The sequence below is a fragment of the Mucilaginibacter tolerans genome, assembly GCF_030519375.1.
In the GTDB taxonomy this organism is placed as follows: domain Bacteria; phylum Bacteroidota; class Bacteroidia; order Sphingobacteriales; family Sphingobacteriaceae; genus Mucilaginibacter.
Genome location: NZ_JAUMKB010000007.1, coordinates 115344 through 173014 on the forward strand (window position 1 = coordinate 115344; position 57671 = coordinate 173014).

Here is a 57671-nt window from a genome sequence, read left to right on the forward strand (position 1 = left end):
GTACGCATGGGTATCGAGGAGGGCGAAGTGATACAGCACTCGATGATCACCAAGTCTATCGAACGTGCACAGAAGAAAGTAGAAGAAAACAACTTCGGTATCCGTAAGCGCTTACTTGAGTACGACGATGTGATGAACTCGCAGCGTACAGTTATCTATTCTAAACGTAAGAGCGCCCTTTTTGGCGAACGTTTGGAAGTGGATATTAACAACACCATTTTTGACGTTGCGGCTGATGTTGTTACTCAATACAAGGAAGAAAACAATTACGAAGGGTTCCAGCTGGAGCTAATACGTGTATTCTCAGTAGACACTGAGATTAGTGAAGATGAATTTGCTTCAACACATATCAACCAGCTCACTGATAAGGTATTCCACGAGGTAACTGCCTTCTACAAACGCAAAGCCGAAGCTATTGCACAGCAGGCATTCCCCGTTTTGAAAGATGTGTTTACTACCCGGGGTGAGTATATCGAAAATATTGTGGTGCCGTTTACTGATGGCATCCACGGCATACAGGTGGCTGTTCCGCTTAAAAAAGCAGTTGAAAATAAAGGCGCTGAAGTGTTCAAATCGTTCGAGAAGAACGTGGTGCTTTACCTGATAGATGATGCATGGAAAGAACACCTGCGCGAAATGGACGAACTGAAGCAATCGGTACAGAATGCCGTTTACGAACAAAAAGACCCATTGCTGGTTTATAAGTTCGAAGCGTTTGAACTGTTCCGCCAGATGCTGGCTACTGTGAATAAGGAAATGGTAAGCTTCCTGTTCAGGGGTGGTATCCCGGTTCAGCAGGAACCGGACGAAATAAGGGAAGCGAAACCGCAGCCGAAAACAGATTTAAAAAAGCTGCGTACCTCGAAGCCTGAACTGGTAGCTGAGTCAAGCGGTGTACCGATGAATGAATTTGCAGACGTACCGCCACCAAAAGCCACTCCGGTAAGAGTGGAACAAAAAATTGGACGGAATGATCCTTGTCCTTGCGGCAGTGGCAAAAAGTACAAGAATTGCCATGGAGTAGGACAAGCGTAAGCGGATTTTAGATTTACGATTTACGATTTCGGATTTAAAATTTTAAACTTAGAGTTTAGAATTTAGAGATTAGAATTTATGAATAAAGCAGCCTCACGTTTTAAAGCTATTTTGCAGATAAGCGCGGGCTGTTTTTTTATTTTGTTTGCGTTTACAGCCGGTGCGCAAACGCGCGGCAAGGTGGAAGTTATAAAAGATCCGCGCATCGATACGTTTGCGGCTCACAGGCTCGAACTGAATAAAGGTGCCGACGCCATGACTATGAACGGCTTTCGGGTGCAGATATTTACCGGTGAGAATAGGAAGGATGCATATAATGCACAGTCCAAATTCCTGGAGCAATTCCCGGACATAAAGAGCTATATAATTTATAATGAACCTAATTTTAAAGTCCGCGTAGGCGATTTCAGGACCCGTTTGGATGCTGAAAAGCTGCAAAACGACTTAAAGAAACTATTCACCGGGATGTTTATCATCCAGGAAAAGATCACCCCGCCCAAACAGGATACCGATGACTAAAGAACACATACAGGAGCTTTCCCAGAATATTTTTAACGAGGTGGTTGCCAACCGCCGCCATTTGCACGCTAACCCAGAACTTTCTTTTCACGAGGTGGAAACTTCTGCTTATGTCGCCAGGAAACTGGAAGATATGGGCCTGGAATACCACAAAATGGCTAATACTGGCTTGGTGGCTTTGATAAAAGGGGATAAGCCATCAGATAAGGTGGTGGCCCTGCGTGCTGATATGGACGCCCTGCCGATTCTGGAAGCCAATGATGTTCCCTACAAATCGAAAAATAACGGCGTGATGCACGCCTGCGGACATGATGCACATACGTCGTCTCTGCTAGGTACTGCCAGAATACTGACTGAGCTTAAAAGCCAGTTTGCAGGAACAGTCAAATTGATCTTTCAACCTGCTGAGGAAAAACTACCCGGCGGTGCTAGCCTGATGATTAAGGAAGGCGTATTGGAAAACCCCAAACCGCAAGCAGTACTGGGTCAGCACGTGATGCCCTGGATAGATGCCGGAAAAGTGGGTTTCCGCGCAGGGAAATACATGGCATCTACAGATGAGATCTATGTAACTGTAAAGGGTAAAGGTGGTCACGGGGCTCAACCGCAAGCTAATATTGACCCGGTAATTATTACCGCACATATTCTTACTGCGCTGCAAACTATTATTAGTCGATATAACGATCCTAAAAGCCCTTCAGTGCTATCATTTGGGAAAGTGATTGCTAATGGAGCTACCAATGTGATCCCGAATGAAGTTTACCTGGAAGGAACCTTCCGCACGATGGACGAAGCATGGCGCTCCGATGCCCATAAAAAAATGAAAAAGATGGCTGAAGGCATTGCCGAAAGCATGGGCGGAAGCTGCGAATTCAACATCATTAAAGGTTACCCCTTCCTGATCAATGAAGAAAAGCTGACTAATGCCGTGCGTGGCTATGCTGAAGATTATTTGGGTAAAGAAAATGTACTCGATCTGGACATCTGGATGGCCGCGGAAGATTTTGCCTACTACACCCAGGTTGCCGATTCCTGCTTTTACCGCTTAGGCACCCGTAATGAAAGCCGCGGTATTACCTCGTCTGTACACACACCTACTTTTGATGTTGAAGAAGATGCTTTTAAAGTAAGCACTGGCTTGATGGCGTATTTGGCACTGAAGCAGTTAGGGAATTGATTTGAATCTTTTGCAGGATGTTTTGCGTTTGAATTTCATTATATTTGATCAAAACTTAAACCATTCTGCCTGAACTTCAATATCATGAAAGGAACAATACATGTTATCCCCATATTTTGCTTATCGGCAGTGCTGATAGCCGGACTGCTGGCCAGCTGCACAAAAACCAGCAACATTGTAAAACCGGTAACGGTTAAGGATACAACTAAAACACAGCCTTCAAACCCTACGACACCTGTGCCCCAGAATGTTGTAATCAATATGGATAGCGTTAAGACCACAACGCTGGCGACAGGCTTTAATTTTCCTACAGGTATGGCTGTTGATAAACAGGGAAACGTTTATGTTGCCGATGCACTGAGTAATTGTATCCGTAAAATTGATCCTAATGGCGTTGTGAGCCTGGTAGCCGGTCAGCCGACTAGTCCGAGCGGATACCTTGATGGCGATGTGTCAGTTGCCCTGTTTTACCGGCCATCTGGCGTGGTGATCGACGGCGACGGTAACCTGTACGTTGCCGATACCAATAACCAATGCATTCGAAAGATCACACCTGGCGGAGTAGTAAGCACTTTTGTGCAGATTGAGACGCCGATAGCTATCGCCCGCGATGCAAACGGCAACCTTTATACAAGCCATTATGGCTATAATCAGATAGATAAGATCACACCCGACGGGACTAAAACCGGGATGTTAAATAGTGTCATTGGTGACGGGATGCTGGGTGTAGGCATCAATTTCGCGCCGGCTGCCGTGGCAGTTGACGCCACAGGAAATGTATATGCCAGCGATTATCCTATGAATAACGTTCGCAAAATTGCTTCCGATGGAACGGTGACCAATATTACCATAAACGGGCAGGTAACCGGCCCCAACGGAAATTATATTGATGGCTCGTTGGCTGACGCTCATTTCCATGGTATCACTGGTTTAACGGTTGATGCATCCGGCAATATCTATGTTGCCGATTGGGGTAATAATGCCATCCGCGTAATTAATACCCAAACCAATACGGTGAAAACATTGGCCGGAAACGGATCAGGCGGTTCATTCAGCGGCCCCGAGGCGCTGGCTGTTGATGCATCAGGTAATATTTATGTAGCGGAACCCAATAGAATAAGCAAGGTGACGCACTATTAGTTGGCCTTAGCAGGATTGAGCTGCTTCCCTAATCACCCTATTCCTCTCCTCCAAAAGCTTCGTCATATAGTGGGTTAAGATCAGTTTATTGAATATGTTACCGAGAATACCCAACGGCGTTTCAAATTCAAAAATGTCTTTCATGATAGTTTGATTGCCTGAGGTTGTGAAGTGATGCTCGTGCCGAAAGCTTTTGAACGCTCCGCTCACCATTTCATCAACAAACAAATTAGGACGATCAAGTTCGGTGATCTTAGAGGTAAGCGTTTGCCAGATACCGAAATGCTTCGCCGGCCAGGTAACGGTTTGGCCCAATCCGATCAGTCCGCTTGTTTTACCTGCTATGGCTTTCTCCCCAGTTTGCCTGGTCGATTCCATATGCAGATCGATGCTTCTTGATAAGTCGAAGACTTTTTCGATGGGAGCGTGGATGAAGGTTGTCAGTTCGATTTTTGGCATAAAAAAGCCCTCTGAATAAGAGGGCAATATAATCAGTGAAATCTCAATTCAACGGGTGAAATCGTATATTAAAACTCCGCGTTTTTCGGGAACCTTGGAAAAGGTATCACATCCCTGATATTACCCATACCGGTAACAAACTGCACCATGCGCTCAAAGCCTAATCCGAAGCCTGCATGCGGACAAGATCCGAAACGGCGGGTATCCAAATACCACCATAATTCTTCAGTCGGGATGCCCATTTCGGTCATGCGTTGTTCTAGTTTTTCCAGGCGCTCTTCACGTTGTGAGCCACCTACGATCTCACCAATACCCGGGAACAGGATGTCCATCGCCCTTACGGTTTTGCCGTCATCGTTCTGGCGCATGTAGAAGGCTTTGATCTCCTTCGGATAATCAGTCAGGATCACAGGCTTTTTGAAATGTTTTTCAACTAAATAGCGCTCGTGTTCCGATTGCAGGTCGGTTCCCCAGCCTTCAACCAGGTAGGTGAACTTTTTCTTTTTGTTCGGGGTCGATTCTTTTAATATATCGATAGCCTCCGTATAAGTAAGACGTTGGAAATCATTATCCAAACAGAACTGCAGTTTTTCGATCAGCGTTGTTTCCGAACGCTCGTTTTGCGGCTTCTGCTTTTCTTCTTCGGCCAAACGCTGGCTCAGGAATTCGATATCTTCCGCATTGTTTTTCAGTACATAGCCGATAAGATATTTTAAAAACTCCTCCGCCAAATTCATGTTATCTTCCAGGTCATAAAAAGCCATTTCGGGCTCTATCATCCAGAACTCAGCCAGGTGGCGGGTAGTGTTGGAATTTTCCGCACGGAAAGTTGGCCCGAAAGTATAAATGTCGCTCAATGCCATCGCGCCAAGCTCGCCTTCCAGCTGACCGGATACAGTCAAATTGGTAGCACGACCGAAGAAATCCTGTTTAAAATCCACGTCTCCATTTTCAGTTCTTGGCGGATAAGCCAGGTCGAAGTTGGTGACATGGAATGTCTCACCTGCACCTTCAGCATCCGAAGCGGTGATGATAGGTGTATGCAGGTAAACAAATCCCCGCTCATGAAAAAAGGTATGCACCGCATAAGACAGGCTGTTACGCACACGGAAAACCGCGCCAAAAGTATTGGTACGAAAACGCAGGTGTGCAATCTCGCGCAAAAACTCCAGGCTATGTTTTTTAGGCTGAAGCGGGTACTTTTCAGGGTCACTGTCGCCTAATACTTCTATCTGTTTTGCTTTAACTTCTACTTTTTGACCTTTACCTAAAGATGCTACCAATTCGCCTACCACACTGAGGGCGGCTCCTGTGGTGATGCGCTTTAGTAAATTCGGGTCAGTATTTTCAAAATCAACCACGATCTGGATATTGCTATTGGTTGAGCCATCATTTAAAGCGATAAACTGATTATTACGAAAGGTACGTACCCATCCTTTAACTGTTACTTCAATGTTGGTTTGCTCGCTCTCAAGCAATGCTTTGATCTTTGTCCGTTGACTCATAATAGAATAATTTTGAGGCGCAAAAATACGATTATTTGCCTATAAGATAAGTGATTTGTTTAAGTTTGCTCATAATGAATCCTAAGGCCAGCCTCATCGTCGGCATTGTCTGCATTTCCTTCTCGCCGATATTTGTCAAGCTTTCCGTTGCGCCTGCCATCACCTCAGGATTTTACCGAATTTTCTTTGCTTGGATATTTTTGGTGCCTTATTGTATTGTTAAAGGTAATTTGAAAATAGAACGTAAAGATTTGCTGGTTGCCTTGTTAGGAGGCGTAGTATTTGGAGCGGACATTGCGGTATGGAATCTCTCACTAATGAAGATCAGCGCAACAATATCCACATTGATAGCCAACCTTGCCCCGCTTTGGGTGGGACTGCTGAGCTTTTTGATCCTGCGGAAAAAATCAGGAGCTTCATTCTGGATAGGCACCTGGATCGCCATTTTCGGCATGGTGATACTGGTGGGGTATCAGCAAATATTTCATCTGCAATTCAATATCGGGTTGATTCTTGCTTTGATCGCCAGTTTGTTTTATGCTATTTATATCATGATCACCAAAGGCATTTTGCAAAAGATAAGCACGGTTACTTTCATGTTCTACAATATGTTGGGCGCATCAGTATTTCTGTTTTTGATCTCCTTGCTTCAGCATAATGCGATGCTCGGCTTTCCCGCTTCAACCTGGCTTTATCTATTGGGAATGGGCCTGATTTGTCAGTTGGCTGGCTGGATTACCATCAATTATTCGCTCAATTATTTGGATGCCACAAAAGTTTCTGTAGCGCTACTTAGTCAAACGGTGATCGCTGGTGTGTGGGCGATGATCTTTCTGGCCGAGAAACTTGAGTTTAAGGAAATTGCAGGTAGTATTATAATATTGACGGGTATTGCTATCACTTTTTTAAAGCGAAGGCAACTAAATAATTCCTAAATTAAGGTCGTCATACCATACATTTGTAAACTGTTTTATGATCACCAAAACCACCATCGACCGCATTATGGAAGCCATCGACATTGTCGAGGTGATTGGTGAGTTTGTACAGTTAAAAAAGCGGGGCGCCAACTACGTTGGTCTCTCACCTTTCAGTAATGAGCGTACGCCCTCGTTTACCGTGTCTCCTGCAAAAGGCATTTTTAAAGACTTCTCATCAGGGAAAGGCGGCTCTGCAGTCACTTTTTTGATGGAACTGGAGAAGTTTACCTATCCCGAGGCTTTGAAATGGCTGGCCAATAAGTATAGCATCGAGGTTGAGGAAACGGTTGAATCGCACGAAAACAAAGAAGAGGAAAATCATCGCGAAAGCCTGATGATCGTCAGCGCCTATGCTGCGAAATTTTTTCATGAAAGTTTATTGGATAGCGAGGAGGGACAAAACATCGGCCTCAGCTATTTTAAGGAGCGTGGTTTTACTAACGAAACGATAAAAAAATTCGAATTAGGCTACTCACCTGATCAATGGGAAGCCTTTTCAGGACAGGCTTTAAAAGAAGGTTACCAGGAAGAGTTTTTGGTTGAAAGTGGTTTATCTGTTAAGCGCGACAATGGCACGCTGTACGACCGTTACCGTGGCCGGGTAATGTTCCCAATACATGGGTTTACAGGGCGCGTGATTGCCTTCGGTGGTCGAACGCTGAAGACTGACAAAAACGTTCCGAAATATGTCAACTCGCCTGAGTCGGAAATTTATCATAAGTCCAATGTTTTATATGGGCTATATTTTGCCAAGAAGGCAATAAGAGACGAGGACAATTGCTACCTGGTGGAAGGTTATGCCGACGTATTATCGGTTCACCAGGCAGGCATTGAAAATGTGGTAGCTTCATCCGGCACTTCGCTTACCGTTGAACAGATCAGGCTCATCGGCAGGTTTACCAAAAATATTACCATTCTGTATGATGGCGATGCGGCAGGTATCAAGGCATCACTGCGCGGATTGGATATGATATTGGAAGAAGGGCTCAATGTTAAGGTTGTGCTATTCCCAGATGGTCACGACCCGGATTCCTATGTTCGGAGTGTAGGCACCAATGCCTTCAAAAATTACATTGACCAGAACAGGAAAGACTTCATCATCTACAAAACCGACATTCTGTTAAAAGAAGCCGGAACCGATCCGATAAAACGCGCGGAAGTAATCCGGGAGGTGGTGGAAAGTATTGCAAAAATTCCGGACTCGATCAAGGCATCTGTTTTTATAAAAGATTGTAGCCATATCTTACAGATTGATGAGCGCGCATTGCTTTCGGAGCTCAATAAAATGCGCCTTGCCAAATCGAAGAAGGATGCACAACAGGGTGCAAAACAAGCAGAGGTAGCTGAGCAGTACCCGGTTGAGGAAATTCCGCTCGAAAAATCTGTTAAAGAAGATTATACACAAGAAAAAGAGATTATCCGCTTGCTGCTTCTTTATGGTAGCAAAATGATCGATTGGGATGGCATCGCCAATACTTATATAGGACCGTTTATGATAGCCGAATTGGGGGACGTAGAGTTTGAACATACTCCAAGTAAAAGGTTCGTCGAACTGTATAGCAACGAGGTGGAGAATGGAGTATTGCTGGATGAGCAGTTGTTTATTCACCACCCTGACAAGGAAATTGTGGACCTCACAGTCACACTATTGGCTACTAAATATACGTTAAGCGAAAACTGGTACGAAATGCATAAGATTTTAGTACCCGATGAGCAGGTGAATATGAAAGCGACCATTTTGGGGGCGATCTTTCACCTGAAGAAACATAAAGTGGGCAAGATACTGGATAACCTGCGCACCGAATTGCAAAATGCAGAGGGGGATGAGAACACAGAAATTTTGCTGACGCAGTATATGCAGATGAAAAAAGTGGAGAAAAGCATCTCGGATTATTTAGGCTCAGTGATCATTAAATAATGGCTGTACACCCTGACCTTGGCCGCAGGGGCGAAAACCTGGCAAAAACATTCCTGAAGGATTTGGGTTACGAGATATTGGACGAGAACTGGACGCATGGAAAAGCAGAGGTAGACATAATAGCTTATAAGGATCGGGTGATCATCTATACCGAAGTAAAAACCAGGACGGGAAACGGTTTCGGCGAGCCGGAAGATTTTGTAGATAGGCGTAAGCAAAGATTACTGGCTGATGCCGCGGATGAATATATTTACCTGATGGATCGCCAGGGCGAAGTGCAGTTTGACATCATCTCCGTTTTATTTGACCGGAACGAAAATTATACATTAAAACATATTGAAGATGCCTTCTGGCCATCTGCTGATTAAACTATGAGAAATAATACTATCCTGCTTTTAACAGCAGTCGCTATGCTGGCTTTTGGTTGCGCCGGCTGTAATAAAAAGGCTCAGGAGGCCAGTTTGTCCATCACCCCTGAAGCCGGCACCAGTTACAAACAAGGGCAACAGGTTTCAGTAAAATTGAGCTACGCCAACGATACCAAACCGGACTCCATTGTTTACCTGGTCGACTCCACACGTTTTGCCTCTAAAATGGATTCTTCGGCTGTTAGTCTTAAAACAGATTCCATCTCTCTAGGGCCGAGATCGATCACTGCCAAATTATATCAAGGAGGTAAGAGCCAGGAAATATCTACAAACATTGTCCTATTGGCTCCGAAAGCTCCTGAAGAATATACTTTTAAGATTGAAAAAGTATACCCGCATGATACAGGCTCTTTTACGGAAGGGTTGTTATACCATGACGGGTATTTATACGAAAGCACCGGTCAGCCAAAGCATTCAAAGTTAATGAAGATCAATCTTGAAACAGGTAAAGCTGTGATGCAAGCCAAACTTGATACCCAGTATTTTGGAGAAGGCAGCGCCATCATAGGCGATAAAATTATCATGCTCACTTATCAGGACCCCCGGTTCCTTTTTGTTTTCGACAAAAACACATTTAAGCTACTGAATACTATGCCTTATCATGTTGGTGTAGAAGGTTGGGGCTTATGTTTTGACGGGAAGAAGCTCTATACCGATGACAGCACTAATCGTATCTGGTTCTTGGATAAAGATACTTACCGCCAGACTGGATTTATTGATGTGTACGACGATCATGGGCGTATAGACTCGTTAAATGAATTGGAATATATTGATGGCAAATTATACGCGAACATCTGGGAAAAGGACATCATTGTGATCATCGACCCTAAGACCGGCGCAGTTACCGGAAGGATAGATCTGACTAGTCTTTCTGCTAAAAAGAACCTTAACGGGGATGTGTTAAATGGTATCGCCTATGACAAAGCGACCGGCCGTATATTCCTTACCGGTAAATATTGGGATAAATTATATCAGGTGAAGTTTGTGAAGAAGTAGGAAAAATATCATTGCGAGGAACGAAGCAATCGCACACTATGCAGGGCGGGGATGCATAGTTCGCGATTGCCACGCTATCGCTCAAAATGACAAGATTTGACTATCGCCATTCTTTATACTGATTGATTAATCCATTGGTTGATGAATCATGACTGCTGATCTCATCGTCAGTTCTTAACTCAGGAAGAATCTTTCCGGCTAATTGCTTGCCAAGTTCAACGCCCCACTGATCAAAGCTGTAGATATTCCAGATAATACCCTGAACAAATATCTTATGCTCATACATCGCAATCAACGAGCCTAATGTCCGGGGTGTGATCTTCTTCACTAAAATAGAGTTGGTTGGACGGTTACCGTCAAACTCTTTAAAAGGAGCCAGTTTTTCTATTTCAGCATCTGACTTGCCTGCGGCTTTTAATTCGGCTACTACTTCCTCGCGCGTCTTTCCGTTCATCAATGCTTCAGTTTGAGCGAAGAAGTTGGACAACAACATCTGGTGATGCTCCCCCAACGGGTTATGTGATTGAGCCGGAGCAATGAAATCGCAAGGGATCAGCTTAGTGCCCTGGTGTATCAGCTGATAAAAGGCATGCTGTCCGTTGGTGCCTGGCTCGCCCCAGATGATCGGGCCGGTAGAATAATCTACAGTACTGCCATTGCGATCAACATGCTTACCATTACTTTCCATGTCTCCCTGCTGAAAGTAAGCCGCAAAGCGGTGCATGTATTGGTCATACGGAAGGATGGCGTTGGTTTCAGATTCAAAGAAGTTGTTGTACCAGATACCTACTAAGGCTAATATTACAGGTAGGTTTTGTTCCAGTTCGGTATTTTTAAAATGCTGGTCCATTTGGTGCGCGCCTGTAAGCAGCTCGGTAAAGTTTTCAAAACCGATGCTCAGTGAAATGGATAAACCGATTGCACTCCAAAATGAATAGCGGCCGCCAACCCAATCCCAAAACTCGAACATATTTTTAGTGTCGATGCCAAATTTTTCAACGGCCTGGGCGTTGGTTGATAGAGCTGCGAAGTGCTTTGCCACGTCGCCATCTTTTCCTCCACCAGCAATAAACCAGTCGCGCGCACTGTGTGCATTGGCCATTGTTTCCTGAGTGGTAAATGTTTTTGACGCAATCAGGAACAAAGTAGTCTCCGGATTTAGCGGTTTTAGTGCTTCCACTATATGCGTTGCATCCACATTGGATACGAAATGCATCTTCAGGTGGTTTTTATATGGCTTTAGCGCCTCGGTCACCATCACCGGGCCAAGGTCTGAGCCGCCGATACCGATATTCACTACATCGGTAATGGCTTTGCCGGTGTACCCTTTCCAGGAACCGGAGATAATAGCCTCGCTGAAATTTTTCATCTGGTCAAGTACGCGATTCACGTCCTGCATCACGTCTTGTCCATCAACATATATCGGGCTATTGCTCCTGTTTCTCAGAGCGATATGCAACACTGGTCGGTTTTCAGTGGCGTTGATCCTTTCGCCTGAAAACATGGCTTCGGCTGCATCTTTTACCCTACATTCCTTTGCCAGTTGTATCAATAAGGCAACGGTCTCGTCGTCAATCCGGTTTTTGGAATAGTCGAGCAGGATATCGTTAAATTTTAATGAAAACTTTTCAAATCGTTGATTATCGGCTTTAAAAAGATCTTTTAAATTCTTTGAGGTAATATCAATGTAGTGGTCGGCTAAATATTTATAAGCCTGTGTCGTCGTAAAATCAATATTTGGCAGCATAATTGAATGGTTTTTAAGCAAAAATAGAATTAATAATTCAGGTGAATGACAAATAAATTTTAGTGTTTTTTCCGTGACATTGAAATCCGTTTTTGTGTCGAATTTACACCCGGGTTCAGTGTCCAAAACACACCGCTTTTGGGTGTTAAACTCACACACCCCACATAGTGTTTGTTATACACCTAAGAATTGCCAAAATCTTAAAATAATTTGACAATTCTTTTGAATTTTGAAATAATTAATTAATACCTTTGTCTTGCTGATAAATATTTAAGGTATTTGTCATCAAAATGTTAATCTACAAATTGAGGGCATTTTTTATGTTTGAGAGACTCTATTTAATTGTAAAAAATAACGCCGGGACGGCTGTTATTGACAATCCGGAAGTACAGGAAAAAGACCGCGAAGCCGTGATCAACGACGCTTCAAGTTCTATTATTGAGGTTTTTAAGGGACAGATGGAATCGGGTAAGTTGAAAGACCTTGTAAAATTTTTCCAATACCCAGAAATATACAAGAGTCCCCTAACAACCAGTGTAATTAATAAGTTCGCTAATAAGCTGAACAGATATTACAATATCAACCCTGCTTCTGCCTTAAATATTTCTAAATCGTTAATTCCGCCGGTGATGCTTGAACTGATCGAACAGACAAAAGGCGAAAAAAATAAGGAATTTACTATAAGTACATTCCTTTCAAAAATTAACGGCAACCGCGCCGACTTGAGTACCATAGTAAACCGGTTGATGCTCGTCGGTTAAAAATACACTACCTATAAAAGCACGTTCAGAGGGGCTGTAAGTAATTTACAACCCCTTTGACGTTTTTAGGGCCGAACCGCTGAGCTTGCCCGGCTTGGAATGTTATAAGGTTGAAAAGTTGTAAGGTTGGTTTTTCAATCTCAAATCATCTGCACATTCACGCATCTGCACATTCACGCATCTGCACATCAATCTCACATTTGCGCATTAGAAATTATATATTTGCCGCATGACTAAAGAACAGATCCAGGATTTAAGGGATAGAGTAACTTCCCTGAGGAGGCATCTTTGACATCGATAATAAACTCGATGCACTACAAAAAGAACAGGAAATAACCGTTGGTCCCAATTTCTGGGACAGCCCTAAGGAAGCCGAAAAGGTTCTGGCTTCTATCAAAACCAAAAAAATTTGGACAGATGCTTTTCAGCAGGTGTTATCGACCGTTGAAGATACAGGGGTATTGTTTGAATTTTACCAGGCTGGGGATGCTTCGGAAGCTGAAATGCAGGAACAGTTTGATGCAGCGACTAAAGCAGTAGAAGAACTGGAATTCAAAAACATGCTGTCGGCAGAGGAAGATCAGCTGAACGCAGTATTACAGATCACAGCGGGTGCAGGCGGTACCGAAAGCTGCGACTGGGCGGGAATGCTGATGCGTATGTACATTATGTGGGGCGAGAAGAACGGCTATAAAGTTACCGAGCAGGATTTCCAGGAAGGTGATGTGGCAGGGGTGAAGACTGTTACCCTGCAGTTTGAAGGCGATTTTGCTTATGGATATTTGAAAGGGGAGAACGGTGTGCACCGCCTGGTGCGTATATCGCCGTTTGATGCTAATGCCAAGCGCCATACCTCGTTTGCGTCAGTGTATGTTTATCCATTAGTGGATGATACGATCGAGATCGAAATAAACCCTGCTGATATAGAGTTTGAAACTTTCCGTTCAGGGGGTGCTGGTGGGCAAAATGTGAACAAGGTGGAAACCGCCGTGCGTTTGTATCACAAGCCATCAGGGATCATTATCAAAAACCAGGAGTCGCGCTCGCAATTGCAGAACAAGGATAATGCTATGCGATTACTTAAATCGCAATTGTATGAAATCGAGATGCGCAAACGCCAGGAGACCAGTAATGCGATAGAGGGCAACAAAAAGAAAATAGAATGGGGCTCACAGATCAGGAATTATGTACTGCATCCATACAAATTGGTGAAAGATCTACGCACAGATCACGAAACATCCAACGCGCAAGCGGTGTTAGATGGCGACCTGAACGATTTTCTGAAAGCCTACCTGATGGAATTTGGAGGTTCGAAGTAATCGGTTATATTTGGCAAAAAAGCTTATCAATTGTAACCGGATATGTTAAAAAATCTGCTACCACTTCTATCAATGGCCTTATTTTCATCTTCTGTATTTGCCCAGCAACAACCTATTCCGCTTTATCCGCATGGTGTGCCTAATTCAAAAAAAGCCCCTGCTGATTATGTTGAGAAGAAAGAAGGCGATATAGTAAGTCTGGTAACAGATCCTACCATCACCCCATACATTCCTGAAAAAGCCAACGGTACTGCAATTATTATATTCCCGGGGGGCAGTTATTTTAACCTGGCTACTGCACATGAAGGAAGAGCGATTGCCCAGGAATTTAACAAGATAGGCGTTACGGCTTTCGTAGTAAAATACCGATTGCCGCAGGATAAGATCATGGTTGATAAAACCATTGGCCCATTGCAGGACGCAGAGCGTTCCATCCAGATCGTAAGGCAAAGAGCATCAGAATGGGGTGTCAATCCAAATAAAGTTGGCATTATTGGCTTTTCAGCAGGGGGCCATCTGGCTTCTACGCTTGATACGCACTTTGATCAAGTCGTTATCGATAACAAGGACAATATTAACCTAAGGCCGGATTTTGCCATGCTGATTTACCCTGTGGTAAGTTTCGGACCAGTTGCACATGCTTTTTCGCGTGAGAACCTGATCGGAAAAAATCCGACACCTGAACTACTGGAGCTTTATTCGAATGAAAAGCAGGTGACCGATAATACGCCACCTACATTCCTTGTCCATGCCGCAGATGATGACGCGGTGCCCGTACAAAACTCTATTTTATTTTATAACGCGATGCTTCAGCACAAGGTAAAAGGAGAGCTCCATATTATGCAGGCAGGTGGCCATGGTTTTGGTTTGAATAATCCTAAAACTAAGGATAAATGGTTCGATTGGGCAGCAAACTGGCTGACAGAGAATGGATTTTAATTATACGTTTTTACTCAGAGTATACCGACTCAAATATGATTGGAATGGTTAACTGATTAACCGATCACTGATTAATTATCTCCAACAACTCATTTAACTCCGCAACTTTCTCAGCTGATCCTAAATTCTCATAAGCGCTGATGAGGTTACGCAATATGCGGCGTACGATATCTGCATTGGAGCACGGCTCATAGAATTGCTTTTCAGATTTCAGGTTCAGTTGTTTCAGGAACATATCCACATCACGGCGACCGAAAATGAACCCTTTGTTAAAAGCATTGATATAGAACAAAACACCGCCTTCAAATTCGGTTTCCATCGTTTCATCTACATAGGCGAGGATAAAGTGTTGTGGCAGATTGACACCATAAACTGGTATATCCAGCTTTTGTGCAATGATGGAATAAATAATAGCGAGTGATATCTGGTTGCCCTTTTTTGTCTCTATTACCTGGCTCAGGTAACTGTTCTGAGGGTCCTGGTGATTGGCGGTGTTGCCGCTGAAGCCATGTATGTTGTAAAAAACGTGATTAATAAGCTTCACCTGCTCCGCCGGACTGCTGTCATAGATCATCTGCAGCCAGATATCGCGCTTAATAGCTTCAATCTGGTTGATCACTTTTTGCTCATCCAGGTCAGGGTATTGATATTTGTTGATGATCAGAGCACCTTGCAGTAAGTCAAAAGCTCCGCCATGATACCATAATTTCAGTTCGTCTTTTACTATCCTGAATTGGATCTCGTGCACCAAGTTGGCAATGCGCTCCTGCTGTATGGCGTCGAATGCCTGTTCCCACGCCGACTCAAGGTATTCAATCACCTCACCTCCGTAGGAAAGAATTTTCTCATGGATATGCTCATATATTTCCCGGTCGGGATCGTCAAGCAGTTTTATTAGGGAATTAATCTCTTTTGGGTCTACCATATTTCTATGTAAGCTAAAATACTAAACCTTTCTCTATTTTTACGGCCATGTTAAATTTTAGGTTCGCGAAGGATTACCTGCTGCATCGTTTGAGGGGTAAGAACAGGCACGGAACGCATTCGCCTTTTGTTTACAGGCTTGTAGATGAGGTTATTTACGACTATAAACGCAAAGATATTTATAATGATATTGAAAGCATCCGGGCGCAACTGCTTTCTGACAATAGGGTGATAACTGTCACCGACCTGGGGGCAGGATCGTTGCTAAACAATAACAAGCAAAAAAAAATCAGTGAGATAGCTAAAAATGCTTTAAAACCACCAAAGCTTGCACAATTGCTTTACCGCCTGGTAAAAGACCAACAGCCTCACAATATAATAGAACTGGGGACTTGCCTTGGCACTACTTCTTTATATCTGAAAAGCGCTGCGCCTGCAGCCGAACTTTATACGCTGGAGGGCTGCCCTCAAACAGCGAGTGTTGCCAAGGAGGTTTTTGAAAAATCGAATATTCAAGGCATCCAACAGGTGGTTGGCAATTTTGATGACACGCTAAAAGGTGTGATCGATAGCCTTGATCAACTGGATTTTGTTTTTGTAGACGGCAATCACCAAAAAGATGCTACGCTAAAATACTTCGGATGGTGCCTGCCCAAGGTGCATGAAAATACGCTATTGATATTTGATGACATTTATTGGAGCGAAGGCATGAAAGAAGCCTGGGCACAAATAAAGGCGCACCCGCAGGTGACGGTAACTACCGATCTTTTCTGGATTGGGTTGGTATATTTTAAAAAAGGGCAGGTGAAGGAAGATTTTCTAATTAAGTTTTAAATGTGCAGATGTGCAGATGTGCAAATGTTAAAATAAAGGTTAATCGAAATGCAGTCAATCAAAGTTCTCTGCACATTTATTCATCTGCACATTTGCACATCAGAACGCTTGCCCCAATCCAATATAAAACCCACTCTGCCGTGCTTCGCCTTGTACTTTTTCGCCTATGCCATAATCAGCTCGTATGCTGAGGCCTTTTTCGGTGTCGAAGAAATAACGGAGACCCCCTCCGTAATTTGGTTTTAACGTATTAATAGAGAAATCGCCATGCGCAACCTCGCCGGCTCCTAAAAATCCTACAATGCCGATGCGCTCGGTGATGCGGTAGCGTAATTCGGTTTGCCCTGCAATAAAATTGCGGTCCCGGTACCTGCCGTTGTAGTAGCCACGCATCATTTCGTCGCTGCCTAATGTTGGAAGAAGATAAAATGGTGATCGTCCGCCGGTAAGGCTTTGTTCCTGAATATCCACTCCCAAGATCAGTTTTTTGCTCAACTTAAAGAATTGAGAATATTCGATATTTAAAAATCCACTTATGTAATTGTTGTTGCTCAGAATGCCGTGCATCAGGTTATAGTAAGCGGTAATGATGGCACCTTTACTAGTATAGGTATTATTGTCGCGTGTATCGAAGATCAAACTTGGACCGAAAAAAACGTTTGCACCACCTGACCGGTCCTGGACCTGCGGATCTGTTTCAAACAATGAGCTTGTTGGATCGGCATTGGTATATTTATAATTAAAGCCTCCGGCAACTGCGCCTACATATAAATTTTTCGTCACTAGCTTTTCGGCGTCTATATTAAATCTAAAACGCTTTTCATCCACCAACTCGCCATCCGCTTTTCGCGTGCTGTTACCAATACCATAAAAGTTGAATGGAAAATGGATATAGCTGACAGCTGAATACACGTGCCATTGGTTTTGAGGGGAAAAGTAAGTAGTGCTTAAACTAAAGCGGCTTTGACCCTTGGTCGTTACCGATGCATAACCGTAAACGTTGGAGACTTTGGTAATGCTTTTCTTTAGCGTGTCTGAATAAAAAGAATACAAACCCGCCCCGCCTATTTCCAATCCGGTTTCTGGAGCGGAGCTTAGCACAGGCAACACAACAAAGCTGCTATGCCGGGTACTGTCCTTATCAAAATACATTTTATTGATAAACCTGGGCAGCCATTTGATTTGAGCATTTGCTTGGAGAACGCCAAGGGAAAGAATAAATACAGTAAATAGTTTTTTCATAGGCTGCAACGGCGCGAAGATAAAACTCAAATTCGGCATAGTTGTTTACGCTGGAAGGTAATTTTGAAATTTAACAGTCAGATTAAACAAAATATCTAATTTTGCGCCCACACATTAGCAAAGCTGAACAATGAGTAACATACGAGGACCAATCTCTCAGTTTATTGAAAAAAATTATCTGCACTTTAACGCTGCAGCCTTAATGGATGCGGCCAAAGGATACGAAACCCACTTAGCTGAAGGCGGCAAAATGATGGTAACACTGGCCGGGGCAATGAGTACTGCCGAGTTAGGCATTTCTCTTGCCGAAATGATACGCCAGGATAAAATTGCGATCATTTCGTGCACCGGTGCTAACCTGGAAGAAGATATCATGAACCTGGTGGCTCATTCACACTACAAACGCGTACCAAATTATCGGGATCTGAGCCCACAAGACGAATGGGACCTGCTGGAAAACCACTACAACCGTGTAACCGATACTTGTATTCCCGAGGAAGAAGCTTTCAGGCGTTTGCAAAAACACATCCATAAAATATGGAAAGATGCTGATGATAAAGGTGAACGTTATTTTCCGCACGAATTTATGTACAAGATTTTATTGAGCGGTGAATTGGAGCAGTACTATGAGATCGACCCGAAAAACTCATGGATGCTGGCTGCTGCCGAAAAGAATCTGCCGATTGTTGTACCTGGATGGGAAGACTCAACCATGGGCAACATCTTTGCTTCCTATGTGATCAAAGGCCAGATAAAACCGACTACCATGAAGAGCGGTATCGAATATATGGCGTGGCTTGCCGACTGGTATGTAAAGAACTCAGAAGGTAAAGGAATAGGCTTTTTCCAGATAGGAGGTGGTATTGCAGGCGATTTCCCGATATGTGTTGTGCCAATGCTTTACCAGGATTTGGAAATGCAAAATATCCCGTTTTGGAGCTATTTCTGCCAGATATCTGACTCTACCACCTCCTACGGTTCATACTCGGGCGCAGTGCCTAATGAGAAGATCACCTGGGGTAAGCTGGATATCAGCACACCTAAGTTTATAGTCGAGTCAGATGCGACGATTGTTGCGCCGCTTATTTTTGCCTGGATATTAAAACAATAGTTTTATTATAAAAAAAAAGTAATATTGTATTAACAAACCCAATTGATTTCACATAAACAAAAACAGCCAAAATTCAACCTGTAAGCTATTTTTTCTGTTTATTTAGAACGATTATAAATTAGATATTACTGTCATTAATTTGTCAGCCATACTGTAATAAATTTTACTTTTGTGCCTGAAAAAGCGGGTTAAAACATACTTGATTTGTCTATTTTCATATATTAACTACAAAACTACTTAGCACAAATACGCTTTATGAGAAGTATCTCATTGATTTTAAAACAATTTTCAAGATCGGTTATCTTAATGGCAGGTCTTGCTATTTGTGGACTCACAGCATATGCCCAGGGGGACGCTTCTAAAGGCGAGGCCATTTTCAAAGCAAAATGTACTGCTTGTCATAAATTAGATCAGCGCATGACTGGCCCGGCTCTCGGTCCACAGCTGGAAACTGAAACAGATGACAAATGGCTCACCAAATGGATCCAGAATAATCAGGCGTTGATCGCTGCTAAAGATCCTAAAGCGCTTAAGATCTACAATGATTTTAACCAGGCAGCCATGACTGTTTTTGCAGACCTGTCTGATGGTGATGTTGCCAATATTATCACTTATGTGCGCACTGAGTACAAAAAACAGAAAGAGGCTGCTCCTGCAACCGCTGCTACTGCCGTGCAAGAAACAGGCCCAAGTAATTTGGTTGTTTTTGGCCTGATCGGTGTGATCATCATCGCTTTTATTGTGATCCTGGTATTAAACAAGGTAATCAGCACATTAGAGCGTTTGGTAGCCAGCAGACCTGCACTTGCTCCTGAAGAAGTTGCTGTAACAGAAGAAGGTCCTTCAAAAGGTATTTTATTGGCGAAGGCGCTTGTTAAGAATAAGAAATTTGTATTCTTTGTTTGCATTTGTGTGACCATCTTCTTTGCAAGCTGGACTTGGGTTTCTTTGTGGAACACCAACGTTCACACAGGATATCAGCCGGTTCAGCCTATTAAATTCCCTCACGATTTGCACGCAGGGGTGATGAAGATCGATTGTCAATATTGCCACTCTGGTGCATATAAATCGAAAAATGCTACTATCCCGTCATTAAATATTTGTATGAATTGCCATAAGTCAATCGACAGGCTTTCAACTAGTAAAACGCCATCGTCTGAGATCGCTAAGATTTATGATGCATTGGGTTACGATCCGGCGACCTCAAAATATGATAGCACTAAAATGCATCCTATCCAGTGGGTACGTGTTCATAACCTGCCAGATCTGGCTTACTTCAACCACTCACAACACGTGAAAGTTCAGGGCTTAAAATGCCAGACTTGCCACGGTCCGGTTGAAACCATGAAAGAGGTTTATCAATATTCACCGCTTACCATGAAATGGTGTATCCAGTGCCACAAACGCACTGAGATCAACATCAAAGGCAATGCTTACTACGAGAAAATGGAACAGGTACACGAGCTGATTAGAAAAGGCGGTAAAGTAACTGAAGCCATGATGGGCGGTATAGAGTGCGGCAAGTGCCACTATTAATAAATTATTTGAGAAACATTACAGTTTATATAGCTTAAATGGACAGCAATAAAAAATACTGGAAAGGTTTAGAAGAACTAAACAACGACCCGGAATTTGTTGAGAAAAATAAACACGAATTTGCCGAGCCTATTCCGATCGAGGATGTTCTGAGCAGCGGTGGTTTATCAAACAAAACCCCTCGCCGCGACTTTTTAAAGGCGCTTGGATTTGGTGTTGGTGCAGTTACGCTGGCTGCTTGTCAGAAAGTTCCGGTACACAAATCTATTCCTTACTTAATTAAACCTGAAGAGATAACTCCGGGTATACCTAACTATTATGTTTCTTCTTATGAAGGGCATGCCATCCTGGTTAAAACCCGTGAAGGTCGTCCTATTAAGGTTGAAGGTAACCCGAGCGACCTGTTGTCAAAAGGCGGCTTGAGTGCACAGGCGCAAGCTTCAGTATTAGATCTGTACGACTATAACCGACTGAAAAACCCTATACGTGGTGGTAGCGATACTACCTGGGAACAACTGGATGGTTTTGTAAAGAACGAATTGACTGCTATTAAAGCAGGCGGTAAAAAGATCAGAATCGTTTCATCAACTATTCACAGCCCTTCCACTCTTGCTGTAATTGCCGACTTTATAGCTGCTTATCCAAATACTAAACATGTTACCTATGATGCGGTATCTTATACCGGGATCATCCAGGCTAACCAGAACAGCTTTGGCAAAGCAGTAGTGCCGCACTACAATTTTGATAAGGCTGATGTGATTGTAAGTTTCGGTGCTGACTTCTTAGGCACATGGATATCGCCTGTTGAATTCCAGAACCAATATGTTCAGAACCGTAATAACAAATCGCTTCAAAATAAAAAGATGTCACGCCATATCCAGTTTGAATCTGGTATGAGCAACACCGGTTCAAATGCAGATACCCGCCTCCTGATTAAACCATCAGAGCAGGGTATAGCGCTGGTAAACCTATATAACGAAATCGCAGGTACTACATTGCCAGGAACCAAAGCATTAGGAAATACCAACGCTGCCAAAGCGATCAAATTAGCTGCCGCTGAATTGAAAGCTGCAAAAGGTAAAGCTTTGGTTGTATGCGGATCAAATGATGTGGCTACTCAAGTACTGGTAAATGCCATCAACTCACAGTTGGGTAGCTACGGTACAACTATCGATCTGGATAACTATTCTAATCAATATAAAGGCAACGACGCCGAGTTTGTAGAATTTGTAGCTGAAATGACCCGTGGCGAAGTTGACGCGGTGTTCTTCCTGAATACAAATCCTGCATACGATTACTATAATGCTGATGCGTTCAAAACTGCTTTGAAAAAGGTACGTCTTTCGGTATCGTTCTCAGAACGCAATGACGAGACTGCATCACTTTGTACTGCAATTGCTCCAAACCATTATTACCTTGAATCATGGGGTGATGGAAATGCAGTTGAAGGATATTACACTATAATACAACCGACAATCAACCCGGTATATGATACCCGCCAGGCTGAACAGACTTTATTATTGTGGTCTGACAATGCGGTTAAAGATTATTATACTTTCGTTAGAAATACCTGGGATAAAGAATTACAGGCAAAAGGTGGTTTAGCATCTGGCTTGAAAGGCTGGGAAGCTGTTTTACAAGCTGGTTTTGTAAAAGCTGCTGCTAAATCTGCCCAAACCTATTCATTTAGCCGCGACTTAAACGGCGTAGCGCAAACTATTCTGAACCAAAGCGGCCGTACTGCAGCAGGCGATGGTAAGTTTGAACTGGAGCTGTATCAGAACGTTGCTATTCGCGACGGTAAACGTGCCAACAACCCATGGTTGCAGGAAATGCCTGAACCAGTATCAAAAGTTACCTGGGATAACTTTGTTGCCATGTCGCCAACCGATATGAAGAGACTGGGTTACTCTCAGGGTGATATCGTAACTGTTGAAGCTCATGGTTATTCTGTGGCATTGCCTATATTATTACAGCCAGGACAAGCGCAGGGAACTATCTCAATAGCTGTCGGTTATGGTCGCACACAAGGCGGACCGGTGGCTGACGGTGTTGGTAAAAACGCATTTCCTTTCCAGACATTCCTTAATGGTACTTTTCAGGGAACAGCAACTGCATCTCTATCAAAAACGGGCGATGTGATCGTATTTGCACAGACACAAACACACCATTCATTCGAAGGCCGTGATGTGATCCGCGATACTACATTCAAACAATATCAGAAAGACCCTTCATCAAGCAGTGGTGAAGAAAGAAAACATAAAGAATACGAAAGTTTGTGGGACGAATACGAGCGCCCTACATACGATTGGGTTATGGCGATCGACCTGAATGCTTGTACTGGTTGTGGTGCCTGCGTGGTAGCTTGTAATGCTGAAAACAACATCCCTGTTGTAGGACGTGACGAGGTGCGCCGTCGTCGCGAAATGCACTGGATCCGTATCGACCGTTACTACAGCTTTAACGAAGACGGTAAAGAGATATCAGAAGAGCAGGAAATTTCAGAACTGAAAGATCTGGACAATGTATCAGTAGTGTATCAGCCTATGCTGTGCCAGCACTGCGATCACGCACCTTGCGAAACAGTTTGCCCTGTATTAGCTACCGTTCACTCATCTGAAGGTTTGAACCACATGGCTTATAACCGTTGCGTTGGTACCCGTTACTGCGCAAACAACTGTCCGTACAAAGTTCGCCGCTTTAACTGGTTTAACTACTGGAATGACGCTCGTTTTGATAACTACCTGATTAACGAACATACGCACCTGGTACTTAACCCTGATGTGGTTACCCGTTTCCGTGGTGTGATGGAAAAATGTACGATGTGTATTCAGCGTATCCAGGCTGGTAAGCTAAAAGCTAAGATTGAAAAACGCCCGGTAAAAGACGGCGATATCAAAGTAGCTTGTCAGCAAACCTGTCCTACCAACGCAATAGTATTCGGTAACAGAAATGATCCTAACTCAGAAGTTGCGAAAGCACTGAAGAGCGAAAGAACATACTATGTGCTTGAAGAACTGAACGTAAAACCGGGTATTGGTTACCAGGTAAAAGTTAGAAATACTAATACTGAGTTAGAGGCTTAATAATATAAGATAGAGATATAGAATATGGCATCTCATAATGAATCAATAATAAGGGAACCGTTAATTACCGGTAACGACATCACGTATGCTAAGATTACGAATGATGTTTTGAAACCGGTAGAAAATATGCCTACAAAAGCATGGTGGATAGGTTTCGCTGTGGCATCATTGGCTGCCTGCCTTTGGGTATTTGCAGTAAGCTGGACATTTTGGTACGGTATAGGTTCCTGGGGTTTAAATAAAACTGTAGGTTGGGCTTGGGACATCACCGGTTTCGTGTGGTGGGTAGGTATCGGTCACGCCGGAACCCTGATCTCAGCGATCCTCTTATTGTTCCGTCAAAACTGGCGTAACTCTATTAACCGTTCTGCAGAAGCGATGACGATCTTCGCGGTAATCTGCGCCGCTACATACATTGTAGCACACATGGGCCGCCCATGGATGGCTGTTTATTCACTGCCATTCCCGAACCAGTATGGTTCACTGTGGGTTAACTTTAACTCACCGCTTATCTGGGACGTGTTCGCGATATCAACATATTTCTCGGTATCATTAGTATTCTGGTACACAGGTTTGTTGCCTGATATGGCCTCAATCCGTGACCGTGCAACCGGTATCCGCCGCAGAATATATTCAGTACTTTCATTCGGCTGGACAGGTTCAGTAAAAACATGGCAGCGTTTTGAAACAGTATCGCTGATCCTGGCAGGTATATCAACTCCATTGGTACTTTCGGTACACACCATTGTATCCATGGACTTTGCTACCTCGCTCGAACCGGGCTGGCACACTACTATATTCCCGCCATATTTCGTTGCCGGTGCGATTTTCTCTGGTTTCGCAATGGTACAGACACTGTTGCTGGTGTTGCGTAAAGTGTTGGGCCTGGAGAATTATATCACCATGTTTCACATCGAATCAATGAACAAGATCATCCTTGTAACAGGTTCGATAGTAGGGGTGGCTTATTTGACTGAGTTCTTCATCGCATACTATTCAGGTGGCGAGTACGAGCAATATACTTTCTTAAATCGTTTCGTTGGCCCTTACTGGTGGGCAGGTTGTATGATGTACGGCTGTAACGTATTGATGACCCAAATGATGTGGTTCAAGAAAGTAAGAACAAATATCCCTGTATCATGGGTACTATCAATTGTAGTAAACATCGGTATGTGGTTCGAACGTTTTGTGATTATCGTAGTGTCACTTCACCGCGACTTTATTCCGTCGAGCTGGGCTATGTTTTATCCAACATGGGTTGATATGAGCATATTTATCGGTTCAATCGGCGTGTTCTTTACCTTGTTCCTGTTGTTCATCAGAGTAGCTCCATCCATCGCAATGGCCGAAGTGAAATTACTGCTGAAGAGCTCAAGCGAACAGGCTAAAAAGAAATTGATAGAAGGTGGTCATGTTGATGAGAGCCATGCTGAGTTCTATAAAGAGTCATTAACCAAATTTGACAGTGTTGAACTGTCACAATATGAAAAAGCATAATAATGAGCAGTACTAAGTTTATACTAGGCCTTTTTGATGATCCTGATGTAATGATGCATGGGATTGACAAATTACAAAAGAACAGCGTTCCTATTTACGATGTGTATACACCTATGCCTATCCACGGGATAGAATCTAAACTGGGTGTTAAGCCCTCACGTTTAGGTTATGCTGCCTTTATGTTTGGATGTTTGGGTGGAACTACCATCTTCAGTTTAGTTTATTACTTCCTGGTGCACGACTGGCCGATGAATATTGGTGGTAAGCCGGCTTTCGCAGTTCCGGATTTTATCCCGGTAACTTTCGAGTGGACCGTATTGTTTACTGCATTTGGTATGACAATCACTTTCTTCTTTGCAACGCACCTTTTCCCGGGCCGTGCGCCAAGGGTAATGGATTTCAGAGCAACGGATGACCGCTTTGTAATTGCAATTGACGCTAAAGGAAATATCCCTCACGAAGACATCACCAACATTTTAAAAGAAGCAGGGGCAGTAGAAATTAAGCATAACGACAGAAAATATGTTAGCTATGAATAAAATAAAAATATTGGGAATTGCGGTAGCTGCTGTTGCTACTACGGTTGTAATTACATCGTGCAAAGATAAAAGAAGCACCGGATGGGAATACGCCCCCAATATGTATGAACATATTGCGTATGATCCCGATCAGCCTAATCCTAACTTTAAGGATGGCAAGACGGCACAAAAACCACCTCAGGGAACTATTCCTGTTGGATTTGTAACTTTTGATTATCCAAATACCAAAGATGGGTACGAATTGGCAGGTACGGAGGTAAAAAACCCTTTACCGCAAACCCCGGCCAGCTTTGAAGAAGGTAAGGTATTGTTTGAACACTTTTGTTCACCATGCCATGGTATGAAGGGATTGGGCGACGGGCTGGTAGTTGCTCACGGATTCCCTGCTCCGCCATCTTATTCATCAGGACAATCATCACGCGGTGGCGCCATGAAAGATCTGTCTGATGGTAAAATATACCATACAATTACTTATGGTCTGAACGCAATGGGTTCTTACGCTTCGCAACTTGCACCAGAAGAGCGTTGGAAAGTAATTATGTACGTACGCCATTTACAAACTTTATAAGAATTATTATTTAGATGAAGACTCATAACAGTTTTGACGAGCAATATCAATTTACAGGAAAAATAAAAACCTGGAGTTTGGTTGCTATTGCTATTGGTGTTTTGACCATCATAGCGGGGTTTGCAACAAATCATACTGAGCAAACATTTGACAATCTGCTGTTGGTAGGTTATTATTTTACCTGCGTATGTGCAGCGGGTGTGATGTTCTGTGCTATACAGTACGCAGCACAGGCAGGTTGGTCAGCCTCTTTGCTTCGTGTACCACAAGCTTTTGGCAGGGTATTACCTATTGCCGCAGTGATCCTGATTATTATCATCATAAGCGGTTTATCAATGACGCATACAGTTGACGGACACGTTCAGCCATATTTATATGCTCGTTGGGCAACGCCTGATCTGCATGTTAAAGGTAGTGGCATATACGACCATGTTATTGCAGGCAAAGAAGGTTATTTAAATAAACCATATTTCCTTACCCGTATCATTGCTATGCTGGTTTGTTACAGCATATTTGGTTTCCTTCTGTCTAAATACTCAAACAGCGAGGATGATCTGGGCGGAATGAAATTTTATAACAAGAGTTTTGTTATCTCTGCTGTGTTCCTGGTATTATTTGGTTTTACCGTTCCGATATTTGCTTTCGATACCATCATGTCATTGGAAGCACGCTGGTTCTCTACTATGTTTGGTTGGTACAACCTGGCAGGTTTATGGGTAAGCGGTATATCAGCCATGACGCTGATTATCCTTTACCTGAGGAAACAAGGTTATATGTCATGGATCACTACAGATCACATCCATAACCTTGGCTTGTTCATGTTTGCATTCTCTATCTTCTGGACTTATCTGTGGTTTGCTCAGTTCCTGTTAACGTATTACGCCAACATACCAGAAGAATCGGCTTACTTTTTCAGGAGATGGGAACCACAGTTTATGCCTTGGTTCTGGCTGAATATCGTTATCAACTTTGCGACACCTTTGCTGGTGTTGATGCAGCGTGACTCAAAACGTTATGAAGGTGTAATTAAGGTGATGTGCGTTATCATCATCATCGGTCACTGGCTGGACTACTGGCAAATGATTATGCCGGGTACAATCGGTCCCAAAGAACACTGGTATACGGAGTTCAGTCTGCTTGAACCGGGTATCTTCATCGGTTTCGCCGGATTATTCACCTTCTGCGTACTGAATGCGCTGAGTAAGTTTAAATCGCTTATTCCTAAGAAGCACCCCTTCCTGGAAGAGAGCCTGCACCATCATATATAATTGCTAATTTTACAACGGATATAGAATACCAAACAGAATATTAAAATGGGATTCAAAAAACTTATAAATTCTAAAAAAGCTCTTTCGCTTGTGGCTGCATTCTTGCTGTTGGGCACGAATGTACTTATGGCACAGGGTACGACCAGTGCAGACCCGAAAGCTGCAGATTCAACCTCAAAAGCTGACATGTGGCTCGGCGTAGGATACTATGTGTTATTAGTATTGCTTGCCTGTGTTATCGTAGCAGTAGTAGGCAAAATCTTAAGAGTATATGATCTTAGCCTTCAGATGCAGGGTAAAAAAGGTATGAACTGGAATAATGTCATCGGCGTTATTTGTATCCTATTCCTGCTGGGTGGCTTATATGGTGTTTACTGGTCATTTGCTGTTCAAGGCAATATGATCCTTCCTGAATCAGCGTCGGCACATGGTGGTAAGATCGACTTTATGTTCTGGACTACTACCGTGATTACGATGTTTGTATTCTTTATAACACAGATATTGTTGTTTGGCTTTGCTTTCAAATACCGTGGTTCAGATAAACGCAAAGGTTACTATTATCCGCACAACAACACGATCGAAAAGGTATGGACCGTCATTCCTGCAATCGTGTTGACGATATTAGTGGTATTCGGTTTCTTTACCTGGAGATCTGTTACAAACACCGATAACTTAAAAGGCGATATTAATATTGATGTGACTGCACACCAGTTTGCCTGGGAAATACGTTACCCTGGTAAAGACGGCAGGTTAGGTCAGGTTAACTATCAATTGTATACACCAAACAACGTTCTGGGTGTAAACTTCAAAGACAGAAACAGCTTCGACGACCAGAAGGCTGATACACTGGTATTGCCGGTTAACAGAGAAGTTCGTATCAATATTCACGCACAGGATGTGATCCACAGTTTGTACATGCCACATTTCCGGGTTCAGATGAACGCGGTACCAGGCTTACCAACTTTCTTCAAATTTACACCGACCATCACTACTACAGATATGCGTAACAGGCTGGACGATCAGAAATTTGAATACTTACTATACTGTAACAAGATTTGCGGCGGCGGCCACTACAATATGCAAAAGGTAGTTCGCGTAGTTAGCGAAGCTGAATATGAAAATTGGATAGCAAGGCAAAAACCTTACCTGAGCGATCAGTTGAAAAAAGAATTGCATCTTGCGGATGCATCACAGCCAAAAAAGGCAGCAGAGAACAGGATAGCATTAAATAATTAATCAAGAATAGCGATTATGTCAACATTAGCAATTCACGATCATGGAGTAGCGGGTCACGATCACGACCACGAACATCATCATCATGATACATTTATAACCAAATACGTTTTTAGCCAGGATCACAAAATGATCGCTAAGCAATTCCTAATCACAGGTATTACTATGGCGGTTATCGCGATGCTGTTATCTATCCTTTTCAGGATCCAGCTGGCATATCCTGATAAAAGCTTCCCGTTGCTGGAAACTTTATTGGGCCGCTTTGCACCTAACGGTCGATTGGATCCTCAGTTTTACTTGTCATTGGTAACCATCCACGGTACCATCATGGTATTCTTCGTGTTAACAGCCGGATTGAGCGGTACTTTCAGTAACCTATTAATTCCATTACAGGTCGGTGCGCGTGACATGGCCTCTCCGTTTATCAATATGCTTTCGTACTGGTTCTTCTTTGCAGCCAGCGTAATTATGTTGTCATCATTCTTTATCCAAAAGGGCCCTGCAGGTGGTGGCTGGACTATCTATCCTCCATTATCAGCGTTACCAAAAGCGATGAATGGCTCTGAATTGGGTATGACCCTTTGGCTGATCAGTATGGTGTGCTTTATCGCATCATCATTGATGGGTGGTATCAACTACGTAAGTACAGTATTGAACATGCGCACCAAAGGCATGGATCTTTGGAAAATGCCACTGACAGTTTGGGCTTTTTTCCTGACTGCTATCCTTGGCGTGTTATCATTCCCTGTACTGGTTGCAGGTGTGGTATTATTAATATTCGACCGCAGCTTTGGTACCAGCTTCTATTTATCAGACATTGTCCTGAACGGTAAAATTATGCCGTACGAAGGCGGTAGCCCGATCCTGTTCCAGCACTTGTTCTGGTTCCTGGGCCACCCTGAGGTATATATCGTAATCATGCCGGCAATGGGTATATCGTCTGAAGTTATTGCGGTAAACTCACGCAAACCGATCTTCGGTTACCATGCGATGGTGTACTCGCTGATTGGTATCACCACTCTTTCGTTCATCGTATGGGGACACCATATGTTTGTAACCGGTATGAATCCGTTCTTAGGCGGTGTATTCATGATCACTACATTGATCATTGCGGTACCATCGGCAGTAAAAACATTCAACTGGCTGGCTACCTTATGGCGCGGTAATATCCGGTTCACCCCGGCTATGCTGTTCGCTATCGGATTGGTATCATTCTTCATCTCAGGCGGTATTACGGGTATATTCCTGGGTAACGCTGCCTTGGACATCAACCTGCACGATACTTATTTCGTTGTGGCTCACTTCCACCTGGTAATGGGCTCGGCAGCTATATTTGGTATGCTTGCCGGTGTCTACCACTGGTTCCCTAAAATGTTCGGCCGTTTGATGGACGAGAAATTAGGTTTCCTGCACTTCTGGTTAACATTTATCTGCGCTTATCTAGTGTTCTTCCCAATGCACTTTATGGGCCTTGATGGTGTGCCACGTCGTTATTATGCAATGACTGAGTTCCCTGCGTTTAACCATTGGTTATCTGTTAACACCTTTATTACATGGGCAGCTATCACCGCAGGTTTAGCACAGATCGCGTTTTTATACAACTTTATACATTCCATCTTCTGGGGTAAGAAAACAACTCAAAACCCATGGAATGCTAATACCCTTGAATGGACTGCTCCGGTTGAGCATATCCACGGTAACTGGCCTGGCGAAATACCAACCGTTTACCGCTGGCCATATGACTACAGCAAGCCGGGACACGATGCAGACTTTATTATGCAGACTACTCCGCTATCAGAAACTATGAGTTCTAACTTACCTCATGATTTCGAAGATAATCCTGCCGGGCTTCAGCAGTATAATGAATGGGCAAAGACACAAAGATCAAGCGAAGAAGTAAAATAATCAATTTCCTGATCTGATCTTCTTAGGGTATCTGTGCCGGAATTATTTCCCTAACAGATACCCTAATTTTTTAAAAAATATAGATGAATATAGCAGTATCCCAAAAAAGGTTTCAAAAGATCAATCTTATCACAATTGTTCTGCTTTTTGTATTGATACTTGCCGGAGGAGTTGTACGAAGCACAGGCTCAGGAATGGGCTGCCCCGACTGGCCAAAGTGTTTCGGATGCATAGTGCCGCCTACTAATGTTTCTCAGCTTCCCAAAGATTACAAACAGAAATACGTTGCCGGGCGATTAGCAAAAAATCAACGTTTTGCTAAAACATTGGATGTATTCGGATTCAGTGACCTGGCTACCCGCTTGCGCCAGGACAAATCCATATTAGTACCAGAAGAATTCAACGCAGCAAAAACCTGGGTAGAGTACATCAACAGGTTGCTGGGCGAGATAACAGGTATGGCTTTACTTTTTGCAGCCATTTATGCATTCAGCTATCGAAAAGTATGTAAGTCAATAGTAATACTTAGTATTTTTAATGTGGTACTGGTCGGTTTCCAGGCATGGTTTGGTTCTATAGTGGTTTCTACCAACCTTGTAGCCTGGACGATAACTGTGCACATGATGCTGGCATTGGCGATATTGGCTATAGCTATATTGACTTATCATATGGCCAAAACAAGCGGGAAAACCCAGCTAAAAACTACGCCTATTATTCATATCATTACTTTGATTGCCCTGCTTATATCTGTAGCCCAGATCATTTTCGGCACGGAAGTAAGAGAAAAGATCGACGCAGTATCTACCCGTTTGCGCGGGTACCGCGACGGCTGGGTAAACAGCGCCGGCCAGGTTTTCTTTCAGCATCGCGATGTGGCGATATTGGTGTTAGTGATTAATGTAATGTTATATGCTTTGATACGCCGCCATTTTAGCAGGCACTCGGTTCAGCAACAGTTAATGAGCTTTACCTTTCTGATTATTATGTTGCAGATAGTAACAGGTATTTTTCTTTCGTACCTATCGCTGCCGCCATTTGCTCAGGCGTCGCATATTTTGCTATCAAGTTTAATGTTTGGTGCACAGTTTTATTTAATGCTGAACCTGTACCGGTCAGCTAATGGGCAGGGGGTAAGCAAATGAATTGGAAGGATTTTTCAAAGCTGATTAAATTCAGACTGACATTTCTTGTGGTTTTTTCCGCATCGGTTACTTTTTTGATCGGCAGCAAAGCCAACGCACAAAATCATGGGCATATTAACTGGAAACACTGGGCTATGCTGATTGTAGGTGGTTTTCTGGTAACAGGCGCCGCTAATTGTTTCAACGAGATTATAGAGAAAGACTATGATAAACTGATGAAGCGAACCAAAGATCGCCCTATTCCGGCTGGTCACATGACTACCGGTCAGGCGCTGATTCTCGGTTTGTGTATGGCATTAGCGGGGACTTATTTATTAGGGAGCCTGAATTTGCCGACTGGTTTGTTATCTGTTTTCTCGATCTTATTTTACGCTTTCGCCTATACGCCGCTTAAGCGTGTTTCGCCAATAGCTGTATTTGTAGGAGCTATACCGGGAGCATTGGCGCCGTTTATCGGTTATGTGGCTGGTTATGGTACGGTGGATCAGATCGCACTTATTGTTTTTGGTATCCAGTTTGTATGGCAGTTCCCGCATTTTTGGGCAATTGCCTGGGTGCTGGACGACGATTATAAATTGGCAGGCTTCAGATTGTTGCCTACCGGTAAACGCGATTTGGGAAGCGCCATTATTACATTTATCAGCACAGTTATCATGTTGCCGGTTAGTTTACTGCCAACTATTTACGGGTACGGAGGATATTGGGTTTTTGGCGTATCATTAGTTTGTAGTTTACTATTTTTGTACCTCGGTTTTATGCTTTTAATTAAGCGCGACATCAAATCAGCACAAAGACTGATGTTTGGTTCGTTCTTTTATTTACCGATAGTACAATTAATGTTTTTGTTTGATTTTTTAGGAAAATGATATGATGGCTCAGATACAGCACGAAAAAGACAGGTTAGACCTGACACCGAAAAAATTTGTAATGTGGCTGTTTGTTTTTGCTTCGTTCATGATCTTCGCTGCATTTACAAGCGGGTTCATTGTATACGTAGGCGGCAAAGGACACGGAATAAACGTGATATTACCCGATGTGTTTAAATACAGCACAGCAGTAATTATTATCAGTAGTGTAACTTTATTTTTAGCATCGAGGGCGGCAAAAAGATTGGAGTTTGGAAAACAACGCCTTTTTTTGTGGCTAACATTTGCATTAGGCATACTGTTTTGTGCTATACAATTTGACGGCTGGTATATTCTGACTAACAAAATGGGAATTTACTTTGTTAATCCGAATGCCGCGCGTTCATTTATATATATACTAACCGGTGTGCATATTTTGCACATTTTTGCGGGCTTGATGTTCCTGTTAGGAGCATTGATAACAAGTTATCGCAATAAGCCACAGGCGATAAACTTATACCGAATGGAAATATCCTCAATATTTTGGCATTTTCTCGATATTATATGGATATATCTATATGTTTTTTTACTTTTGAACCAACATTAATAACCCAACAATTAAGTACAAATGAGTACAACTGTATCACAAATAGACGAAGTTAAAACAACGCCCTGGGCGGGGGGCAGATCACCTTTCGCTGTAGAGTACGGCAAAATGATGATGTGGTTTTTCCTTCTATCAGATGCCTTTACTTTTTCTTCATTGCTCATCTCTTACGGAGCGTTACGTTTCAGCTCAAATGCATGGCCTGCACCAGACCTGGTTTTCCAGTCAGTGCCGGGAATGATAGAGCATGGCGCGCCATTGGTATTTGTGGGTTTAATGACCTTTATCCTGATCATGAGCTCTGTTACAATGGTATTGGCGGTTGAAGCCGGCCACCGTAACGCAAAAAAAGAAGTAATAGGATGGATGATCGGAACCATTATAGGTGGTTTAATGTTCCTGGGTTGCCAGGCACTGGAATGGTCACACTTGCACAGCGAAGGCTTTTGGTGGGGTGCGATACCGAATATGGAGACATTGAAAGAGCTTTTCCATGGGGCGCCATCTACCACCTATGCACATCAGTTTGCAAATCTATTCTTTACCATAACAGGTTTCCACGGTTTCCACGTATTTAGTGGTGTGGTAATCAATATCATTATTACCATTAACGTTTTGATGGGTACTTATGAAAAACGTGGTAGCTATCTGATGGTAGAGAAAGTTGGCCTTTACTGGCACTTTGTAGACCTGGTTTGGGTATTCGTATTTACCTTCTTTTACTTAGTTTAAAAAATCATTGTATGTCAGAAACTATCCATACAGAACATCATGATGAGCATGCCGAGCATGACACCATGACCAAAAAAAGAATTTGGAATGTATTTTTCATATTACTGGGCATAACAGTAGTTGAGTTCATTATAGCATTGTGGCTTGTACCTCAGCACCATATTCCGGTTACTGCAGCAAACCCGATCTATATTGTGCTGACTTTGTTCAAGGCATTCTTTATTGTTGCTTATTTCATGCACTTAAAATTCGAAAGAATTGGTTTAGTGTTCGCAATCATAGTCCCTGTTTTGTTTATCATCGGCTTGATCCTGGTGCTTACAAATGAAAGCCACCACTGGATTGATCTGAGAATGTAATGAGCAAATTAAGCTTAATAAAAAAAATATTAATCCTGGTATTGATCTTAGCTCTACCGGGATTTTTATATTATTTACTAACCGTAAAGGGTAAAAACCGCTATCACGCGCTGGCGAAATTCGGGCCGAAAGAGATAGCAAAAACTACGCATCGTGTTCGAGGCAAGGATGTCCCGGACACCATTTACCATACGGTGAATGATTTTAAACTGGCTGATCAGGATGGCAATTCAGTTTCAGTTAAAACATTCGACGGGAAGATATTTGTAGCAAATTTCTTTTATACCCATTGCCCTAATATTTGCACAGTAATGAATGCCAATATGGATAGCCTCTCGAGGGCTTGGGCGAAGAACAAGATGGTGTATTTTGCTTCGATAACAGTCGATCCGGATAGAGATTCAGCACCGGTATTAAAAAAATACTCAGAAAGATTTCCCGGCTCGGCAAAATGGCTTTTTCTGACGGGAGACACAAGCACCATTTACCCGCTGGCACGCAACGGTTTTTTGGTGAATGCGTTAAAAGTGGATAAGGATAACTTCATCTATTCGGATAAATTAATGCTGATCGATTCGCATGAAAGGATAAGAGGGTATTATTCCGGCGCGTCAATGCCAGATGTACTTCGTCTGAATGATGAAATAAAAGTGCTTATTTCAGAAGAATTGCGGGCGAAGGACACACCACTGTATTAATGACTGAATGAGTGAATGAGTGATTTGCAGAAGCAATCAAACCTTTATTCGCTAAATCACTCATTCACTAACTTACTAATTAAATAAAGACATGACTGATAAATTCATTTTCCGTTTCGTCGCAGCCGTTTCCGTATTTGTGTTTTTGGTTGTAGTTATTTTAAACCGGCATTTGATCCCTGCTCCGGCAACTATTCCTTCATTCATTGGTTATTTGCCTAAGCTGAATGCTATATTGAATGGCACCTGCAGTATTTTGCTGCTCACTTCGTTTTATTTTATAAAGCAGGGAAATATTACGGTTCACAAAAGGATCAATATCCTCACTTTTTGCTTATCATCACTTTTCCTGGTTTCTTATATTCTATTCCACTATTTAAATCCTGAGACACGGTTTGGTGACCTGAATGGCGATGGCATCTTATCACCCGAAGAAAAAGCTGCTATCGGGAATATTCGTTATGTATACTACGTGATCTTGACCTCTCACATCATACTCGCAGCAGGCGTATTACCGCTGATATTGTTAAGCTTTTATCGTGGATTACAAATGCAGGTAGAGAAGCACAAAAGGCTGGTAAGGTGGACCTTCCCGATCTGGTTGTATGTTACAATTACCGGAGTAATCGTTTACTTTATGATCGCACCGTATTATCCTTTTAGATAGGCTGAAAATCATAGATTATAGAACAATCAGAGTTCTGTAGCGTTGTTATTTAAATCCGAATTCGAAAATCCGAAATCCGAATTTTAAATGTATTTTTGCATCGATGAAAGGCATTAGAATTTTCCTGGTTTCAGTTGCTTTTAGCCTGATGATTTTAGGCTCCGTCGGCGTGAAGGCCCAGTGCGCTATGTGTACCACCGCGGTGGAATCGAACAACAAAAGCGGAAGCAATGCTACTCACGGCCTCAATAACGGCATCGTTTATTTACTGGCTGCTCCTTACCTGGCTGTGGCAGTTGTTGGCTACATCTGGTATAAAAAATACCGTCGCAAAAATGTCGATCTGAACGTTCCTCACGAGAAATTAAATCTGAACTAAGGCTCTTTTGTCTTTTTGCTTTCGTGAATAAATTTCAGATATTCACACCTGATTCTTTTATCATTTCATCAGGCAACCAAACTTTTTTAATCTATGAGGATCAACCCGGAAACATTCGATTTTTTAAAAGATCTGGTAGAAAACAACAATCGCGAATGGTTCCAGGAACATAAACACCAACATGATGAAGCCCGGCAAAATGTAATCGAATTTACAGGCGAACTGTTAAAGCAGCTCCACAAAGTTGACCCATTGGTAAATGCCGAAGCCGATCCAAAAAAGTGTGTGCTAAGAATTTACCGGGATATCCGCTTCAGGCTAGATAAAACACCCTACAAAAATAATTTTGGCGTCAGCATACCTACCACGAGTTCAAAACCCGGAGGCGTGGAGTATTATTTTCATATTCAGCCGGGTAAGTCAATGGTCGCTGGTGGATACTGGATGCCGGAAGCCGATCTGCTAAAAAAAATCCGACAGGAGATCGATTATAATGCTGCTGATCTGAAAAAGATAATTGATGATTCTGAATTCAGAAAGATGTTCGGTAATTTTCGTGACCAGGAGCAACTGAAAACTGCACCACAGGGTTATGCTGCGGATAATGAAAATATAGACCTGCTGCGGCTAAAAAGTTTTATTGTAATGTATAATGTGACCGATAAGTTTTTAACGAAGGATAACGCGCCAGAACAATTAGCAGATATATGCAGCAAAATATATCCGCTTAATGTATTTTTAAGAAATGCACTTGCTTAACTCTTTATAACCATTCCCACCATGAACAAGATCAAATATTATTTATTGGCCCTTGTTGTATGCGCGACCCTACATTCGTGCGTATCAATGAAAAAATACAAAATGGCAGTAGGTGAACGCGACTCGCTTCAAAACCGGACAACCAGTCTTGAGGCACAGGTTTCGAGCCTGCAGGCAGATACTATGCACCAGCGTCATCAGTTGGCTGAGTTGCAGAACAACTATAATAGCCTGACCAGCAATTATAATAGGTTGAACGATAATTACAACAGCAGCTCAAATAAGGTCAGTGAATTATCAGGCGACCTGAAAAAAAGGGAAGCGCGCCTGAAAGAAGTAGAAGAAGCTCTAAAGAAACGGGATGAGGCTACCAACGCACTGAAGGATAAACTTCAACAGGCGTTATTGGGTTTCCAGAACAGCGGATTATCAGTAGATATCCGCGACGGAAAGGTATATGTATCATTGGCTGATAAATTACTTTTCCCGTCGGGAAGTATTGTGATTGATGAGCACGGGAAATTAGCCTTAAACCAATTAGCCGATGTGCTAAATAAGGAGACCAATATCAACATAGCTGTAGAAGGTCATACGGATATCAAAAAGGTGATCAACCTTGGGCAGATAAAAGATAACTGGGATTTGAGCGTGTTGCGTGCCACCTCGGTAACCCGTTACCTGACCGAAGTGGAAAAGATCGATCCGAAGAGATTAACAGCCACCGGCAAAAGCCAGTATCAACCGGTTGACCCTGGCACTACCTCTGATGCTTTGGCAAAAAACAGGCGTATAGAGATTGTACTGACGCCGAAACTGGATGAGTTGTATAATTTGATAAAGCAATAATACGGAGCCCCTGAACAAGGGGCTTTCTTTTTTTGTTATAATCACCATGAAAACATACGCTATTATATCCGACATACACGGCAATTCGCTTGCCTTTGATGCTGTTTTAAAAGATATCAAATCGCGGGGAATAGAAACCATCATTAACCTGGGCGATTACTTTTTCGGCGCACTAGAGCCGGAAAAAGTTGCCGGAATGATGCGTGCAAACCCGATGCTCTGCATTAGCGGTAATACCGACCGCGAGATATTGCAAGCTGTTGATGGCGACTTTACCAAAGATGGTATGGATAGGGTAAAAGCTGATCTTTCAGAACAAAGCATTGCCTGGCTGCGCAGTTTAGCAAAGACTTCAACTTGCGATAGCTTGTTTTTCGTTTGCCACGGTACCCCCGAAAGCGACGATGAATATTTGCTGGAAAAGGTAACGCAGCATGGCGTGTTTGTTTATAATGACGAGGAACTAATCGCTAAGACAGCAAACATAAAAGAACGTATCATTCTTTGCGGGCACTCACATGTAAACAGAGTGATTTATTTGTCGAATGATAAAATCATATTGAATCCAGGCAGTGTGGGATTGCCTGCTTACCTGGGTACCGGCGAACATCGTTTCGCCATGGAGTCCATGACACCACATGCCAAGTATGCTATTGTAGCTGCCGGCGGAGATAACATCAGCATAGAACAGGTGCTATGCGCATATGACTGGCACAAAGCCTCAGAAGCCGCCCGCAAAAACGGCAATGAAAAATGGGCTCAGTTTTTATTGAGGGGAAGGATGCCGAAGGAGTTGCGGATAGAATAGTCCGAAAGTCCGTGTAAGTAGGAAAGTCCGAAAGACAATGCCCGGGATTTTACAATCATCTTTCGGACTTATGCAGGCTTCCCGACTTCCGGTCTACAATTCAATCTCTTCCATAAGCGTATGGAACAGCGCGAAACGCTCCTCAAACTGCGCATTGTGTGCCTGGTGTATCTGGTCCAGGTGCTTGTAATGAAAATCGCTGTAACGTTCGATAGAATCGGTATGATACTGGATGCAATAAGTAATTCCCTCGTTTGGAGAATCAAGCACAGTTAGTGCCTTGAAACTATCAAAAGCTCCGGTAGCCAGTATAGACGGTATATGATTTGTTTTTATCCATTCGAGCCATTCAGTTACAATGGCGTCATCAACAATAAAGGTCTCGTTGTAAACTAACATGCGGTAAATGTAGTTAATAGAATCAAGATACAAGAGTCAAGACTCAGATGGAATCAATAATTAATAAATCACTAATTTGCTTATTCACTAACTCTCTAACTAAGATGCGTCCGGTTTATCGCCTCTTAGCAACCTGAATCGTTTTCTAGCCTCATTAATCCACAAACTGCCAGGGTAATCCGTTATCACTTTCTGATAAAAGGTTTTGGCCTGTTCCTTGTTGTTCAAGTGGTTCTCATACAGATCGCCCAGCATAAAAACTGCGTCATCGGCCCAAAGATTATTCGGATGCTCATCTACTATCCTTTTTAACGGGGCGACTGCGTCATTAAAATTTTTCTGCTGGATCAGGATGCGGGCCTTGGCCATTAAGATATCATCACTCAGGTTATTGCCGGGATATTTTACGTCGATACTATCCAGGATAGATACCGCTTTTTCGGGTTGCTCGGCAAATATTTGCAAATCAGCGCGGGCATACATTTTTAATGCTTTGCCTGAGGTATCGGCAAACAAGTTGTCGGTAATAAGCAACGATAGGTTCAGCGCGTCATTGGCTATTAGTTGAGAAGTGGCTGCCTTTAGCACATCCAGCTCCCTTTTAGCAAATTCCAGGTCGCCCGTGTAATAAGCCAGCTTTGCATTCCTGAATTTTGCATCCTGCCCGATAGAGGTATTTGGATAAGCAGTCTCCACCTGGCTGTACAATAATGTAGCCTCCCATTGCTGTTTATTTATCAGATAAACATCACCCAGATCGAGTTTGCAGCTATTCAGCAGATTGGATTTTAGTCCTGGTATTTTTATGGTTTCTTCCAGCAACTTTTGGGCATCATCCAGTTTGTGCAGTTTAAAAGCCTCCAGGTTAGCCAGCTTTTGCATGGCAAAAGCTGTATTGCCGTTTTTGCCAAATTCTCCTATCAGATCAAGATAGTCTTTCTCCAATCCAAGCAGATCGGCTTGCGTATATTTACCGGCTGTGACTAATAAGTTTTTGGTGTTGATCTGCTCAATTTTTGCGGGAATATAAAGCTGGTTGTCGCGTCCTTTACTGATAATGTATTGATATCCGCGGATTGCAGTTTCATAAGCCTCGTTCGAAATAAGGGTCTGACACAGTTCAAAAATGCTGTTTCCGTCATCATTTTGCCTTCTGCTTAATGCAAGCGCCTGGTCTAAAGCCTGATCAAATTGCTTCTGTTGCAAAAACTGCCATGTAAGCAGATTGATATAAACAATCTGTTGTGGATCCTTTTGAATCCGTTTGAGGAGAGCAACTTTGAGCATATTATAATCATCCTCGCCCTCATACGCTGATGAAAGTGTATTTTCTGCCTGGGTAATGAATGCCGGGTTGGTCGGCAGGAAGTTTAAATACTCTTCGGTAAGTGCAGCCTTATCTCTTTTAAACCGGTATAGGTTGATCAGTTCAAAGGCATACAGGTTGTCATTATGCAATAATTTGCGGCCTTGCTGAAATATCTTAATTGCGTAATCCGCATTTTCTGCCTGGTAAAATTGGGTGGCCAGGTTAGTGATGGCTCCGGCATCAGCGGGGAGATTTTTGATCAGATCGTCGTAAATGGCATTCGCTTTATCAGTATCTCCTTTTTGGGTATAAACGCGGCCAAGCCATATACTGAACTGATATTCATCAGGATGTTTACGAAGCATCCGCTTTGCTACGGATTCCGCTTCGTCAAATTTTTTGAGGCTCAACAGGCCGTTCAGGTAGTAAATAAAATAAGCTTCATTATCCTGTTTATACAGTTTTTGATAAAGGTCCAAAGCTTTCTGCGGCTCGCCATTAGTCGAATATTGCCTTGCTAATTGCAATTCGTTCCCTTGCGCAAAAGCCACTGATGCGCATAAAAACAGCAAGAAAAATATGGCGAAAGTCCTCTTCATCAAATCAAAAATAATCAAATAAAGCCAAATTTATTGCAAATGATGCTGCTACCTAATATAACGGCAGATTGCCGTAAAATTGTAGTGACATTTTGTATCGCTTGAGTAATTTAAGTAAGTTTAACCTAATATAAGGTTCCGAACTATTGTAGATGATGTTGACCAGGCTGCGAATTTTATTTTCTATTGCGATTATATGTTTATTTGCAACATGTAAAGAAGAACATATAAAGCAAATACCCATTAGCGATTTTTTCAAAACAGCTGAAAAGAGTTTTTTTAGGTTATCGCCAGATGGGAAGTATGTGTCCTACTTAAAACCATTTAAAGGCCGGCAAAACCTGTTCATACAATCATTGGCAGACGGGAAAGAGCAAATGGCCACTTCTTTCGATGATTACTCGGTACGAAACTACTCTTGGACCTATAATAACCAGATTGTCCTGATACAGGATGTTATCTCTATTGACCAATATAAAATGTACGCGCTGGATGTCCCGGAATTAAAATTGCGTGATATACTGACATTAGATAAAGGCCGCATAAACATATTGAACAATCGGATAAAAGGTGAACCGGACGTGGTTACCATTAGCATGAATAAACGTGACCTGGCGAATTTTGATATCTACCGGCTTAACGTAAAAACAGGCGAACTGAAGCCTTATCTGATAAACCCGGGAAATATAACGGAATGGTTCCCCGATGATGACGGCAAAATAAGGTTGGTAAAGTCGTCCGATGGCGTTGATGAAACTATACTTTACCGGGCCAACGATAACGAACCCTTTAAACCGATCATCAAAAACAACTTTGTGAACAGGGTACAGCCGATAGCATTTACAGGGGTAGAAAGTAATTTTTATGCTTTATCAAATATTGATCGCGATAAGTCGGCATTGGTGGAGATAGATGCGCAGACTGGAAAAGAACAAAGGGTGGTTTTCACTTGCGACAAGACAGATATTGGCAGAGTAGATTATTCAAAGGATCTGCATCGCCTGGAAATTGCCGGTTGTGAGGAGGCAAAACCTAAGAAACATTTTCTGGACTCGGGCGTCAAGCTCATTTATGATACATTATCAAAGTATCTGCATGGCACCCAAATAGATATTGTGAGCCGTGATAGTGCTGAAAACAAATTCATTTTCTTTAGTTATACCGACCGCAACCCCGGTACCTATTACTTGTATCAACACAATACGGGTAAAATAACCAGCCTTGGGAATATTAACTCGTCCATTAAGCCGGAGGACCTTTGCCCTATGGAGCCCATCAGCTATACCTCAAGGGATGGGCTTGAAATTAATGGATACCTCACCTTACCAAAGGGAAGTAAAACAACCGACCTGCCTGTTGTAGTGCTGCCGCATGATGGTCCGTGGCGAAACCGGGATAATTGGAGATATAGCGATGAGGTACAATTCCTGGCAAACAGGGGGTATGCCGTATTCCAGATAAATTACAGAGGTTCTGCCGGGTATGGGAAAGCTTTTTATAGCGCAGGCTTCAAGCAGGTAGGAGGAAAAATTCAGGATGATATAACTGATGGTGTTAAGTGGTTAATTAAAAAGGGAACTGCTGATCCTAAAAAGATAGCTATCCTGGGAGGCGGTTTTGGCGGATTTTGTGGATTATATGGTGTATCATTTCATCCTGATATATATAACTGCGCTGTAGTTCAGTATGGTCTGATCAACTTTTTTACCTATATAAAAGATGTACCACCTTATGTGAAACCCCGCTTACAGATGATGTATGAGATGATAGGAAACCCCGAAACCGACGCAGAGCAATTAAGAGCGATTTCTCCCGTTTTCCATACGGATAAGATCAAAGCGCCTTTGCTTATTTTCCAGGGGGCAAAGGATGAGTCTGCCAACATAAGTGAAATGAACCAGTTTGTGCGCGAACTGAAAAAACAAGGGGTTAGTGTAACTTATTTCCTGAAGCCAAATGAACGTAAACCTTTCAGAAATGAACGTAACCGGATGGAAATGTATACGGAAATAGAAAAGTTTCTGGATGCGAATATGCATGTGAGGAACTAAAGACGTTTGTAATGGCCGCGCAGCACAGTATTTACCGCAAAAATTTTTCATTAATTATTTCTTTCCTGATACTGATATCAGTAACGTTTATCGTTGCGCTTTTTATTGCTTATGGCCTTACCTCGACCTACGTTGAAAATGAGTTTTCATCAAAAAAGATAGATGTGCTGGAACAGACGATGAAACCTTATAACGACTTTTTCTCTAATCGCATACCTGAAATTACTTATTATCAGGGTTACCTGGATTCAACGTCGGCAGCAAAATATTCAGGTACTGTTTTCAGCGCTTATCCGTTTGTGCGGCGTATAATATTTTATAACATCAGTATTGGCAGCAGTAAACCCCCTCAGAAGGGCTTGGATGTGAACATCAACTCCGTATATGAGTACTGGCGGCGGAGAGACCAAACGATGGCAGGTGCCAAAAAAACGGTGCCTCAAACCAATCCCGATTTTACATCCATGTCGGCAAAGCTGAACAGTTTTGTTGCATTTGCAGATACAACAAGAGAACCAACACAAGACGAAAAGTTCAGGACATTTTACGACATCCAGCCCGAGAAAATAACTTATCTAAATATTCCCAGGCGGGAAGAGGTGAAACGCTATCGGGAGATACAAAAAGGAATAGCTCAGCCCTCAGAGTACAGGCAGAATATGCTGACGTTTCTTTTGAATCAGCATGCACTTAAAGTAGTAAACACCCATCCCGAATTATATAAAAATATTTACCTGAGACCAGTAGTGTATGATCCCCTGGATAACTCGGTTAATAAAATCACGACCGAAGTTCCCCTTACAGGTGGGTTTGCGGATTATAAATTATATTTCAGCTCACCCAGGGACTATCTTACCGCGGAGACTAACCGCCGGTTTATGCCGATTGCCGCGATGGTGTTGCTGATCTACATTTTCCTGGTGCTGATCGGCTGGTTGATTTATCGTAACCTGAATGTGAACATGAAATTGTTTAAGCTGCAGTACGATTTTATAAATAACTTCACTCACGAGTTTAAAACGCCTATCAGTGTTATAAAAATAGCCGGTTCGAATCTACGGGGCGATAGTGATCTGAGTGAGCGCCAGCGAAAGCATTATGGGAAAATATTGGATGAAGAGGCTGACAAGTTGAATGAACTGATGAATAAACTACTATCATTTACACAGCTTGAAAATAAATCGATTATTATCAAAAAAGAAAAAGTAAATCTGGAAGATTTTACAAAAGGGTACATCGATACATTCAGAATAAAGTATCCTGACTTTAAGCTGGATTATAAGATTGATAAAGTAAGCAACTTTTATACCGATCCGGTATTGTTGGGTAGTGTATTTCAAAATATGATGGAGAACGCTTATAAGTATTCTAACCCTAAACACAGGGAGATGAATATTAAGATTGCTCCGGGGAAAAGGAATAATATCCTCTTTTCATTTAAGGATAAAGGGATCGGTATAGCCCGTGAGGAAATGGAAAATATATTTAAGAAGTTTTACCGGATAGAGAACCAATACAATCAGGATGGGAGCGTGGGTTTGGGTTTGGCATTCTGTAAGGAACTGGTTAATTTTATGAACGGAGAAATAACAGTAACTTCAAAAATCAACGAAGGTTCGGAGTTTATTGTTAATCTTCCTTATGCAAGTGCCGAATAATGATCAAAATTGAATTATGGAAAAAGAAATAAAAATAGCGCTGGTTGAAGACGATGAAAACCTGCGTTTCCTGGTAGCCGAGCGTTTGCAGTCTGAGGGCTATAAAGTGCTGGAAGCTGATAATGGCGATTATGCCGAGACAATGATATTGGAAGAACAGCCACATATAGTATTGCTGGATTGGATGCTGCCAGGCAAGCAGGGCGGCGAAGTATGCAGCTCGATAAGGGAGCAGGGTTTCGATAAATTAGTGATCATGATGACTGCCAAGGCACAGGATGTAGACAAGATCGAGGCTTACAACTTCGGCGTGTCAGATTACATCACCAAGCCATTTAATATGGATGTTTTGGTGGCGCTGATAGATAATAAGATCAAGTTCTCTCTGAACAGTGAAAAACCTGAAGCATACAAGTTTGCCAATATGGAGCATCACCCCAATACGCACCTGCTGATAAGGGATGGGCGTAAAGTGGAGCTGACCATATTGGAGAACCGCATTTTGCTGTACTTCCTGAAGAATAAAAATAAGGTGATCAACCGCGAGGAACTGATGATGGAAGTATGGGGCTACAACGCTGATGTGAATACCCGTACCCTGGATATGCACATTGTACGTTTACGTAAAAAGATCGAAAACAACCCTGATTCACCAACCTACCTGCAAACTGTGAGGGGAATTGGGTATAAGTTTGTGTACGAAGGGTGATTTGATTTTGGATTTACGATTTTAGATTTAGATAGATTTGTGAATTGTTGGAACTGCCTTTGCATATCGTATTGCAATTACCGCCTCCGGGTGTTCACTTCGGCCTGCAAAAAGGTTCGGGAAGCAAGTATGAGACGGTGCAACTGCAAAAGTCGGGTTCCGGTGATTTGCATTTTGATTTAAATGTCACTATTCGCGGCGACAGGATAAAAGATCAGACACCAAGGTTCGGCGGACCGTTTGCACAGGGTTCTTATCCAGATAATTTTATTTATATTGATATCGGTACTTACGCCGGGAAGGAAGATATATGGTCGCGGCGGCTTAAAATTCCTTTATCCGGAATTACCTGGGAAATTGTCGATCAGCTCACTACAGATGCTGATCTGACTTTAGAAACGTATGTACCTGGCACTGCAAAGGATGGCTCACCAACGTGCGCTACGGTGAAGCCTTTTGCTGGGTGGAAGATTGTGTGAAGTCAAAAGTCGAAGGTCAGAACAATTTGTGCAAGAGTGCCTCAGTGTGACAGCTTTTGATAAGCCGTGGACAAAATAAACTCACCGAAAAATGATTTTTGGTCGATGGGCTCGTATTGATACCCCTCAAATTGCTTTTCAATTTTGGGCAACTTCTTGGCTTCGATGCCACAAATCAACCTAAAAAAGACAATCATCGATTTGAGCAGGAACGAGTGCCACCATTTATCTGTCGGCCTGAAATCGGTATTGAGCCAGATGCCGCCGGATTTTAACCTATTATGGCTATGTGCAAACACCTTTTGCAATGTTTCTTCAGTGAAATTATCAAACAGAAACGGCGTTAATAACACATCATAAAGTCGATCTCCATCTAAGTTCTCAACCGGTTTGTTGATAAAGATTACTTTGTTACTTCCTGTATTTCGTTTCTTGGACAGACTTATCATGTTGGGCGAAACCTCTGCATAAGTTATGGTCAATCCCGAAGGGCGCACTTTGGCTATCTCTTCCAGTATCCATCCTGTGCCGCCGCCTGCAATTAAAATATTTGAATTTGCAGGGATATGTTTTAACAGGTAAACCTGTGACCGCACCAATGCTTTGCCATAAACCAGTCGCGAAAGATGGTCATAAAACCAGGCAGAATTGTCATAATTGGCGGCCATAATTTCGTTATGAAATTAACCGGCTTACTTGATTAAAAGCAATCACAAAGAGATATTGTAGTATTAGTACCCCATCCATATAAAAGAAGTAGTAATATTCGTTTTTCTCCCATTTTGATTTGAAGATCAGCCAGCCGGTAAGTACGACGCTCAATGTCAGGGCCCAGAAATCGGTAGTGAAGCCCATATTGCGGAAAAGGAACAACAGAACTAAGTATCCAATTAGCAATACCTGGCAAAAGAGGTAGGCGTTCTTCTCGCCCCAGGCAACGGGGATGGTTTTAAGGCCCAATTGCTTGTCCTCAAATAGATCTCTGATATCAAATGGAATAGCCAAAGCTGCAATAAACAGGAAACGTTTGGCGATGAGGATAGTAGTATCACGCATGGAAATAGTAGCCAGTTGCCCCGCCTGGGCCTCCAGAATAGGTAGCAATACGCAGCTCATGGTCCACACCAGGGTAATCATGACCAGTTTTAGACCGGGAATATTGCGCAGACTGAATTTCTGTTCGCCAATGGAAAACAGGGGTAGTCCATAGCCAAATGATAATACAGCCAGGAAGATCAATAATATTTTCGAGCCGGTGGAAATCAGGAAGAATAGTGGAATTAATGATAACATCGACACGATGGTAAGCGTAACCATCAGCCGGTAATGAGAAAAGAACCAGCGAATGCGCCGATAGGGCGATGCCTCCGGGTTTTTAGGCTTGCTGATGAGTATACAGAAGTTGTAAATACCCAGTGTGGAAGTAAACAATAGCCCTAAAACAGAGTATAGGGGTTTTGAATCGATGAGGTGAAAAGTAAGTAGACCCTGCGCTACGGCGCATAATGACATGAATACGTTGCTGAAAAGCACGAAATCAATGACGGGCTGCAATAGTTTCTTCATCGGCAGAATGAGAAAGAAGCGCCGTTATTAAACCTTATTTGATAATGACGGGTCAGCGGCTGCTTTCAGTTCAAATATCGTAATCTCCGGCAACATTCCAAGCCTTCCGGGATAACCTAAAAATCCATAGCCCACATTTACATATAATTGCTGTTTGCGTTCGCGGTAAAGCCCGGCCCATTCTTTATAAATATATTGGATCGGGCTCCATTGAAAAAACTTGGTTTGCACGCCGAACTGCATGCCGTGCGTATGTCCTGCAAACATCACATCAATATCCGGGTAATCCAATACCTGTGCCCGCCAGTGCGACGGATCGTGCGAGAGCAGCAGTTTTACCGGCAAGTCATTGGTATTTTTTGTAGCCAGGTCCAGCCTGCCCCGTTTAGGAAAGCGGCTTAATGAGCCCCAGTTTTCTACCCCTAAAATACCAATCTCTTCGCCATTTACTTTCAATCGGCGGTTTTCATTTCGTAGCAGATCCCAACCCATGTTTTTGTGGGTATCCAGTATGTCCTGGAAGTTTTTCTGCCAGGCTTGTTCGGTTGGCCAATACGCATAATCACCATAATCATGGTTGCCTAAAGATGAATAAACCCCCAATGGCGCCTTCACTTTACTGAAAATATCCTGGTAACCACTCATTTCGCTGGTTCGGCTGTTCACCAAATCGCCGGTAAAGAAAATGAAATCGGGCTTTTCCTTCATCAGCATTTCAACACCACCCGTTACGGCTCTTTTATTATAGAAACTACCGGAATGGATGTCGGATATTTGCCCCAACTTAATACCATCAAATGCTTTAGGAAGATTTGGTAAATAAAGCGTACGGTGCTTTACCTGGTAATCATAAACGCCCGAGATAGTTCCATAAACAATACCTCCCAGTGGAATAGAGCCCGCCAGTAGCCCAGCCTTCATTAGGAACTCCGAGCGCGGAATATCATACGGGCCTGGCTGTCGTAAAGGTTTTTCCTCTTTTTGGGATTTTTTCCTGAACCAAATAACCAATCTGCGGATATCATCAGTCAATATAAACGGCAGGAACATCATCTTGCCAATGGCCATCAGGAAAAATCCAAGCAGGAACACTGACCGCACACCAAGGCCCATGTGCCGGAAAATGCTTAAAAATACACCGATAATAAGCCCTGCCGAGATCAGCCAGTACAGCCTGGTAAAAGTGCGCGACTGGGCAAATTTCCATTTTTTAAGTCCGGCGCGTATACCGCCAATAAGGTAAAAGTCGGCCAGTAAAAAGCCGACGCATATCAAGAGTATAGAAGGGGCTTGTTGCTCCATTAGATCCGGGGTAAATTAATAACGATCATCATCTAAATCGAGGTCGTCTTCATCGGGTTCAAGGTTGAACAGGCTGTTGAACATGTCTGAAAAGGCAAAGCCATTATCAAGAAAGCCTTTGTTGAGCTGAGAAAATTCAGCGAGGCCATGCAGTACGAATTCCATCAGCAATAGTTGCTGGCTTTCGCTTAGTTTAGGGTGGGTTTTCTTTACAAGATCCTTTAAGCCAGCGACCGAGTTAAGCGACTTCTTGTATTCCGCCAACGGCAGATCATCATTCAGCAGAATGGTATTGCTGTCGCCGAACCAGTTGATAATTTCCGTATAAGGGTTTGGCGCTTTAGATTTTTTCACCTTTTCCGGATCCGGGAAAAACTGAAGCATCAGTGTTTTAATAGCTTTGCCGATCATCATATTGGCGACCTTGGCGGGGCCTTCTTGTTCGCCTTCGTATACCAATTCTATCTTACCGGTTATGGCGGGGATCACACCTAAAAAGTCGGTGATGCGAACAAAAGTAGATGATTCACCATTGATGATCATACGCCTTTCAGCATTACTTACCAGGTTCTCAAAGGCAGAAATGGTTAAACGTGCAGATACACCCGATTTTTTATCAATGTATTCTGAATTACGTGCTTCAAAAGCAATCTGCTCGATCAGGTCTTTTACCAAGCCATCCACCTCAATTGCAGTTTTCTGCTCAGGCGATAGTAAAGCTTCCTGTTGTGTGATCTTGCGCGAAATCTCAACAGAGCGTGGATAATGCGTCAGTATCTGGCTTTCGATACGGTCTTTCAATGGTGTAACGATAGAGCCGCGATTGGTATAGTCTTCAGGGTTGGCTGTAAATACAAACTGTATATCCAAAGGCAAACGAAGCTTAAAACCACGTATCTGGATGTCTTTCTCCTGGAGGATATTGAATAATGACACCTGGATACGCGCCTGCAAGTCTGGTAATTCGTTGATGACGAATACGCCCCTGTGCGCGCGTGGGATCAGTCCGAAGTGGATTACTCTTTCGTCCGAATAATGCAGCTTCATGGTAGCGGCCTTTATTGGGTCTACATCACCAATCAAATCGGCAACAGTAACATCAGGTGTCGCCAGTTTTTCTGTATATCTTTCAGAACGGTGAAGCCAGGCTATTGGGGTAGCATCACCCTTGATATTCAATTCGTTGTGTGCATACCATGAGATCGGGTTGAATGGATCATCAAATAATTCAGACCCTTCAATGTATGGCACGTATTCATCCAGAAGGTTCACCATCAGGCGGGCAATGCGGGTTTTAGCCTGACCACGCAAACCAAGTAATAATATATTGTGGCGCGATAAAATAGCGGTTTGAAGATCAGGTATCACAGTGTCTTCAAAACCGATGATGCCCTCAAAGCCACCTTCGCGTTTTTGCAGCTGCAGGATTAGGTTTTGCCTTAATTCATCTTTAACTGTGCGACTTTTGTATCCCGATTTTTTTAACTCGCCTAAAGTTTTTATATCTGTTATTTTAGTCATTTGTCTTTGTTAGTCCGAAGGTCGGGTAGACCGCAAGTCCGGAAGTTCTTTGTCAAAAATTATATAATGTGTAGTCGTCTTTCGGACTTTCGGCTCATCTAACGGTTCTTCTCCGGTTACGGATATAGTCCTCAAAAATATATTCACCCAAACCAGTTAGCGAACTGTAAAAAGCTTTGCCGCCATTGGTCTCGGTAAATTTACGTACAAACTGTTGCAGATAAGGGTCACGTGCAATCATAAACGTGGTTATCGGTATTTTCAGTCTCTTGCATTGCGCTGCCATATTCAGCGTTTTGTTTACCACCTTGCGGTCGAGCCCGATGCTGTTTTTATAATAACGGTTACCTTCTTTCAGGCAGGTGGGCTTACCATCAGTGATCATAAATATCTGCTTGTTATGTGTTTTACGACGGCGAAGCAGGTCAGTCGCCAGTTCAAGCCCGGCATAAGTATTGGTATGATAGGGCCCAACCTGTAAATAAGGCAAATCTTTCAACGTAATCGGCCAGGCATCATTGCCAAATACTACAATGTCCAAAGTATCCTTAGGGTATTTTGTCCTGATCAATTCGGCCAAAGCCATGGCTACTTTTTTAGCGGGGGTGATCCGGTCCTCGCCATACAATATCATGGAATGTGAGATGTCGATCATCAGCACAGTAGAGGTAAGCGTTTTATAGTCCATTTCCTCCACTTCCAGGTCGCGCTCGGTCATGGTGAAATCGCCGATTCCGTGGTTGATCTGCGCATTATGGATTGACTGCGTCATGTCGATTTGGTCCAGGCTATCGCCAAACTCATATTCACGGCGCTCGGCATTCTTTTCATCACCCTGGCCCGATTGCGGCGAACGGTGATTGCCTTTTCCCGATTTCTTCAGTTTTCCGAAAATTTCTTCCAAAGCTGATTGCCGGATGCTCTGTTCGGTTTTCCCCGTTATACGAAATTCACCGCTGCCTTTATCTTCGTCTAAGTAACCTTTTTGCTTTAGTTCATCAATAAAATCACCCATGCCATACTCGTCATTGGTGACGTTATATTGTTTGTCCAGTTCATTCATCCAGGCCAAAGCCTCGCCCGCATCGCCGGCCGTATAGTTAAGCAACTCGAGGAAAAGCTTTAATAATTCGTCAAATCCGCCCTGGGGGATTTGCCTGGGTGTGAACTTGGAAAATCCGTAGCCACGCATACATTGTCCTTTCGAATATAAAATAACGGATTAATTCTGTTAAAAGTTTAGAGATTGACCCGGTAATGCTAAAATGTTAGGGAAGGATGACAATAGGAGGAGTTATCAGTTATTGGTGACCGGTTATCAGGTCCGCAGCATTCGACTAATCGCTGATAACTGGTTAACTGATCACTTCAATCCCAGCAACTTCTTAATCTGATCATCATACGGTGGATTGGCTCCGCGTTTGCTGGCTACGAACGAGCCGACTGAGCATGCTTTATCCACCAGTTGTTGCATAGGTTCATTTTTTAGCAGTCCGGCCACAAAAGTGGCAAGAAAGGAGTCACCTGCGCCAACTGTATCGCCTACTTGTATAGGGCAACCCGGACTTTCATAAAATTCATGGTCGTGCCAAACGATAGCGCCGTGTTCACCTCGTGTAACACAAATAGTTTTAGGATGATATTTTGAGCGGAATTCCTCGATCTTCTCGCGCAGGTTGCCATTGCTGCCGCCTATCAATAAGCTGGCTTCTTCTTCGTTCATTTTTACCACATCCGCTTTGGCAGTGAGGTTTTCAATAGTCGATAGTGTATAATGGGGCGCTCTTAGATTGACGTCGAATATTTTTAAAGCTGTGGTTTCGTCCAGCAGGTTTAACAATGTATCACGGGTAACCTCGCTACGGCAGGCCAAACTTCCAAAAACAACTGCCGAAGCATGTACAGCGGCGTGTTCCAAAAAAGAGCTTAACTCAATATCGTCCCACGATACCGGTTGCGGAATGATATAAGTAGCATGCTGATTTTCGTCAAGTTCGACCGTTACCTCGCATGTTGGATACCTATCATCACGTTGGATCAGATTCTCGGCGAATAGATCATTCTGCTTCAAAAATTCGATGAGTTCATCGCCAGATCTATCACTGCCTACTCTACTGGCAAAGCCAACATCAACCTGTTGCTGTTTTAGGTGCATGGCGACATTCATCGGTGCGCCGCCGGCTTTTTTGCCGTCCTCAAAAGTATCCCAAAGGATCTCGCCAAAGCATAAAACAGTATTCATAGGCATCAGGGTATACCACAAAGCTAAAAGCTTTTTGTTTCAATTTGTTTATTTTCGGTTATGAAAACAATAATAACCTTTTTTGGCCTGCTTTTGTGCTCGTATTCATTATTTGCACAAGATAAAGAGGCCGTTGCTAAAGTATTGGAAGATCAGCGCCAGGCCTGGAACCGCGGCGATATCGATGGTTTTATGCACGGCTACTGGAAATCGGATTCCCTCGTTTTTGTAGGTAAAGATGCCCCGGTATATGGCTGGCAAAAAACGATAGAGCGTTATAAAAGAGGCTACCCGGATAAAGCCGCGATGGGTGAACTTACTTTTAATATTATACAGGTAAAAATATTAGACAACGATAACGCCTTTGTTTTAGGGCGATGGCGCTTAAAACGCGAAAAAGATACGCCGGGTGGTTACTTCACACTTTGGTTCAGAAAGATTGGAGGTGAATGGAAAATAGTTTGTGATCATACTTCTTGAGATTTGAGACAGTACGTAACTATTGGCATCCATTGGCTGAGTGACGCAATGATACTCAAGATATTTCGTCTTCGTGTTTATTTGACGGCTTGAGCTGTAGGCAATTGTTGTTGAAACTGCGCAGTCTTCAGCGTTTTTTCTTTCAGGAAATCAGACAACTGTTCAATATGATCGGTATTAATAAAAGCTATTCCCATCTTGATGAATTCTTCCCAGGCAACTACCGTATCGGGGCATCCCCAAAAACGGAAGGGCTTGTTCAGTCTCCCAGCTTCCGCAACTACCTGCTGAAGTTTTTTCTGTTCTTGCGGGGTTAATATGGAGTAGCCGTTCCATTGCGAGTATTGGCTAAAGTCAACACTGATAATTGCTATTTTTCGCAATGCTGCTTTGCTATAGTGTTCGTCCGGACGGCCGTCAAAAAATATATATGATGGATATTTGCTGTAGTCTTCTTCTATTGGCCTGTTACCTGTGATAACAAGTTTGATATTAGCGTTGGACGTTATGGCCGGGTATTTTTTTAAAAGATCGATTAATGCCTTAAGTGTGCTATAAGCCTCAGTTTTACAGTCGATAAGCAGTTGTAGTTTTTGATTTTGTCCTGGATAAATAAGGCCATTATTCTTTTTAAGAATAGAATCAACAGGGTGCAGATAAAGTTTGCCAAGCGTTCGTTCTGGCTCTAGTTCTTTCTCTGTATGAGCCACCAAAAGCCGTCCGTTTATTAAAAAGATATCTTCTTCAATGGATTCGAATTGATACCGGTATGCTGTATAAAACGGAAATGGTTGCTCGTAGTCGTTGTGTGAATGCCTGGCGGGCACCTGGCCTTGTAGCCCAGTCAATGTAACTAGTACCAATAAAATACCGGATAAAATAATTTTCATATACAATCGCTGATAAATTTCTCTCAACGCGCCTGCTTAAGATTGCAAAATTAGGTTTTAATTTTTTTTCGTAACGCATGGTATTGTTATCTGTTTATTATTTCATTTTTAACTGGATTTTAATTGTTTCTATGCAATACGCTCTACTGTAAGCAGAGGTCGTTATCTGTATATTATGTTATTGTTACTTATTATTTCGCTCCCATTTTTATCGATAAACTCGTACTATTTTCGCCGCCATAATTAATGCGAAAACAATATATTAACTCACAGTATGGGCCATCAATGCTTAAAAAAAGGGACGTTTGTCCGATTTCTTGTTTTATTTCTCTCGGTTTTATTTCTCTCAAAAGAACAGTCTTTTGCTCAAGGTAGCGGATCCAGCATTAGTGGTTTTGTTTATCATGATGATAAAAAAGCAGCCGAACTTGCTACGATAACTGTAATCAACACGAATACCGGTTTTACGGCAAAAACGATTGCCGACAAGAAGGGATATTTTATTTTAAGTGAGTTGCCTGTCGGCGTGTATACCATACAGGTTAGCGAAATAAATATGGCCACACAGGTTTTGAAAGACAATACATTAAACTTCGGTGACCATTTGGTATTGCAACAAATTGTATTGACTAGTAAAAGCACTGAACTGTCGGAAGTAGTAGTAAAATCAAGCAGTTTCACCAATAGTATTGACCGACTTGGAAGAGGCACCGCCATTACAAGCCGTACCTTGCAAAAAATACCGATTGCTACCAGAAATTATACTGACTTAATGTTTCTATCCCCTTTAGCAAATGGCAGTTCACTCGCCGGCGCTAAAAGTGGAGGCACAGGCTATATGCTGGATGGCGTAAGCAACAGGCGGGCCACATTTGGCGGCGTTACAGATGGTGCATTTTCTATTTCGTCTGAAACCATACGTGAGTTTGAAATCTCGACAAACGACTATGATGTTACCTCTGGGAGAGGTTCGGGCGGACTTGTGAAGGCCATTACAAAATCGGGAACGAATACATTTTCAGGTTCTGCCTGGGCTTACTATGGAGCCAATTCGCTGGCAGCAAAAAAAGACGTATTTGGTCACCCTATTACAACAAAGTATAGCGTAAAACAAGAGGGTGTTTTATTAAGCGGGCCTATAATTAAAGACAAGTTACTGTTCTTAGTTTCTTATGATCAGTATACTAAAACTATGCCTTTCCGTGCTTATGATTTTAGTTTCGCCGGACCAACCCACGACCAGGCCGAAAAAAACTTAGGCATCACGGAAGCCAATCTTAAGCAGGTAGTGGATATAATGGAAAATCAGTTTGGATTTCCCGTTATGCAGCAATATGGCGCCATCAACATCACACAAAAAACACAGAATGCATTTGCTAAGCTTGACTGGAACATTAACAAGAAGAATTTATTAACCTTTAAATACAACTTCCTGTATTTTACTGATCCAAATAAACTTAAAAGCAACGGGTTGCTCAGCACACAATACATTGGCCATGAAATAGATAATTCGGCAATGCTTAGCCTTCGCTCCGAAATAAATACGACAACAACCAATGAGCTAAAATTACAGTACAGTACCTATCGTAAAAAATTGGGATTCGTTGGTAATCATGTGCCGGAAGGATTTGTAAACGTACAATCAACATTTGCTGATCGAAGTACCGGCACTACAACAGTAGCATTTGGAGATCAAAACTGGGTGCCCGAGAGAGACGCTTCTGATGTAATACAATTGGTAGATTATTTTCGCTATAAAAAGGGAAATATCAGCTATATATTCGGAACAGATAACAACCTCAATTTTATTTCTGACCGGTTGTCTCATGATCAGCAGGGGCAATTTTATTACAATAGTATTGCTGATATGCAAGCTAATAATCCATACCGGTTCAATAGGAAAATTCCATTGGACGGCGAGAATCCCGAAGTACACATCCCGCTGCTTGAACTGGGAGTGTTTGCACAAATGGAAACCAAGCTTCGGTCAAATGTCGACTTTAGCTTTGGTCTTCGCTGGGACGGACAGATAATTGGTAGTGCGCCTACCTATAACCCGTTACTTTATCAGGATCTGGGCGTGAATACACACGTAGTGCCCTTTGACGCAAAAAATATCCAACCGCGTTTAAATATTATCTGGGATGTGAACAGCGATGGCCGGGATATAGTGAAATTTGGTGCCGGTCTGTTTGCTTCCGAATTGACGACACAGCCGATCACCTTCTCTCATATTGATAATGGCGTTGATTTTCGCCAGGTAGACATTCGCTCAAACGTACCTGTTCCTGATTGGCAGGCATATCAAAAAGACTTTAATAAAGTACCGGGAGTTGCTTATTATAACTCACTTGGAACAAAGCAACCCGCCACCGTGCTTGTTTTGGACAAAAATTTAAAAACTCCACTTACCTTCAAAACAAGTCTGAGTTATTATCACTACTTCAACGACTGGTTACGCACTGGTGGCAACCTTTATTTTGACAATACCTGGGATAATTTTTATCTCTATGATTTAAACCTTAAACGCAATCCTGAATTTGTAACTAATGAAGGACGTGAGGTGTATGTTCCGGCTAGCACCATATCGGCAACAAATAGCAACGGCCTTCCTATCACTAACTCAAGAATATCATCAGATTTTAATCAGGTACGCTACTTTACTAATGCTAAATGGGCGTCTAAATATTGGGGCGCCGTTGCTGATATGGCTGCACAGTTTGGTAAAGGCGGCTCCGTTAGCGTATCGTACGCTTATGGTAAAGCAACAGGTACACCGCCCTATGATAGCGGCGATCCTCGTAACGCCAACTTTAGCGTAGGAAGTTCTTATTGGAACTATGCGTCTTATGGGAAGAACTGGTTAAGCGATGGCGATCAAAGGCACAAGCTGGTAGTGCTGTTTCTCAGCCCTGTGTTTCACGGTTTCAGCGTCAGCTCTTCTTTTCAGGCGTATCAAAACGGACACTATACCATTAACGTAAATAAAGATGTTATTGGTGAAGGAAACGACGGGCAAGATCTTGCGTATATTTTTGATCCGAATGACCCGAAAACTCCTGCAAACATTGCAACAGATATGAAAACGTTGCTGGGCAAAACCAGTCCCGAGTTCAGAAAATATTTGGAAAACAATTACGGGAAATTTGCAGCCTACAATGGCGGATTGCAGCCATGGAATACGCAATGGAATACAAGCGCTTCTTATGATTTAAAGATAGCAAAAACCAACAAAATAACTTTCCGTGTTGATGTTTTCAATATGTTGAACTTACTGAATTACAAATGGGGAGGTTATAATCAAATCGTTAATACCACGCTGTATAACGTGAAAGGATTTGATTCATCAACCAATTCGTATATTTATTCGGTGAATACCAATGCCGGTACTAAAGTATATACGGGCAATTATTACTCGATTCAATTTGGCGCCAGATATAGTTTTTAAATCCTGATTCCTTTATTTATAAATGAAGGTACCTGATTAATAAAGCGGCTGTCTCAACTTTTGGCAGCCGCTTTTGCTGTACAAATTGGGCGCGCAGTAATGAAGATGATGTTTCGGGTATTTGATGAAAGAATGTTTGCGCGTGGATAATAAGCGCCAATAGGAACATTCGTGTAACTATTGGTCTTTTGCCCACGTCTTATGTTCAATGGTTGAGATATTCGATAACATACGCAAGATATACACCTTTACTGATGCTTGCCCAGAGTTAGCAGAACATATCGAATTCTTCTCTGAATCATCTGTAGAGTTCACTCAAAAATATATCGGCAATTCCAACTTTTCGGTAAAGATGTTCCCGAGCTGGACACCCACTTTTTATATCAATCTTGGAGCGCCTTACCTGATCGCCGTAGGCCAGCGCCAGCACTGCATCAATGTGGATCAGGATATTCTAATCCTGCGCGATTCCATAGTTGAACGATTTAATACGCCTTCTGACAATATTTTCAC

Annotated in this window: 53 protein-coding genes (2 of these 53 cut by a window edge); 39 read left to right on the top strand and 14 right to left on the bottom strand. The window is 42.7% G+C overall.

The genetic code is table 11. From position 1 onward, the window contains the following. From secA to Q3A68_RS11790, 4 genes are all read left to right on the top strand, one after another. A protein-coding gene (secA, locus tag Q3A68_RS11775) for a preprotein translocase subunit SecA (protein ID WP_302901285.1) crosses the window boundary here: on the top strand, positions 1-1035 show its final stretch. Its footprint begins 2280 nt before the window's first position; 1035 of the gene's 3315 nt are visible here — the last part of the coding sequence; its start codon lies off the left edge, out of view; its stop codon occupies positions 1033-1035. Between the two features lie 78 nt (positions 1036-1113). Next, the gene (locus tag Q3A68_RS11780) at positions 1114-1554 is read left to right on the top strand and encodes an SPOR domain-containing protein (RefSeq protein ID WP_302901286.1); all 441 of its coding nucleotides are present in this window, start codon (positions 1114-1116) and stop codon (positions 1552-1554) included. After that, positions 1547-2731: a M20 metallopeptidase family protein gene (locus tag Q3A68_RS11785; RefSeq protein ID WP_302901287.1), complete on the top strand. Its 1185-nt coding sequence runs from the start codon at positions 1547-1549 to the stop codon at positions 2729-2731. The genes Q3A68_RS11780 and Q3A68_RS11785 overlap by 8 nt, the downstream gene beginning before the upstream one ends. A gap of 84 nt (positions 2732-2815) precedes the next feature. Further along, on the top strand, positions 2816-3871 hold the full coding sequence (locus tag Q3A68_RS11790; protein WP_302901288.1) for an NHL repeat-containing protein: 1056 nt from the start codon (positions 2816-2818) through the stop codon (positions 3869-3871). A gap of 6 nt (positions 3872-3877) precedes the next feature. Here the strand turns inward: Q3A68_RS11790 and Q3A68_RS11795 are convergent, their stop codons facing one another. Beyond that, positions 3878-4330: an SRPBCC family protein gene (locus tag Q3A68_RS11795; RefSeq protein WP_302901289.1), complete on the bottom strand. Its 453-nt coding sequence runs from the start codon at positions 4328-4330 to the stop codon at positions 3878-3880. Between the two features lie 68 nt (positions 4331-4398). Continuing rightward, positions 4399-5835, bottom strand: a complete 1437-nt coding sequence (gene asnS, locus Q3A68_RS11800) for an asparagine--tRNA ligase (RefSeq protein WP_302901290.1) — start codon at positions 5833-5835, stop codon at positions 4399-4401. Positions 5836-5909: 74 nt separating this feature from the next. Between asnS and Q3A68_RS11805 the strand changes: the two genes are divergently transcribed. The 4 genes from Q3A68_RS11805 to Q3A68_RS11820 are packed head-to-tail and all read left to right on the top strand — an operon-like array spanning position 5910 to position 10154. Further along, complete coding sequence (locus Q3A68_RS11805) at positions 5910-6770, top strand: DMT family transporter (RefSeq protein WP_302901291.1); 861 nt, start codon at positions 5910-5912, stop codon at positions 6768-6770. A 37-nt stretch (positions 6771-6807) separates the two neighbouring features. Then, the gene (gene dnaG, locus Q3A68_RS11810; protein ID WP_302901292.1) at positions 6808-8730 is read left to right on the top strand and encodes a DNA primase; all 1923 of its coding nucleotides are present in this window, start codon (positions 6808-6810) and stop codon (positions 8728-8730) included. After that, positions 8730-9098, top strand: a complete 369-nt coding sequence (locus tag Q3A68_RS11815; protein ID WP_302901293.1) for a YraN family protein — start codon at positions 8730-8732, stop codon at positions 9096-9098. Before dnaG ends, Q3A68_RS11815 begins: the two co-directional genes overlap by 1 nt. Positions 9099-9101: 3 nt before the next feature. Beyond that, positions 9102-10154, top strand: a complete 1053-nt coding sequence (locus Q3A68_RS11820) for a glutaminyl-peptide cyclotransferase (protein ID WP_302901294.1) — start codon at positions 9102-9104, stop codon at positions 10152-10154. A 100-nt stretch (positions 10155-10254) separates the two neighbouring features. Here the strand turns inward: Q3A68_RS11820 and pgi are convergent, their stop codons facing one another. Continuing rightward, the gene (gene pgi / locus Q3A68_RS11825) at positions 10255-11901 is read right to left on the bottom strand and encodes a glucose-6-phosphate isomerase (protein ID WP_302901295.1); all 1647 of its coding nucleotides are present in this window, start codon (positions 11899-11901) and stop codon (positions 10255-10257) included. Between the two features lie 320 nt (positions 11902-12221). On the opposite strand from pgi, the gene Q3A68_RS11830 reads away from it, so the two are divergent. The 3 genes from Q3A68_RS11830 to Q3A68_RS11840 all read left to right on the top strand — a co-directional run bounded on the left by Q3A68_RS11830 (position 12222) and on the right by Q3A68_RS11840 (position 14920). Next, the gene (locus tag Q3A68_RS11830; protein WP_302901296.1) at positions 12222-12662 is read left to right on the top strand and encodes a hypothetical protein; all 441 of its coding nucleotides are present in this window, start codon (positions 12222-12224) and stop codon (positions 12660-12662) included. 229 nt (positions 12663-12891) lie between these two features. Further along, a protein-coding gene (gene prfB / locus Q3A68_RS11835; RefSeq protein WP_302901297.1) for a peptide chain release factor 2 occupies positions 12892-13981 on the top strand; the annotation gives its coding sequence in 2 pieces (ribosomal slippage) (positions 12892-12951 and positions 12953-13981; 1089 coding nt in all). A gap of 72 nt (positions 13982-14053) precedes the next feature. Then, complete coding sequence (locus tag Q3A68_RS11840; protein WP_302901298.1) at positions 14054-14920, top strand: alpha/beta hydrolase; 867 nt, start codon at positions 14054-14056, stop codon at positions 14918-14920. Between the two features lie 64 nt (positions 14921-14984). On the opposite strand, the gene Q3A68_RS11845 is transcribed toward Q3A68_RS11840, so the two are convergent. Continuing rightward, complete coding sequence (locus Q3A68_RS11845) at positions 14985-15845, bottom strand: transglutaminase-like domain-containing protein (RefSeq protein ID WP_302901299.1); 861 nt, start codon at positions 15843-15845, stop codon at positions 14985-14987. 47 nt (positions 15846-15892) lie between these two features. On the opposite strand from Q3A68_RS11845, the gene Q3A68_RS11850 reads away from it, so the two are divergent. Continuing rightward, entirely contained in the window at positions 15893-16678 is a 786-nt protein-coding gene (locus tag Q3A68_RS11850) for an O-methyltransferase (protein WP_302901300.1), read from the top strand. A 99-nt stretch (positions 16679-16777) separates the two neighbouring features. On the opposite strand, the gene Q3A68_RS11855 is transcribed toward Q3A68_RS11850, so the two are convergent. After that, positions 16778-17920: a BamA/TamA family outer membrane protein gene (locus Q3A68_RS11855; RefSeq protein ID WP_302901301.1), complete on the bottom strand. Its 1143-nt coding sequence runs from the start codon at positions 17918-17920 to the stop codon at positions 16778-16780. 130 nt (positions 17921-18050) lie between these two features. Here Q3A68_RS11855 and Q3A68_RS11860 point away from each other — a divergent pair, with 130 nt between their 5' ends. The 20 genes from Q3A68_RS11860 to Q3A68_RS11955 all read left to right on the top strand — a co-directional run bounded on the left by Q3A68_RS11860 (position 18051) and on the right by Q3A68_RS11955 (position 38505). Then, a complete protein-coding gene (locus Q3A68_RS11860; RefSeq protein WP_302901302.1) occupies positions 18051-19031 on the top strand; it encodes a deoxyhypusine synthase family protein in 981 nt (326 codons plus the stop codon). Positions 19032-19286: 255 nt separating this feature from the next. Then, positions 19287-20567 (top strand): c-type cytochrome, encoded by a 1281-nt coding sequence (locus tag Q3A68_RS11865; protein WP_302901303.1) that lies wholly within the window; start codon positions 19287-19289, stop codon positions 20565-20567. A gap of 38 nt (positions 20568-20605) precedes the next feature. Next, positions 20606-23653 carry a TAT-variant-translocated molybdopterin oxidoreductase gene (locus Q3A68_RS11870; RefSeq protein WP_302901304.1) on the top strand — a complete coding sequence of 1016 codons (3048 nt, stop codon included), beginning with the start codon at positions 20606-20608 and terminating at the stop codon, positions 23651-23653. A gap of 24 nt (positions 23654-23677) precedes the next feature. Next, positions 23678-25150 carry an NrfD/PsrC family molybdoenzyme membrane anchor subunit gene (nrfD, locus tag Q3A68_RS11875; protein ID WP_302901305.1) on the top strand — a complete coding sequence of 491 codons (1473 nt, stop codon included), beginning with the start codon at positions 23678-23680 and terminating at the stop codon, positions 25148-25150. A 2-nt stretch (positions 25151-25152) separates the two neighbouring features. Further along, positions 25153-25689 (top strand): DUF3341 domain-containing protein, encoded by a 537-nt coding sequence (locus Q3A68_RS11880; RefSeq protein ID WP_302901306.1) that lies wholly within the window; start codon positions 25153-25155, stop codon positions 25687-25689. After that, positions 25682-26257 carry a c-type cytochrome gene (locus Q3A68_RS11885; RefSeq protein WP_368045671.1) on the top strand — a complete coding sequence of 192 codons (576 nt, stop codon included), beginning with the start codon at positions 25682-25684 and terminating at the stop codon, positions 26255-26257. Before Q3A68_RS11880 ends, Q3A68_RS11885 begins: the two co-directional genes overlap by 8 nt. Before the next feature lie 14 nt (positions 26258-26271). Next, positions 26272-27525, top strand: a complete 1254-nt coding sequence (locus tag Q3A68_RS11890; RefSeq protein ID WP_302901308.1) for a quinol:cytochrome C oxidoreductase — start codon at positions 26272-26274, stop codon at positions 27523-27525. 45 nt (positions 27526-27570) lie between these two features. Beyond that, complete coding sequence (locus Q3A68_RS11895) at positions 27571-28761, top strand: cytochrome c oxidase subunit II (protein ID WP_302901309.1); 1191 nt, start codon at positions 27571-27573, stop codon at positions 28759-28761. A 15-nt stretch (positions 28762-28776) separates the two neighbouring features. Then, positions 28777-30663 carry a cytochrome c oxidase subunit I gene (locus Q3A68_RS11900; protein ID WP_302901310.1) on the top strand — a complete coding sequence of 629 codons (1887 nt, stop codon included), beginning with the start codon at positions 28777-28779 and terminating at the stop codon, positions 30661-30663. Between the two features lie 83 nt (positions 30664-30746). Next, positions 30747-31805: a COX15/CtaA family protein gene (locus Q3A68_RS11905; RefSeq protein ID WP_302901311.1), complete on the top strand. Its 1059-nt coding sequence runs from the start codon at positions 30747-30749 to the stop codon at positions 31803-31805. After that, positions 31802-32671 (top strand): heme o synthase, encoded by an 870-nt coding sequence (cyoE, locus tag Q3A68_RS11910; RefSeq protein ID WP_302901312.1) that lies wholly within the window; start codon positions 31802-31804, stop codon positions 32669-32671. Before Q3A68_RS11905 ends, cyoE begins: the two co-directional genes overlap by 4 nt. A gap of 1 nt (position 32672) precedes the next feature. Then, entirely contained in the window at positions 32673-33257 is a 585-nt protein-coding gene (locus Q3A68_RS11915; RefSeq protein ID WP_368045672.1) for a cytochrome c oxidase subunit 3, read from the top strand. 21 nt (positions 33258-33278) lie between these two features. Continuing rightward, positions 33279-33989: a cytochrome c oxidase subunit 3 gene (locus Q3A68_RS11920; RefSeq protein ID WP_302901313.1), complete on the top strand. Its 711-nt coding sequence runs from the start codon at positions 33279-33281 to the stop codon at positions 33987-33989. Between the two features lie 11 nt (positions 33990-34000). Continuing rightward, the gene (locus tag Q3A68_RS11925; protein WP_302901314.1) at positions 34001-34348 is read left to right on the top strand and encodes a cytochrome C oxidase subunit IV family protein; all 348 of its coding nucleotides are present in this window, start codon (positions 34001-34003) and stop codon (positions 34346-34348) included. Further along, positions 34348-35046 (top strand): SCO family protein, encoded by a 699-nt coding sequence (locus Q3A68_RS11930; RefSeq protein ID WP_302901315.1) that lies wholly within the window; start codon positions 34348-34350, stop codon positions 35044-35046. The genes Q3A68_RS11925 and Q3A68_RS11930 overlap by 1 nt, the downstream gene beginning before the upstream one ends. Before the next feature lie 91 nt (positions 35047-35137). Then, positions 35138-35713 (top strand): DUF420 domain-containing protein, encoded by a 576-nt coding sequence (locus Q3A68_RS11935; protein WP_302901316.1) that lies wholly within the window; start codon positions 35138-35140, stop codon positions 35711-35713. A gap of 103 nt (positions 35714-35816) precedes the next feature. Beyond that, a complete protein-coding gene (locus Q3A68_RS11940) occupies positions 35817-36092 on the top strand; it encodes a hypothetical protein (RefSeq protein WP_302901317.1) in 276 nt (91 codons plus the stop codon). Positions 36093-36185: 93 nt separating this feature from the next. Continuing rightward, positions 36186-36851, top strand: a complete 666-nt coding sequence (locus Q3A68_RS11945) for a DUF2461 domain-containing protein (RefSeq protein WP_302901318.1) — start codon at positions 36186-36188, stop codon at positions 36849-36851. Between the two features lie 87 nt (positions 36852-36938). Continuing rightward, a complete protein-coding gene (locus tag Q3A68_RS11950) occupies positions 36939-37697 on the top strand; it encodes an OmpA family protein (RefSeq protein ID WP_302901319.1) in 759 nt (252 codons plus the stop codon). A 46-nt stretch (positions 37698-37743) separates the two neighbouring features. Continuing rightward, positions 37744-38505, top strand: coding sequence for a metallophosphoesterase family protein (locus Q3A68_RS11955; protein ID WP_302901320.1), 762 nt, complete (start codon positions 37744-37746; stop codon positions 38503-38505). 93 nt (positions 38506-38598) lie between these two features. On the opposite strand, the gene Q3A68_RS11960 is transcribed toward Q3A68_RS11955, so the two are convergent. After that, positions 38599-38904, bottom strand: coding sequence for a DUF4286 family protein (locus Q3A68_RS11960; RefSeq protein WP_302901321.1), 306 nt, complete (start codon positions 38902-38904; stop codon positions 38599-38601). A gap of 99 nt (positions 38905-39003) precedes the next feature. Next, complete coding sequence (locus Q3A68_RS11965; protein ID WP_302901322.1) at positions 39004-40812, bottom strand: tetratricopeptide repeat protein; 1809 nt, start codon at positions 40810-40812, stop codon at positions 39004-39006. A gap of 305 nt (positions 40813-41117) precedes the next feature. Between Q3A68_RS11965 and Q3A68_RS11970 the strand changes: the two genes are divergently transcribed. The 4 genes from Q3A68_RS11970 to Q3A68_RS11985 are packed head-to-tail and all read left to right on the top strand — an operon-like array spanning position 41118 to position 45709. Beyond that, the gene (locus Q3A68_RS11970) at positions 41118-42863 is read left to right on the top strand and encodes an alpha/beta hydrolase family protein (protein WP_302901323.1); all 1746 of its coding nucleotides are present in this window, start codon (positions 41118-41120) and stop codon (positions 42861-42863) included. Positions 42864-42874: 11 nt separating this feature from the next. After that, on the top strand, positions 42875-44521 hold the full coding sequence (locus Q3A68_RS11975) for a sensor histidine kinase (protein WP_302901324.1): 1647 nt from the start codon (positions 42875-42877) through the stop codon (positions 44519-44521). A gap of 16 nt (positions 44522-44537) precedes the next feature. Beyond that, positions 44538-45230, top strand: coding sequence for a response regulator transcription factor (locus Q3A68_RS11980; protein ID WP_302901325.1), 693 nt, complete (start codon positions 44538-44540; stop codon positions 45228-45230). 47 nt (positions 45231-45277) lie between these two features. Further along, positions 45278-45709 (top strand): DUF5990 family protein, encoded by a 432-nt coding sequence (locus tag Q3A68_RS11985; RefSeq protein ID WP_302901326.1) that lies wholly within the window; start codon positions 45278-45280, stop codon positions 45707-45709. A gap of 41 nt (positions 45710-45750) precedes the next feature. Here the strand turns inward: Q3A68_RS11985 and Q3A68_RS11990 are convergent, their stop codons facing one another. From Q3A68_RS11990 to Q3A68_RS12015, 6 genes are all read right to left on the bottom strand, one after another. Beyond that, positions 45751-46377 (bottom strand): class I SAM-dependent methyltransferase, encoded by a 627-nt coding sequence (locus tag Q3A68_RS11990; RefSeq protein WP_302901327.1) that lies wholly within the window; start codon positions 46375-46377, stop codon positions 45751-45753. A 7-nt stretch (positions 46378-46384) separates the two neighbouring features. Further along, on the bottom strand, positions 46385-47275 hold the full coding sequence (locus Q3A68_RS11995) for a UbiA prenyltransferase family protein (RefSeq protein WP_302901328.1): 891 nt from the start codon (positions 47273-47275) through the stop codon (positions 46385-46387). 27 nt (positions 47276-47302) lie between these two features. Further along, positions 47303-48577: a metallophosphoesterase gene (locus Q3A68_RS12000; protein ID WP_302901329.1), complete on the bottom strand. Its 1275-nt coding sequence runs from the start codon at positions 48575-48577 to the stop codon at positions 47303-47305. A gap of 15 nt (positions 48578-48592) precedes the next feature. Further along, positions 48593-50098 carry a sigma 54-interacting transcriptional regulator gene (locus Q3A68_RS12005; RefSeq protein WP_302901330.1) on the bottom strand — a complete coding sequence of 502 codons (1506 nt, stop codon included), beginning with the start codon at positions 50096-50098 and terminating at the stop codon, positions 48593-48595. 94 nt (positions 50099-50192) lie between these two features. Next, on the bottom strand, positions 50193-51290 hold the full coding sequence (locus Q3A68_RS12010; RefSeq protein ID WP_302901331.1) for a vWA domain-containing protein: 1098 nt from the start codon (positions 51288-51290) through the stop codon (positions 50193-50195). Positions 51291-51461: 171 nt separating this feature from the next. Further along, a complete protein-coding gene (locus tag Q3A68_RS12015; protein ID WP_302901332.1) occupies positions 51462-52340 on the bottom strand; it encodes a carbohydrate kinase family protein in 879 nt (292 codons plus the stop codon). A 60-nt stretch (positions 52341-52400) separates the two neighbouring features. Here Q3A68_RS12015 and Q3A68_RS12020 point away from each other — a divergent pair, with 60 nt between their 5' ends. Then, a complete protein-coding gene (locus Q3A68_RS12020) occupies positions 52401-52820 on the top strand; it encodes a YybH family protein (protein WP_302901333.1) in 420 nt (139 codons plus the stop codon). Between the two features lie 77 nt (positions 52821-52897). Here the strand turns inward: Q3A68_RS12020 and Q3A68_RS12025 are convergent, their stop codons facing one another. Continuing rightward, positions 52898-53710, bottom strand: a complete 813-nt coding sequence (locus Q3A68_RS12025; RefSeq protein ID WP_302901334.1) for a phosphatidylinositol-specific phospholipase C/glycerophosphodiester phosphodiesterase family protein — start codon at positions 53708-53710, stop codon at positions 52898-52900. A gap of 274 nt (positions 53711-53984) precedes the next feature. Here Q3A68_RS12025 and Q3A68_RS12030 point away from each other — a divergent pair, with 274 nt between their 5' ends. Then, complete coding sequence (locus Q3A68_RS12030; RefSeq protein WP_302901335.1) at positions 53985-57158, top strand: TonB-dependent receptor; 3174 nt, start codon at positions 53985-53987, stop codon at positions 57156-57158. Positions 57159-57366: 208 nt separating this feature from the next. Next, positions 57367-57671: the beginning of an AraC family transcriptional regulator gene (locus tag Q3A68_RS12035; RefSeq protein ID WP_302901336.1), read on the top strand. The gene runs 508 nt beyond the window's last position; only the first 305 of its 813 coding nucleotides appear in the window; it begins with the start codon at positions 57367-57369; the stop codon falls past the right edge of the window.

Bases quoted from the DNA above. Each gene is read 5' to 3' on its own strand.
- Q3A68_RS11780 (WP_302901286.1), top strand. From the start codon at position 1,114: ATGAATAAAGCAGCCTCACGTTTTAAAGCTATTTTGCAGATAAGCGCG.
- Q3A68_RS11785 (WP_302901287.1), top strand. From the start codon at position 1,547: ATGACTAAAGAACACATACAGGAGCTTTCCCAGAATATTTTTAACGAG.
- Q3A68_RS11790 (WP_302901288.1), top strand. From the start codon at position 2,816: ATGAAAGGAACAATACATGTTATCCCCATATTTTGCTTATCGGCAGTG.
- Q3A68_RS11795 (WP_302901289.1), bottom strand. From the start codon at position 4,330: ATGCCAAAAATCGAACTGACAACCTTCATCCACGCTCCCATCGAAAAA.
- asnS (WP_302901290.1), bottom strand. From the start codon at position 5,835: ATGAGTCAACGGACAAAGATCAAAGCATTGCTTGAGAGCGAGCAAACC.
- Q3A68_RS11805 (WP_302901291.1), top strand. From the start codon at position 5,910: ATGAATCCTAAGGCCAGCCTCATCGTCGGCATTGTCTGCATTTCCTTC.
- dnaG (WP_302901292.1), top strand. From the start codon at position 6,808: ATGATCACCAAAACCACCATCGACCGCATTATGGAAGCCATCGACATT.
- Q3A68_RS11815 (WP_302901293.1), top strand. From the start codon at position 8,730: ATGGCTGTACACCCTGACCTTGGCCGCAGGGGCGAAAACCTGGCAAAA.
- Q3A68_RS11820 (WP_302901294.1), top strand. From the start codon at position 9,102: ATGAGAAATAATACTATCCTGCTTTTAACAGCAGTCGCTATGCTGGCT.
- pgi (WP_302901295.1), bottom strand. From the start codon at position 11,901: ATGCTGCCAAATATTGATTTTACGACGACACAGGCTTATAAATATTTA.
- Q3A68_RS11830 (WP_302901296.1), top strand. From the start codon at position 12,222: ATGTTTGAGAGACTCTATTTAATTGTAAAAAATAACGCCGGGACGGCT.
- Q3A68_RS11840 (WP_302901298.1), top strand. From the start codon at position 14,054: ATGGCCTTATTTTCATCTTCTGTATTTGCCCAGCAACAACCTATTCCG.
- Q3A68_RS11845 (WP_302901299.1), bottom strand. From the start codon at position 15,845: ATGGTAGACCCAAAAGAGATTAATTCCCTAATAAAACTGCTTGACGAT.
- Q3A68_RS11850 (WP_302901300.1), top strand. From the start codon at position 15,893: ATGTTAAATTTTAGGTTCGCGAAGGATTACCTGCTGCATCGTTTGAGG.
- Q3A68_RS11855 (WP_302901301.1), bottom strand. From the start codon at position 17,920: ATGAAAAAACTATTTACTGTATTTATTCTTTCCCTTGGCGTTCTCCAA.
- Q3A68_RS11860 (WP_302901302.1), top strand. From the start codon at position 18,051: ATGAGTAACATACGAGGACCAATCTCTCAGTTTATTGAAAAAAATTAT.
- Q3A68_RS11865 (WP_302901303.1), top strand. From the start codon at position 19,287: ATGAGAAGTATCTCATTGATTTTAAAACAATTTTCAAGATCGGTTATC.
- Q3A68_RS11870 (WP_302901304.1), top strand. From the start codon at position 20,606: ATGGACAGCAATAAAAAATACTGGAAAGGTTTAGAAGAACTAAACAAC.
- nrfD (WP_302901305.1), top strand. From the start codon at position 23,678: ATGGCATCTCATAATGAATCAATAATAAGGGAACCGTTAATTACCGGT.
- Q3A68_RS11880 (WP_302901306.1), top strand. From the start codon at position 25,153: ATGAGCAGTACTAAGTTTATACTAGGCCTTTTTGATGATCCTGATGTA.
- Q3A68_RS11885 (WP_368045671.1), top strand. From the start codon at position 25,682: ATGAATAAAATAAAAATATTGGGAATTGCGGTAGCTGCTGTTGCTACT.
- Q3A68_RS11890 (WP_302901308.1), top strand. From the start codon at position 26,272: ATGAAGACTCATAACAGTTTTGACGAGCAATATCAATTTACAGGAAAA.
- Q3A68_RS11895 (WP_302901309.1), top strand. From the start codon at position 27,571: ATGGGATTCAAAAAACTTATAAATTCTAAAAAAGCTCTTTCGCTTGTG.
- Q3A68_RS11900 (WP_302901310.1), top strand. From the start codon at position 28,777: ATGTCAACATTAGCAATTCACGATCATGGAGTAGCGGGTCACGATCAC.
- Q3A68_RS11905 (WP_302901311.1), top strand. From the start codon at position 30,747: ATGAATATAGCAGTATCCCAAAAAAGGTTTCAAAAGATCAATCTTATC.
- cyoE (WP_302901312.1), top strand. From the start codon at position 31,802: ATGAATTGGAAGGATTTTTCAAAGCTGATTAAATTCAGACTGACATTT.
- Q3A68_RS11915 (WP_368045672.1), top strand. From the start codon at position 32,673: ATGATGGCTCAGATACAGCACGAAAAAGACAGGTTAGACCTGACACCG.
- Q3A68_RS11920 (WP_302901313.1), top strand. From the start codon at position 33,279: ATGAGTACAACTGTATCACAAATAGACGAAGTTAAAACAACGCCCTGG.
- Q3A68_RS11925 (WP_302901314.1), top strand. From the start codon at position 34,001: ATGTCAGAAACTATCCATACAGAACATCATGATGAGCATGCCGAGCAT.
- Q3A68_RS11930 (WP_302901315.1), top strand. From the start codon at position 34,348: ATGAGCAAATTAAGCTTAATAAAAAAAATATTAATCCTGGTATTGATC.
- Q3A68_RS11935 (WP_302901316.1), top strand. From the start codon at position 35,138: ATGACTGATAAATTCATTTTCCGTTTCGTCGCAGCCGTTTCCGTATTT.
- Q3A68_RS11940 (WP_302901317.1), top strand. From the start codon at position 35,817: ATGAAAGGCATTAGAATTTTCCTGGTTTCAGTTGCTTTTAGCCTGATG.
- Q3A68_RS11945 (WP_302901318.1), top strand. From the start codon at position 36,186: ATGAGGATCAACCCGGAAACATTCGATTTTTTAAAAGATCTGGTAGAA.
- Q3A68_RS11950 (WP_302901319.1), top strand. From the start codon at position 36,939: ATGAAAAAATACAAAATGGCAGTAGGTGAACGCGACTCGCTTCAAAAC.
- Q3A68_RS11955 (WP_302901320.1), top strand. From the start codon at position 37,744: ATGAAAACATACGCTATTATATCCGACATACACGGCAATTCGCTTGCC.
- Q3A68_RS11960 (WP_302901321.1), bottom strand. From the start codon at position 38,904: ATGTTAGTTTACAACGAGACCTTTATTGTTGATGACGCCATTGTAACT.
- Q3A68_RS11965 (WP_302901322.1), bottom strand. From the start codon at position 40,812: ATGAAGAGGACTTTCGCCATATTTTTCTTGCTGTTTTTATGCGCATCA.
- Q3A68_RS11975 (WP_302901324.1), top strand. From the start codon at position 42,875: ATGGCCGCGCAGCACAGTATTTACCGCAAAAATTTTTCATTAATTATT.
- Q3A68_RS11980 (WP_302901325.1), top strand. From the start codon at position 44,538: ATGGAAAAAGAAATAAAAATAGCGCTGGTTGAAGACGATGAAAACCTG.
- Q3A68_RS11990 (WP_302901327.1), bottom strand. From the start codon at position 46,377: ATGGCCGCCAATTATGACAATTCTGCCTGGTTTTATGACCATCTTTCG.
- Q3A68_RS11995 (WP_302901328.1), bottom strand. From the start codon at position 47,275: ATGAAGAAACTATTGCAGCCCGTCATTGATTTCGTGCTTTTCAGCAAC.
- Q3A68_RS12000 (WP_302901329.1), bottom strand. From the start codon at position 48,577: ATGGAGCAACAAGCCCCTTCTATACTCTTGATATGCGTCGGCTTTTTA.
- Q3A68_RS12005 (WP_302901330.1), bottom strand. From the start codon at position 50,098: ATGACTAAAATAACAGATATAAAAACTTTAGGCGAGTTAAAAAAATCG.
- Q3A68_RS12010 (WP_302901331.1), bottom strand. From the start codon at position 51,290: ATGCGTGGCTACGGATTTTCCAAGTTCACACCCAGGCAAATCCCCCAG.
- Q3A68_RS12015 (WP_302901332.1), bottom strand. From the start codon at position 52,340: ATGAATACTGTTTTATGCTTTGGCGAGATCCTTTGGGATACTTTTGAG.
- Q3A68_RS12020 (WP_302901333.1), top strand. From the start codon at position 52,401: ATGAAAACAATAATAACCTTTTTTGGCCTGCTTTTGTGCTCGTATTCA.
- Q3A68_RS12025 (WP_302901334.1), bottom strand. From the start codon at position 53,710: ATGAAAATTATTTTATCCGGTATTTTATTGGTACTAGTTACATTGACT.
- Q3A68_RS12030 (WP_302901335.1), top strand. From the start codon at position 53,985: ATGGGCCATCAATGCTTAAAAAAAGGGACGTTTGTCCGATTTCTTGTT.